At 40.9% G+C, this 57,671-nt stretch carries 56 protein-coding genes, 1 other RNA gene, 1 pseudogene and 1 other annotated feature (1 of these 59 running past the window's edge); of the genes and pseudogenes, 49 read left to right on the top strand and 9 right to left on the bottom strand.

Translation table 11 applies throughout. The features are described from left to right. Window positions 1-499, top strand: partial view of a 2,3-bisphosphoglycerate-dependent phosphoglycerate mutase gene (locus EKM80_RS02760; RefSeq protein WP_125551597.1) — the 3' portion only. The gene continues 182 nt to the left of window position 1, outside the view; 499 of the gene's 681 nt are visible here — the last part of the coding sequence; its start codon lies off the left edge, out of view; its stop codon occupies window positions 497-499. A 47-nt stretch (window positions 500-546) separates the two neighbouring features. Here EKM80_RS02760 and EKM80_RS02755 read toward each other — a convergent pair whose 3' ends face one another. Both EKM80_RS02755 and EKM80_RS02750 read right to left on the bottom strand, forming a co-directional pair. Next, entirely contained in the window at window positions 547-1,884 is a 1,338-nt protein-coding gene (locus EKM80_RS02755) for a C1 family peptidase (protein ID WP_125551596.1), read from the bottom strand. A gap of 110 nt (window positions 1,885-1,994) precedes the next feature. Next, window positions 1,995-2,276 (bottom strand): annotated as a pseudogene (locus EKM80_RS02750) (GNAT family N-acetyltransferase); the annotation flags it as partial. Between the two features lie 237 nt (window positions 2,277-2,513). Between EKM80_RS02750 and EKM80_RS02745 the strand changes: the two are divergent. The 9 genes from EKM80_RS02745 (at window position 2,514) to EKM80_RS02705 (ending at window position 11,513) form a co-directional block, all read left to right on the top strand. After that, window positions 2,514-3,050, top strand: coding sequence for a dCTP deaminase/dUTPase family protein (locus tag EKM80_RS02745; protein ID WP_125551594.1), 537 nt, complete (start codon window positions 2,514-2,516; stop codon window positions 3,048-3,050). An 85-nt stretch (window positions 3,051-3,135) separates the two neighbouring features. Next, a complete protein-coding gene (radA, locus tag EKM80_RS02740) occupies window positions 3,136-4,506 on the top strand; it encodes a DNA repair protein RadA (RefSeq protein WP_125551593.1) in 1,371 nt (456 codons plus the stop codon). A gap of 20 nt (window positions 4,507-4,526) precedes the next feature. Further along, on the top strand, window positions 4,527-5,663 hold the full coding sequence (locus tag EKM80_RS02735; protein WP_125551592.1) for a PIN/TRAM domain-containing protein: 1,137 nt from the start codon (window positions 4,527-4,529) through the stop codon (window positions 5,661-5,663). Between the two features lie 284 nt (window positions 5,664-5,947). Continuing rightward, a complete protein-coding gene (gltX, locus tag EKM80_RS02730; protein WP_125551591.1) occupies window positions 5,948-7,438 on the top strand; it encodes a glutamate--tRNA ligase in 1,491 nt (496 codons plus the stop codon). Further along, window positions 7,434-7,639 (top strand) — a binding site (T-box leader). It overlaps the preceding gene by 5 nt. A gap of 90 nt (window positions 7,640-7,729) precedes the next feature. Further along, the gene (gene cysS, locus EKM80_RS02725) at window positions 7,730-9,136 is read left to right on the top strand and encodes a cysteine--tRNA ligase (protein ID WP_125551590.1); all 1,407 of its coding nucleotides are present in this window, start codon (window positions 7,730-7,732) and stop codon (window positions 9,134-9,136) included. Next, window positions 9,137-9,556, top strand: a complete 420-nt coding sequence (locus tag EKM80_RS02720; RefSeq protein WP_125551589.1) for a Mini-ribonuclease 3 — start codon at window positions 9,137-9,139, stop codon at window positions 9,554-9,556. It begins immediately after the preceding gene. Continuing rightward, window positions 9,540-10,322: a 23S rRNA (guanosine(2251)-2'-O)-methyltransferase RlmB gene (gene rlmB / locus EKM80_RS02715; RefSeq protein ID WP_125551588.1), complete on the top strand. Its 783-nt coding sequence runs from the start codon at window positions 9,540-9,542 to the stop codon at window positions 10,320-10,322. Before EKM80_RS02720 ends, rlmB begins: the two co-directional genes overlap by 17 nt. After that, on the top strand, window positions 10,319-10,846 hold the full coding sequence (locus EKM80_RS02710) for an NYN domain-containing protein (RefSeq protein WP_125551587.1): 528 nt from the start codon (window positions 10,319-10,321) through the stop codon (window positions 10,844-10,846). Before rlmB ends, EKM80_RS02710 begins: the two co-directional genes overlap by 4 nt. Before the next feature lie 91 nt (window positions 10,847-10,937). Continuing rightward, window positions 10,938-11,513, top strand: coding sequence for an RNA polymerase subunit sigma-70 (locus EKM80_RS02705; protein WP_125551586.1), 576 nt, complete (start codon window positions 10,938-10,940; stop codon window positions 11,511-11,513). 103 nt (window positions 11,514-11,616) lie between these two features. Here the strand turns inward: EKM80_RS02705 and EKM80_RS02700 are convergent, their stop codons facing one another. Then, the gene (locus EKM80_RS02700; RefSeq protein WP_125551585.1) at window positions 11,617-11,823 is read right to left on the bottom strand and encodes a hypothetical protein; all 207 of its coding nucleotides are present in this window, start codon (window positions 11,821-11,823) and stop codon (window positions 11,617-11,619) included. A gap of 237 nt (window positions 11,824-12,060) precedes the next feature. On the opposite strand from EKM80_RS02700, the gene EKM80_RS02695 reads away from it, so the two are divergent. The 4 genes from EKM80_RS02695 (at window position 12,061) to nrdG (ending at window position 17,612) form a co-directional block, all read left to right on the top strand. Continuing rightward, window positions 12,061-12,516 (top strand): CopY/TcrY family copper transport repressor, encoded by a 456-nt coding sequence (locus EKM80_RS02695; RefSeq protein WP_125551584.1) that lies wholly within the window; start codon window positions 12,061-12,063, stop codon window positions 12,514-12,516. 27 nt (window positions 12,517-12,543) lie between these two features. Further along, window positions 12,544-14,595 carry a heavy metal translocating P-type ATPase gene (locus EKM80_RS02690; RefSeq protein ID WP_125551583.1) on the top strand — a complete coding sequence of 684 codons (2,052 nt, stop codon included), beginning with the start codon at window positions 12,544-12,546 and terminating at the stop codon, window positions 14,593-14,595. Between the two features lie 212 nt (window positions 14,596-14,807). Continuing rightward, window positions 14,808-17,024 carry an anaerobic ribonucleoside-triphosphate reductase gene (nrdD, locus tag EKM80_RS02685; RefSeq protein WP_125551582.1) on the top strand — a complete coding sequence of 739 codons (2,217 nt, stop codon included), beginning with the start codon at window positions 14,808-14,810 and terminating at the stop codon, window positions 17,022-17,024. Window positions 17,025-17,033: 9 nt separating this feature from the next. Continuing rightward, window positions 17,034-17,612: an anaerobic ribonucleoside-triphosphate reductase activating protein gene (gene nrdG, locus EKM80_RS02680; RefSeq protein ID WP_125551581.1), complete on the top strand. Its 579-nt coding sequence runs from the start codon at window positions 17,034-17,036 to the stop codon at window positions 17,610-17,612. A gap of 41 nt (window positions 17,613-17,653) precedes the next feature. Here nrdG and EKM80_RS02675 read toward each other — a convergent pair whose 3' ends face one another. Both EKM80_RS02675 and EKM80_RS02670 read right to left on the bottom strand, forming a co-directional pair. Further along, window positions 17,654-18,697: a sensor histidine kinase gene (locus EKM80_RS02675; protein WP_125551580.1), complete on the bottom strand. Its 1,044-nt coding sequence runs from the start codon at window positions 18,695-18,697 to the stop codon at window positions 17,654-17,656. A gap of 13 nt (window positions 18,698-18,710) precedes the next feature. Next, complete coding sequence (locus EKM80_RS02670; protein WP_125551579.1) at window positions 18,711-19,385, bottom strand: response regulator transcription factor; 675 nt, start codon at window positions 19,383-19,385, stop codon at window positions 18,711-18,713. Window positions 19,386-19,506: 121 nt separating this feature from the next. Between EKM80_RS02670 and EKM80_RS02665 the strand changes: the two genes are divergently transcribed. Both EKM80_RS02665 and EKM80_RS02660 read left to right on the top strand, forming a co-directional pair. Beyond that, complete coding sequence (locus tag EKM80_RS02665; protein ID WP_125551578.1) at window positions 19,507-20,286, top strand: ABC transporter ATP-binding protein; 780 nt, start codon at window positions 19,507-19,509, stop codon at window positions 20,284-20,286. After that, window positions 20,261-22,303, top strand: coding sequence for an ABC transporter permease (locus EKM80_RS02660; RefSeq protein ID WP_164509490.1), 2,043 nt, complete (start codon window positions 20,261-20,263; stop codon window positions 22,301-22,303). The genes EKM80_RS02665 and EKM80_RS02660 overlap by 26 nt, the downstream gene beginning before the upstream one ends. 39 nt (window positions 22,304-22,342) lie before the next feature. Here the strand turns inward: EKM80_RS02660 and EKM80_RS02655 are convergent, their stop codons facing one another. Further along, window positions 22,343-22,846: a monooxygenase gene (locus EKM80_RS02655; protein ID WP_125551576.1), complete on the bottom strand. Its 504-nt coding sequence runs from the start codon at window positions 22,844-22,846 to the stop codon at window positions 22,343-22,345. Between the two features lie 183 nt (window positions 22,847-23,029). Between EKM80_RS02655 and EKM80_RS02650 the strand changes: the two genes are divergently transcribed. The 3 genes from EKM80_RS02650 to EKM80_RS02640 all read left to right on the top strand — a co-directional run bounded on the left by EKM80_RS02650 (window position 23,030) and on the right by EKM80_RS02640 (window position 25,309). After that, a complete protein-coding gene (locus EKM80_RS02650) occupies window positions 23,030-23,770 on the top strand; it encodes an MBL fold metallo-hydrolase (RefSeq protein ID WP_125551575.1) in 741 nt (246 codons plus the stop codon). A gap of 130 nt (window positions 23,771-23,900) precedes the next feature. Further along, on the top strand, window positions 23,901-24,299 hold the full coding sequence (gene spxA / locus EKM80_RS02645; RefSeq protein WP_125551574.1) for a transcriptional regulator SpxA: 399 nt from the start codon (window positions 23,901-23,903) through the stop codon (window positions 24,297-24,299). 299 nt (window positions 24,300-24,598) lie between these two features. Further along, a complete protein-coding gene (locus EKM80_RS02640) occupies window positions 24,599-25,309 on the top strand; it encodes an adaptor protein MecA (RefSeq protein ID WP_125551573.1) in 711 nt (236 codons plus the stop codon). Between the two features lie 92 nt (window positions 25,310-25,401). On the opposite strand, the gene nrdF is transcribed toward EKM80_RS02640, so the two are convergent. The 3 genes from nrdF to nrdH all read right to left on the bottom strand — a co-directional run bounded on the left by nrdF (window position 25,402) and on the right by nrdH (window position 28,955). Next, window positions 25,402-26,388, bottom strand: coding sequence for a class 1b ribonucleoside-diphosphate reductase subunit beta (gene nrdF, locus EKM80_RS02635; protein ID WP_125551572.1), 987 nt, complete (start codon window positions 26,386-26,388; stop codon window positions 25,402-25,404). Between the two features lie 35 nt (window positions 26,389-26,423). Then, window positions 26,424-28,595, bottom strand: a complete 2,172-nt coding sequence (gene nrdE / locus EKM80_RS02630) for a class 1b ribonucleoside-diphosphate reductase subunit alpha (protein WP_125551571.1) — start codon at window positions 28,593-28,595, stop codon at window positions 26,424-26,426. Between the two features lie 132 nt (window positions 28,596-28,727). Next, complete coding sequence (nrdH, locus tag EKM80_RS02625; RefSeq protein WP_125551570.1) at window positions 28,728-28,955, bottom strand: glutaredoxin-like protein NrdH; 228 nt, start codon at window positions 28,953-28,955, stop codon at window positions 28,728-28,730. A gap of 328 nt (window positions 28,956-29,283) precedes the next feature. Between nrdH and EKM80_RS02620 the strand changes: the two genes are divergently transcribed. From EKM80_RS02620 to EKM80_RS02475, 30 genes are all read left to right on the top strand, one after another. Next, the gene (locus EKM80_RS02620) at window positions 29,284-29,883 is read left to right on the top strand and encodes a class I SAM-dependent methyltransferase (protein ID WP_125551569.1); all 600 of its coding nucleotides are present in this window, start codon (window positions 29,284-29,286) and stop codon (window positions 29,881-29,883) included. An 84-nt stretch (window positions 29,884-29,967) separates the two neighbouring features. Continuing rightward, window positions 29,968-30,312, top strand: coding sequence for a hypothetical protein (locus EKM80_RS02615; protein WP_125551568.1), 345 nt, complete (start codon window positions 29,968-29,970; stop codon window positions 30,310-30,312). A gap of 124 nt (window positions 30,313-30,436) precedes the next feature. Next, window positions 30,437-31,282: an aldo/keto reductase gene (locus EKM80_RS02610; RefSeq protein ID WP_125551567.1), complete on the top strand. Its 846-nt coding sequence runs from the start codon at window positions 30,437-30,439 to the stop codon at window positions 31,280-31,282. A gap of 50 nt (window positions 31,283-31,332) precedes the next feature. Then, the gene (gene tadA, locus EKM80_RS02605) at window positions 31,333-31,860 is read left to right on the top strand and encodes a tRNA adenosine(34) deaminase TadA (RefSeq protein WP_125551566.1); all 528 of its coding nucleotides are present in this window, start codon (window positions 31,333-31,335) and stop codon (window positions 31,858-31,860) included. A gap of 41 nt (window positions 31,861-31,901) precedes the next feature. After that, an RNA gene (ffs, locus tag EKM80_RS02600) (signal recognition particle sRNA small type) lies at window positions 31,902-31,988 on the top strand. Between the two features lie 200 nt (window positions 31,989-32,188). Continuing rightward, window positions 32,189-33,877 (top strand): DNA polymerase III subunit gamma/tau, encoded by a 1,689-nt coding sequence (gene dnaX / locus EKM80_RS02595; RefSeq protein ID WP_225418791.1) that lies wholly within the window; start codon window positions 32,189-32,191, stop codon window positions 33,875-33,877. 28 nt (window positions 33,878-33,905) lie between these two features. Next, a complete protein-coding gene (locus EKM80_RS02590) occupies window positions 33,906-34,214 on the top strand; it encodes a YbaB/EbfC family nucleoid-associated protein (protein ID WP_191985925.1) in 309 nt (102 codons plus the stop codon). 30 nt (window positions 34,215-34,244) lie between these two features. Further along, window positions 34,245-34,841 (top strand): recombination mediator RecR, encoded by a 597-nt coding sequence (recR, locus tag EKM80_RS02585; protein ID WP_125551564.1) that lies wholly within the window; start codon window positions 34,245-34,247, stop codon window positions 34,839-34,841. A 244-nt stretch (window positions 34,842-35,085) separates the two neighbouring features. Beyond that, entirely contained in the window at window positions 35,086-35,355 is a 270-nt protein-coding gene (locus EKM80_RS02580) for a YaaL family protein (protein ID WP_125551563.1), read from the top strand. Window positions 35,356-35,623: 268 nt separating this feature from the next. Further along, on the top strand, window positions 35,624-36,265 hold the full coding sequence (gene tmk, locus EKM80_RS02575; protein ID WP_125551562.1) for a dTMP kinase: 642 nt from the start codon (window positions 35,624-35,626) through the stop codon (window positions 36,263-36,265). Window positions 36,266-36,307: 42 nt separating this feature from the next. Further along, window positions 36,308-36,637 (top strand): cyclic-di-AMP receptor, encoded by a 330-nt coding sequence (locus EKM80_RS02570; protein WP_125551561.1) that lies wholly within the window; start codon window positions 36,308-36,310, stop codon window positions 36,635-36,637. 3 nt (window positions 36,638-36,640) lie between these two features. After that, window positions 36,641-37,618, top strand: coding sequence for a DNA polymerase III subunit delta' (holB, locus tag EKM80_RS02565; protein ID WP_225418790.1), 978 nt, complete (start codon window positions 36,641-36,643; stop codon window positions 37,616-37,618). Window positions 37,619-37,645: 27 nt separating this feature from the next. After that, complete coding sequence (locus tag EKM80_RS02560) at window positions 37,646-38,452, top strand: PSP1 domain-containing protein (protein ID WP_125551559.1); 807 nt, start codon at window positions 37,646-37,648, stop codon at window positions 38,450-38,452. A 206-nt stretch (window positions 38,453-38,658) separates the two neighbouring features. Next, on the top strand, window positions 38,659-39,018 hold the full coding sequence (locus EKM80_RS02555; protein ID WP_125551558.1) for a DNA replication initiation control protein YabA: 360 nt from the start codon (window positions 38,659-38,661) through the stop codon (window positions 39,016-39,018). Between the two features lie 142 nt (window positions 39,019-39,160). After that, window positions 39,161-40,030 (top strand): 16S rRNA (cytidine(1402)-2'-O)-methyltransferase, encoded by an 870-nt coding sequence (gene rsmI / locus EKM80_RS02550; RefSeq protein ID WP_125551557.1) that lies wholly within the window; start codon window positions 39,161-39,163, stop codon window positions 40,028-40,030. 54 nt (window positions 40,031-40,084) lie between these two features. Continuing rightward, window positions 40,085-40,819 (top strand): acyl-[acyl-carrier-protein] thioesterase, encoded by a 735-nt coding sequence (locus EKM80_RS02545; RefSeq protein ID WP_125551556.1) that lies wholly within the window; start codon window positions 40,085-40,087, stop codon window positions 40,817-40,819. A 345-nt stretch (window positions 40,820-41,164) separates the two neighbouring features. After that, the gene (locus tag EKM80_RS02540) at window positions 41,165-41,878 is read left to right on the top strand and encodes a sugar transferase (RefSeq protein ID WP_125551555.1); all 714 of its coding nucleotides are present in this window, start codon (window positions 41,165-41,167) and stop codon (window positions 41,876-41,878) included. A 55-nt stretch (window positions 41,879-41,933) separates the two neighbouring features. After that, window positions 41,934-42,545: a YveK family protein gene (locus tag EKM80_RS02535; protein ID WP_125551554.1), complete on the top strand. Its 612-nt coding sequence runs from the start codon at window positions 41,934-41,936 to the stop codon at window positions 42,543-42,545. A gap of 30 nt (window positions 42,546-42,575) precedes the next feature. Next, on the top strand, window positions 42,576-43,955 hold the full coding sequence (locus tag EKM80_RS02530; RefSeq protein WP_125551553.1) for an O-antigen ligase family protein: 1,380 nt from the start codon (window positions 42,576-42,578) through the stop codon (window positions 43,953-43,955). Beyond that, window positions 43,945-44,712 (top strand): DUF4422 domain-containing protein, encoded by a 768-nt coding sequence (locus EKM80_RS02525; RefSeq protein ID WP_125551552.1) that lies wholly within the window; start codon window positions 43,945-43,947, stop codon window positions 44,710-44,712. Before EKM80_RS02530 ends, EKM80_RS02525 begins: the two co-directional genes overlap by 11 nt. Window positions 44,713-44,715: 3 nt before the next feature. Further along, complete coding sequence (locus EKM80_RS02520) at window positions 44,716-45,702, top strand: glycosyltransferase family 2 protein (protein ID WP_125551551.1); 987 nt, start codon at window positions 44,716-44,718, stop codon at window positions 45,700-45,702. Window positions 45,703-45,875: 173 nt separating this feature from the next. After that, window positions 45,876-46,904, top strand: a complete 1,029-nt coding sequence (locus EKM80_RS02515; RefSeq protein WP_125551550.1) for a hypothetical protein — start codon at window positions 45,876-45,878, stop codon at window positions 46,902-46,904. Window positions 46,905-46,918: 14 nt separating this feature from the next. After that, window positions 46,919-47,887, top strand: coding sequence for a glycosyltransferase (locus tag EKM80_RS02510; protein WP_125551549.1), 969 nt, complete (start codon window positions 46,919-46,921; stop codon window positions 47,885-47,887). Window positions 47,888-47,962: 75 nt separating this feature from the next. After that, entirely contained in the window at window positions 47,963-48,937 is a 975-nt protein-coding gene (locus EKM80_RS02505; protein WP_164509489.1) for an acyltransferase, read from the top strand. Window positions 48,938-49,256: 319 nt separating this feature from the next. Continuing rightward, entirely contained in the window at window positions 49,257-50,801 is a 1,545-nt protein-coding gene (locus tag EKM80_RS02500) for a glycosyltransferase family protein (protein ID WP_125551547.1), read from the top strand. A gap of 292 nt (window positions 50,802-51,093) precedes the next feature. Continuing rightward, on the top strand, window positions 51,094-52,041 hold the full coding sequence (locus EKM80_RS02495; protein WP_125551546.1) for a glycosyltransferase family 2 protein: 948 nt from the start codon (window positions 51,094-51,096) through the stop codon (window positions 52,039-52,041). Further along, window positions 52,019-52,480: a GtrA family protein gene (locus EKM80_RS02490; protein ID WP_225418789.1), complete on the top strand. Its 462-nt coding sequence runs from the start codon at window positions 52,019-52,021 to the stop codon at window positions 52,478-52,480. Before EKM80_RS02495 ends, EKM80_RS02490 begins: the two co-directional genes overlap by 23 nt. Further along, entirely contained in the window at window positions 52,477-55,191 is a 2,715-nt protein-coding gene (locus tag EKM80_RS02485; RefSeq protein WP_125551545.1) for a YfhO family protein, read from the top strand. The genes EKM80_RS02490 and EKM80_RS02485 overlap by 4 nt, the downstream gene beginning before the upstream one ends. A 137-nt stretch (window positions 55,192-55,328) precedes the next feature. Further along, window positions 55,329-56,972, top strand: coding sequence for a hypothetical protein (locus tag EKM80_RS02480; RefSeq protein WP_125551544.1), 1,644 nt, complete (start codon window positions 55,329-55,331; stop codon window positions 56,970-56,972). 227 nt (window positions 56,973-57,199) lie between these two features. Beyond that, window positions 57,200-57,622: a KxYKxGKxW signal peptide domain-containing protein gene (locus EKM80_RS02475; protein ID WP_125551543.1), complete on the top strand. Its 423-nt coding sequence runs from the start codon at window positions 57,200-57,202 to the stop codon at window positions 57,620-57,622. The last annotated feature ends 49 nt before the right edge of the window (window positions 57,623-57,671 follow it).

The following is a 57,671-nucleotide window of genomic DNA, read 5'->3' as shown; positions in this document are numbered from 1 at the left end:
AATCATGACCGCCGATATTGTGATGGATCAATTGAAAATCTCAGCTGTGCCACTGCACAAAACGTGGCGATTAAATGAACGACACTACGGTGCACTGCGCGGACAAAATAAAGACGCCACTCGTCAAGAATATGGTGCAGCGCAAGTTGTCTTGTGGCGGCGGAGTTACACCACAGTGCCACCACAATTGCAGCAGCCAGACTATGATCGCCGCTATACGCGTTTTGGCTACCGTTTTGAGCCGCTAGCTGAAAGCTTGGAAATGGCCTTGAACCGTGTGGTACCTTATTGGTTAGATCATATTGGGCCAGCACTACTTGATGGTCATGATCAATTAGTTGTTGCTCATGGGAGTACTATACGTGCGTTGATCAAGTATTTAGAAGGTATTTCTGATGCAGGAATCAACGGTGTAGAAGTCGCTAACGGTGAGCCGATCGTTTATGAGCTAGATAATAAGTTACGGATCCAGCAAAAAACAATTATTCATAAGCACTAAAAAAGAGGCGCACAACAATTGTTGGCGTCTCTTCGTTTAATTAATTTTTACCGTGCCGCTAATGCACCCATTGGATCCCAAGGTGCTAGAACTTTGGGATCTTCTTTAGTTGCAGCTAATAAGTCAGCAGGCAAGTATTTCTTATTGATAACGATTTGATAAACGTATTGGTCTAACCAATCATCACTCATGACAAAGTAACCTTTTTCGCCAACTTTATCGCCCCATGAATTTTCGACTTTCCACTTAGTTGGTTTGTCATCAACAAGGTCAACGCCGGTGATAACCATGGCGTGCGTCATTAAGCTTTCAGCATAGTCTAAGCGTTGGGCTTTGGTCATGCCAAAATCAACGTCAAAGAGGGCGTCCTTGTTATAAATAGCGGTATCCATAATACCGACTTGGCGGTCGGAAGCTTGACCTACATCACTGCCAAACCAAACACTTTCGCCAGCTTGTAATTGCTTGATAGCTAATTGCTTAAAGGTGGCAATGTCTAAATTCAAATGGCGAACCTGGCGGCCACCGACGACGTTACCCAACATTTCAATTGTGTATAAATGATTGTAAGGCTTGTCGTCAGTTGGTGCGTTAATGATTGATTGATAGCTATCTAGATCCCAGCCAACGTATTTCTTAAAGAAAGTTTGTGGCGTTAGGTCGCGGTCGATATGATAGGCTTTATCACCATCACGGTATTCAAAATCAAATTTAACGGGTGGTTCACCTAATGCGTAAACTAAGATCCGGTAATCTTCGCTTAAGAAGCGTGACTTAGCAGCTGCGATTTCCTGGTCACTGGCCTTGTCAGCGACTAATTGGCGTAAACTAACGGCGTCTTTACGCAATTTTAAGTTTAATACGCCATTTAGTTCACTGGATTTTGAACTATTGTACGTTTCAGGCATCACATATTTAGGAACAATGCCGTATTTTTCAATCAAAGCTGTCAACATATCCCATTGGCCACCATCTTGTTGTGGTGTGGTCAATAAAAAGCTGACTTTGCGGCTATCTAATGGTTCGTCAGCCGTTACTAAGATATTTTCGTAAAAATAATTAGCTTTTTCAAATTTATCCCAAAAATTAGTGTAATTTTGTGATAATTCAAAATCTTTTAAGTTAAATTGATCAGCGATACTACGGCGCATGGTATTTAATGCGGCAAACATCCAGCAGCGACCGCTTTGTTTTTGATTGGCCACTTTTTCAGCAGTTAAATCAATGGAAAAAGTTTGATTCATCGCGACCTTTGAATCTGTATTTTCACTAGCAGCGAGAATACCATTATTCATGACTGCGCGTTTGATGGTTGCGGATTGTGGTACTTGTTGTAAATGTGCTTGATAATCGGCAATTGCAGCTGGTGTAATTTCTTGACTCAATTCATTCACTCCCCATTATTAGCGACGTTTTTTCGTCTGGTTCTATTCTAGTACAAGTAACAGCAGATAGTAAATAAGCGTGACCCAAAAGTTGGACCACGCTTAACTAATTATTTGGCGACAATATCATTATATTCAGGCTTACGTTCGAAAAACGCCTTGGCGTAGGTGCAAATCGGTAAAATTTTAGCATTATGATTTGTGGCGTGCTCAATCGTTTTTTGGATCAGTTGACCGGCGATACCTTGGCCACGATGATCATCGCGTACAAAAGTATGATCAACAGCAAAAACATTACCATGATCTAATGTTTGGAATGTTACCTCAGCAACTAAGCGACCGTCAGCATCGTTATTGTAAAAGCGACCTGGTTCAAATTCAAATTCCATGGGCGTAGCCTCCGTGTTTAATTTATGGTTAAGTTTATTGTAAAGTTTCGCCGTTTAAAAGGCAAGAAAACGATTTCTTGCCTATTGAGAGCAATAACAATGACTAGTCCAAGTTAGTTACCTATTTAGACGAATAAATGCTATGATTAGAGACAAGAAATAGATGCAAAGCTGGCCACAATTTGTACTGTATAATTAGACTGTGGTGGCATAAAAGCGGATAAGGAGTTTTTTTAGTTTATGAAGCGAGGATTTGAGATAGTTGCCCGTTATCAAGATGCGGGATTACAATTACCACAGCGGGCAACACAGCAGGCAGCTGGTTATGATTTTCAAGCTGCAGAGGATTTTACCTTGCCATCAATTTGGCGCGGCAATTTTTTGCGGTTGTTGTGGCATGTGCGCCACGGTCAAGCTTTAACGGACGCTGACTATACTGCTGCTAGTAAAACATTGAAACCCTACTTAGTACCAACTGGCATCAAAGTTTATATGCAGCCGGATGAATATTTACTATTGGCTAATCGTTCTAGTGGCCCAATTAAGCGCGGCCTGATTTTACCAAATGGCGTTGGCATTGTTGATGCTGATTATTATAATAACGCCCAAAATGAAGGCGAGATTTTCTTTCAACTCGTCAATTTAGGCGTGCGTGACCTCACTATAAAAAAGGGTGAGCGTATCGGTCAAGGTATCTTTATGCCTTATTTACGTAGTGATACCGATGAAGGTGGCTTGAGTCAGCGGACTGGTGGTTTCGGTTCTTCAGGACGTTAATTCAGCCTTGCGCCGGATTTAGTTTAGCGTTGAAACGATTAGACTAGAGGTTAATTTTAATTAATGTATAGAAAGGATGTATTCTGTGGCCAAAGCAAAAACACAATTCGTTTGTCAGAATTGCGGTTATAATTCACCACGTTATTTAGGCCGTTGCCCGAATTGTGGTGCGTGGAATCAGATGGTTGAAGAAATAACTGCTACTAAAAAAGAAACGACTCATGCACAAGCCAATATTGCTGGCCATATTGCTAAGCCAGAGCTAATGGCCAAAGTCAGCGTTGAAAAGGAACCACGGGTGCATACACAATTGGCAGAGCTTAATCGTGTGCTTGGCGGTGGAATCGTGCCGGGATCATTAGTCTTGATCGGTGGTGATCCTGGGATTGGGAAATCAACCTTGTTACTACAAGTTTCCGGGCAACTCAGTCAAGGTAAAGAAAAAGTTTTATACGTTTCCGGTGAAGAAAGTGCTTCGCAGATTAAAATGCGCGCAGGCCGGTTAGGCGTTTCCGGCAAGCAACTTTACTTGTATCCAGAAACTGATATGGGCAGTATTCGCCAGCAGATTGAAAACCTGCAGCCTGAGTATGTGGTTATTGATTCGATTCAGACGATGCAGGAGCCTGATTTAAGCTCAGCCATCGGCAGTGTCGCGCAGGTTCGCGAAGTAACAGCGTCATTAATGCGAATTGCTAAGCAAAATCAAATTACGATCTTCATTGTTGGCCACGTGACTAAAGGCGGGGCCATCGCAGGACCAAAGATTTTGGAGCACATGGTGGATACAGTGCTGTATTTTGAAGGAGACCAGCAACGGACTTATCGAATTTTACGGGCGGTAAAAAATCGCTTTGGTTCAACTAACGAAATTGGTATTTTTGAAATGCGGGCTGGTGGTTTATACGAAGTTGCAAATCCGTCAGAAATTTTTTTGGAAGAGCGTTTAACCGGTGCAACTGGTTCGGCGGTAGTCGTTTCCTTGGAGGGGACACGACCGATTTTAGTCGAAATTCAAGCCTTAGTGACGCCAACCGTTTTTGGTAACGCCCAGCGAACGACTACTGGGATCGACCGTAATCGGGCTGCGTTGATCATGGCGGTGCTGGAGAAGCGGGCTAACTTAATGTTACAAAACCAAGATGCCTATTTAAAGGCCGCTGGTGGCGTCAAATTAGATGAACCGGCGATCGATTTAGCGGTTGCCGTCAGCATTGCCTCTTCCTATCGCGACAAAGGTACTCAGGCGACTGACTGCTTTGTTGGTGAAATTGGGCTGACCGGTGAAGTCCGTAGCGTTAATCGAATCGAGCAACGGATCAATGAAGCTGCTAAATTAGGCTTTAAGCGCATGTTTATTCCGCACAACAACCTTAAGGGGTTGGAAGTGCCAGCGACGATTAAAGTCATTGGCGTTACCACCGTTAGTGAAGCTTTACAAAAGGCATTTAACTGATTGAAAGAAGGTGAATTAAAATGAAGAAGAGAATTACCACAGTATTAATTGTTTTGGTTGGTGCCTCACTAGCCGGGACTTTTTTGCCACTGTTATGGCGTGTGGCTGGTCTAGCAACAGTCGTTTACTTAAATAATTTATTCGTTGATATTGTAATTGGTGCTATTATTTCGTATTTCATTTCGCTTTTCCTAGCTGGACCAATTGTCAGTTTATTTGATCGTTTGATCAGACAAACCGAAGCCTTGATCAGTAAACAATCGCCAACATACTTATTGTTTGGTAGTGTTGCAACGATTATCGGGTTACTTTTGGCCAATATCATTTCGATTCCATTGTACCGGATGAACTTTTTTCTGTTTAATACTTTAGCACCGATTATTTTGATGGTGTTGCTAGGTTACATTGGTTTTCGTGTCGGAACAACGCGAACTGATGAATGGCGACGTTTGTTCCAATTACGAAAAAAAGCAGTAATTGAAACGCAAGCAGAACAAGATCAAGTGTTGGCGCGTAAAGTCGACGATAACTTTCACAAGTACAAAATCTTGGATACGAGTGTGATCATTGATGGCCGAATTTATGAAATTGCTCAAACTGGCTTTATTGAAGGAACATTGTTGATTCCAAATTTTGTCTTGCACGAATTACAATTGATCGCCGATTCAGCTGACTCGTTGAAACGCACTCGTGGTCGCCGCGGCTTGGATATTTTGAATGATCTCCAAAAAACTGACGCAATGCCAGTTGAAATGTATGAAGGCGATTTTGAAGATTTAACCGAGGTTGATGGTAAGTTGATCAAGCTAGCCAAGTTGATTGATGGGATCGTTGTAACGAACGATTTTAATTTAAATAAGGTCAGTGAATTCCAAAACGTACCAGTTTTGAATATCAATGAGTTAGCCAACACCTTGAAGCCAGTTGTTATTCCTGGCGATGGCATGACGGTCACAGTTGTGAAGTCGGGGACTGAGCGCCAACAAGGGGTTGCTTACCTTGATGATGGCACCATGATCGTTGTTGAAGATGGTCAATATTATATGAACAAGTCATTAGACGTCACCGTGACTAGCGCGTTACAAACTGCAGCCGGCCGGATGATTTTTGCTAAGCCGGTGCATTCACAAAAGGGACTACGTGAACATAATAAGTAGCAAAACAAGTCTTAATGATTTGCTGGAAAAGGGTTCCAAAAGGCCAATTTTTGAGTTTAACTGATATTTTGAGTTGGTTAGATGACGTGTGTTTGCGGCAATAGCTTATTCGCAAGCGAGGTTGTGAGTGACTAAGTTGGCTCTTTTTTCAAACGCGCTAAAATAATTTCGTCAGTTGGCTTTACAAGTTTGGTCTTGACCAGTAAAATTATAGGTGCTGTGTCAGGCTTTCAGCTTGGCAATGATGATTAAAAAGGAAAATAATGAAAGAGGCGGGATTTAAATTGGCAGATAAAACAATTCGTGTTCGTTATGCACCAAGCCCAACCGGCCATTTGCATATCGGTAACGCACGGACGGCATTGTTCAACTATCTTTTTGCGCGGCATAACAAGGGTGAATTCGTGATTCGTATTGAAGACACTGATACCAAACGTAACGTTGAAGGTGGCGAAGAAAGCCAATTAACCATGTTAAAATGGTTAGGAATGGACTGGGATGAAGGCCCCGACAAACCTGGTGACGTTGGCCCTTATCGGCAATCAGAACGTGGCGCTATCTACGGTCCACTGATCCAGCAATTAGTTGACCAAGGTAAGGCTTACGAATCTTACATTACTGAAGATGAATTGGCTGCGCAACGTGAAGCACAAAAAGCGCGTCATGAAATGCCGCATTATGAAGATGAATTTGCAGGTTTAAACGCTGAAGAAAAAGCGGCTAAAATTGCTGCGGCTAAAGCACAAGGCTTGAAGCCAGTTATTCGTTTCCACGTACCAGTGCATAAAAAGTATGAATTTAATGATTTAGTTAAGGGTCATATTGAATTTGACTCTGATTCAATCGGTGGCGACTTTGTGATCATGAAGCGTGATGGCATGCCAACTTATAACTTTGCCGTTGTTGTTGATGACCATATGATGAAGATCACCCATGTTTTACGTGGTGATGATCATATTGCTAATACACCAAAACAATTGATGATCTATGAAGCCTTTGATTGGGAACCACCAATTTTTGGCCATATGACGTTGATCATTAACACGCAAACTGGTAAGAAATTATCTAAGCGTGATGAGAATACCCTACAATTTATCGAACAATATCGTGAATTAGGTTACTTGCCAGAAGGGATGTTTAACTTCATCACTTTACTAGGTTGGTCACCAGTTGGCGAAGATGAAATCTTCAGCCGCAAGCAATTGATCAAAATGTTCGATCCAAAACGCTTGAGTAAATCACCAGCTAAGTTTGATGCTAAGAAATTGGAATGGGTCAATAATCAATACATGAAGCAAACCGATAGCAGTAAAGTTACTGATATGGGCTTGTATCAATTGATCAAGGCTGGCCGTTTACCCGAAGATCCAGATAACAAGACAATTGAATGGGCACGGACGCTGGTTGGGTTGTACCATGACCAAATGAGCTATGCTGCCCAAGTTGTTGAGGAATCGACAGTCTTCTTCACTGAACCACCGAAGTTGGACGAAGCGGCTTTGACTGAATTAGCAGTTGAAACTGCACCAGCTGTTTTGAACAAATTTGCTGAATTGATCAAGCAGGTTAAAATATTTGATGCTGTTGAGATCAATAATGCGATTCAACAAGTTCGTGCCGAGACTGGCGTTAAAGGCCGTCAGCTGTATATGCCAATTCGCATCGGTACAACGCGCGCAACCCATGGTCCAGCAATTGCTGAATCAATCGAATTACTTGGCCGTAAAAAGACCATGCATCATTTGGAAGTTACACTGAAAGAATTAAATCACTAAAACGAAGATAGGAATAAGTAAGTTGGGCAACGGTCACAGCGAGCGTTTGGTTGGTGGAAAAACGTCAGTGGCACAACTGAAATGCCTCCTTGAGTGTATGTGCGAAATTAGGTAGTGCATGCCGCTTCATTCACGTTAATGAATGAAAAGGAAGTTCTTTAACTTCGAATAAAAGTGGAACCACGTGGAAACGTCTTTTGATCGACAACTGATCAAAGGGCGTTTTTCGTTTAATTTGAACTGGTTTTAAGTTAGAATGAAGTAACGATTAAAATTACGGAGGTGCACGTAATGATTCAAGTTTATAATACATTGACCCGGACCAAAGAAACGTTTAAGCCATTAGCGACGGGTAAGGTCAATATGTACGTCTGCGGGCCAACGGTTTACAACTATATTCATATTGGTAACGCGCGTTCTGCGATTGCCTTCGATACAATTCGGCGGTATTTTGAATTTCGCGGCTTTAAGGTGACTTATATTTCTAATTTCACTGATGTGGATGACAAAATGATTAAGCAAGCCCAACATGACGGTATTACGGTGCCAGAATTAGCCGATAAATTTATTGCGGCGTTTGAAGAAGATACAGCAGCCTTGAATATTGAACCAGCAACGGCGCATCCACGCGCAACCGAGAATATTCCCGACATTATTGCTTTTATCCAAGTTTTGATCGACAAAGGGTATGCATACGTGGCTGACGGCGATGTTTATTACCGTGCGCGTAAGTTTACCCATTATGGCGAATTATCCGATCAAGATATTGATCAATTAGAACAAGGTGCTAGTGAGCATACGGTTGATGCAGAAACGCAGCGTAAGGAAGATCCGATTGATTTTGCCTTGTGGAAAGCCGCTAAGCCTGATGAAATTTGCTGGTCAGCACCTTGGGGCGATGGTCGGCCAGGTTGGCACATTGAATGTTCAGTCATGTCAACCAAATACTTAGGTGACACTTTTGATATTCATGGTGGTGGCCAGGATCTGGAATTCCCGCATCATGAAAATGAAATTGCCCAAAGCGAAGCCAAAACAGGTCAAAAGTTTGCCAATTATTGGCTGCATAATGGCTTTGTGACGATTGGTGACGATGATGAAAAAATGAGTAAATCATTAGGTAATTTCGTGACCGTTCATGATCTAATCCAAAAAATTGATCCGCAAACGTTACGCTTTTTCATGGCGACCACGCAGTATCGGCGGCCTATTCGTTATAGTGAAACGACATTAAATGAAGCGGCTAATAATTTGCAAAAATTGCGGATCGCCTATGACAACTTAAGCTATCGGCAAAAAGATGTGTCGGCCGGTATTGATACTGCGGTGGAAGCACAACTAACTAAGCTGACCCAAGCCTTTACCACCGCCATGGATGATGATTTTAATGTCCAAAACGGGATGACTGAAGTTTATGAGCTAGCCAAACTGATGAATATTTATAGTGAACAAAAAATTGTTCGCGAGGCAACTTTGAATCATTTATTAAGCAGTTTCACCACGTGGTTACAGATTTTTGGCGTTATTTTTAAACCGGACGGCTTATTAGATGATGAAATTGACCAATTATTGCAGGAACGCCGCGCAGCACGAACAAATAAGGATTATCAACGTAGTGACGAAATTCGTGATCTATTGAAAGCACAAGGTATCGTGCTGGAAGATACGGCACAAGGCACCCGTTGGCGGAGGGAATAAATGACAGAAGTAGTAGATTATCGACAGTTAAATGGAATCGCGTTGGCTTATATGGGTGACGCTAGTTATGAAGTTTATATTCGGCGGCATTTATTGAGCCAAGGAATCACTAAGCCGACACGGTTACAGCATCAAGCAACCCATTTTGTTTCGGCGAAGGCTCAAGCTGGCTTGATTGAGGCCATGTTGGCACAGAATGTGTTAAATGAAGAAGAATTAAGTTTTTATAAGCGCGGCCGTAACGCTAACAGCCATACCCACGCTAAAAATACCTCAGTGACGACATACCGGATTTCAACTGGTTTTGAGGCATTGATGGGTTATTTAGCGCTAAGTGACCAGCAGGAACGCTTAGATGAATTGGCTGCTTGGTGTATTACCCAAGTAGAGGAAGGTAAAATTAATGAGCAAATCAAATGAGCCCCAAACTGACGCCACCGATTTTGTGATTGGGCGCCATGCTGCGCACGAAACGCTACAAACTGAAGGCGCCAAGCGGGTCAACAAAGTTTTTATTCAGGAAGGTTTGAAATCTGACTCGGTGCAAGCTTTGCAACAATTAGCGAAGGCCAAGCGGATCCCAGTACAGTTAGCACCAAAAAATAAGTTAGATACCTTAAGTGATCACGGCAACCATCAAGGGATTGTTTTGGCAATCACACCATATGCTTATGCGGAATTAGATGATTTATTCGCTAAAGCAGCCGCCAAAAACCAACCGCCATTTTTCTTGATTTTGGATGGAATTGAAGATCCACACAACTTAGGTTCGATCATGCGAACCGCGGATGCCGTTGGCGTGCACGGTATCATTATTCCTAAGCATCGCGCTGTTGGTTTGACCAGCACTGTAGCGAAAACATCGACTGGCGCCGTTGAACATATTCCAGTGGTGCGCGCGACTAACTTGGTTGCGGTCGCTAAAGAACTGAAGCAACGCGGGGTTTGGTTATTTGGAACTGATATGGCGGGAACTGACTATCGGCAATGGAACGCTAAGGGTGCGATTGCGTTGGTCATCGGTAATGAAGGTAAAGGAATCGCGCCATTACTGAAACGAGAAATGGATGAAACAATCACCATTCCGATGATTGGCCATGTTCAAAGCTTAAATGCCAGTGTCGCGACTGGTTTACTGCTTTATCAAGCCTATTCGGTAAAGCAGGGCAGCGGTGAGTTACCATGATGCACGAAATCTTGATTATCGATGGCTATAATGTGATCGGTAATTGGCCTGAGCTGGCACAATTGAAACAGGATGATAAATTGGCTGATGCACGGGATGATTTATTAGCGCAATTAGCTGAATTTCGCAAATACGAAGACGCAGAAATTATTTTAGTTTTTGATGCGATGTATGTGCCGGGCATCACGCAGCGCTATGATCAGTATAATTTACAAGTTGTCTGGACGCAGGAAGACGAAACGGCCGACAGTTACATTGAAAAAATTGCCGCTGAGTTGCAGAATCGTTTGACACAAGTTACCGTGGTTACCAGCGATCAAGCCGAACAGTGGACAATTTTTTCGCGTGGCGCAGTACGTATTTCATCACGCGAATTTAAAATGGTGATCAAGCGCGCCAAAACTGAAATTGCCCGCGATGTGCGCCATTACCATGATACAGATCTACGGCGGCGTTCACCATGGGACTCACAACAGCTATTATCGCTGACAAAATTACGCGATGAGTTAACCGATGATGATTAACGATAAGTAAACTCCTAATAGACATTCGTTCGCTTGTAAAACGCTTTCACGGTTGATATGCTAGAATCAAACATGGCAGCCAGTGAATAAAATGTATAATGAAGAACTTATTCAAATAATTACGGCAGCAGCGGCAGGAAATTCTAATGCTTTTGAGCACTTATTCTATCTCTATCGACCAATGTTAAAAAAGATCCAGCAACAGTATTATCTTTATGGGTTAGATGAGGATGACTGGGATCAAGAAGCGCGAATCGTTTGTTTTAAAGCGGCGCGCCGTTATCGAACCGATACACGGTTAACATTTGGTCGCTATTATCAACGCTGCTTGCTGTGTCGTATTTATACGTTGATACGACATCAAAATGCTAAAAAGCGCCAGATTTATCAGCACACCGTTTCCATTGAGATCGACGGTATTAGGCAAGGTATTGAGACCCAAGGGACAATGCAATCGTTTAATTGGTCGATGATCCGCGCAAATGCTTCTGATTTTATTGATCAATTATCTGATCTAGAAAAGTTTGTTTTCTGTCGGCAATTAACCAGCAGTTTTGAAACTAATAGTTCAGTTATGGCTAATATTACCCATGAGCAAGAACGCAATGCTTTGGAACGGTGCCGGCTTAAATTAAAACGCTATTTAGCTGACCATGTTTTAGAATGATTTACAGGGGTGCGGCAGAGTCGATCTGCTTGCACCCCTGTCGCCATTTGTGCATAAAAAATACGCCGCATTAACTTTTTAAGTTAGCGTGGCGTATTTTTGTTTACTTTGCTTCAATTGTTTCGATATCATTAGTATTGATACCAAATAGTAAAGTTGTGTCATGGAATAAAATGTAGCGTCGTGGTTCTTTGACTTCGAGGAACTTATCTAATGGGTATGCGTTAGAGCCAGTTTTAGACATGACCACAACTTGAGTCGCATCGGTAAAACTATGCTTTTTGCCGTCCTTGGTGACGATGGTAATCACATTTTTCACCTCATTTTTTGGTGATATACACTACTTAACTATATCACTTTTAGACTAATAAAGCTTGTATAATTTAAAAGCCGCGTGGCGTGTGGTTCTGCTCAAGGTAGCTGTTATGTTGACGTTAGCGGTCATTTTAAAGGGTGATCGGTGGCTAAAGCGGCAGAGTTGACATTTATCGATTACAAATGTAAACTTAAATATAATTACGAGTGTAAACGAAAGGCGTGACCGAATATGGAAGTTAGTGCAGCGTTAAATATTTCTTCAGCTGAATGGCAAGTGATGCGAGTTGCTTGGACTTTGGGCCAAGTGAGTAGTCAAACGGTCAGCGACGTTTTAGCCGAAAAAATGGATTGGAAAGCGCCAACCGTTAAAACATTAGTTGGCCGGCTGGTTAAAAAAGGGGCCTTAACGGCTGATCGCGATGGCAAACGATTTTTATACCGGCCAGTAATTTCAGAACAACAAGCAATGGATACCGCCAGCGAGGTTTTTATTGAACAATTGTGTCAACATAAGGTTGGTAAAACTTTACTGAAAATGGTCCAAGAGACCACGCTGAGCCAAGCAGACATTGCGGCCTTGATTGCGACTTTACAAGAAAAGCAAAAAACGGCACCTGAAGCAGTTTCTTGTAACTGTGTACCTGATAATTGTCAATGTGCTGATGGTGAGTGTAACTGTAAGTAGCTGATGTTTAATTAAGGAGGCGGCAAAATGGCAGAAAAAGAATCGATGAAAATGGATCACGATATGAATGATATGCAAGATATGGATGACATGAGTGGTGATATGATGATGCACGGTGGCCACATGATGCATATGGGTAATTTGAAGCAGAAATTTTGGCTTTCGCTGATTCTGTCCATTCCGGTGATTATACTATCACCAATGATGGGGATCCATTTACCGTTTCAATTCACTTTTACTGGCTCTGATTGGTTGGTGCTCGTATTAGCCACGATTCTGTTTGTTTATGGCGGTAAACCATTCCTACAAGGGGCACAAATGGAATTGGCGGAGCGCAAACCGGCGATGATGACGTTGATAGCGTTAGGCATTTCTGTTGCTTACATTTATAGTTTATGGGCGTTTGTAGCCAATCATTTTCTAACTACTGTGCCGCACCAGATGGATTTCTTCTGGGAACTAGCGACTTTGATCACAATTATGCTTCTGGGACATTGGTTGGAAATGAACGCCATCAGTAGCGCCGGTAGTGCTGTGGAAAAAATGGCGGCATTACTGCCTGGCCAAGCGCATGTCTTGCAGGCAGATGGTTCAGTGCAGGATGTTGCACTGGCACAATTACAAGAGAACCAACAAGTGATCGTCAAAGCTGGGGAAAAGATTCCTGCTGATGGTCAAGTGGTGGCTGGACACTCGGCTGTTAATGAGGCCTTAGTAACCGGTGAGGCTAAATTAGTTGAGAAAGCAAGTGGCGCCACCGTGATTGGTGGTGCAGTCAACGGTGACGGCACCCTAACAATCAAAGTTACTGGCACCGGTGAAACTGGTTATCTCAGTCAAGTCACGAAATTAGTTCAGCAAGCGCAGCAACATAAATCACAAGCTGAGAATTTAGCCGATAAAGTGGCGGGCTGGTTATTTTACGCGGCAACGCTGATCGGTTTGATCACTTTTATCGTTTGGTTGGCTATCAGTGGACTGAACGTGGCGTTGGAGCGCACGGTAACGGTATTGGTAATTGCTTGTCCGCATGCGTTAGGCTTGGCGATTCCATTGGTTGTTGCTCGGAGTACGGCTTTAGGCGCAACTCATGGTTTGCTTTTACGCAATCGCAATGCCTTAGAGGCGGCTAAACAAATTGATACTGTCTTAATGGATAAGACAGGTACACTGACTGAAGGTAACTTTAAGGTCAACGCGGTAGTTGCGTTTGCACAGCAGTCGGAAAAACAAGTGTTGTCATTGTTGGCTGCTTTGGAAGCTAACGCGAGTCATCCATTGGCAGTGGGCATTTTAGCCGCAGCTAAGGCACAAAAGTTAACTGTACCGACGGCTAGTAATGTGACTCAGTTATCCGGAGTTGGTCTGCGCGGCCAGGTAGATCAAGTTGATTATGCCATCGTCACAGCGGCTTATTTACAGCAACAAAAAATTGCTTATGACGAAGCCACTTATTCAAAATTAGCCGCACAAGGCAATTCAATTAGCTTTTTATTGCAAGCGCAGCAGGTGCTCGGTTTAGTGGCGCAAGGCGATCAAATCAAACCGACTGCTCAAGACTTTATTCAACAACTCAAAGCACAAGGAATCAAACCAGTCATGTTGACTGGTGACAATCAACAAGCTGCCGCCGCTGTAGCTAAACAATTAGGTATCGCTGATTTTCACGCCGAATTATTACCACAAGATAAAACCAAAATCGTCGCGCAGTATCAAGCCTCGGGGCAGCGGGTCGTCATGGTCGGCGATGGTGTCAATGATGCGCCTAGTTTAGCTGCCGCTGAAATTGGTGTGGCAATTGGTGCAGGAACTGATGTCGCCATCGATTCCGCTGATGTTGTACTGGTGCGCAGTGATCCAGCTGATATTTTAAACTTCCTAAATTTAGCCCAGCGAACGACGCGTAAAATGGTGCAGAATTTATGGTGGGGTGCGGGTTATAATATTATTGCCTTGCCACTAGCTGCTGGCGTACTGGCGCCGATCGGCTTAATTCTGAGTCCAGCAGTGGGTGCCGTTTTGATGTCACTATCCACAGTGGTTGTGGCAATCAATGCGTTGACTTTAAAATTAAAATAAGTGTGAACGGTGCGTAAATTAAGTTTTACGCGCCGTTTTTTTGCGCAATAAACTTGTTTTTAAGCTGCGGTAAGTTATTACCACACACAATATATAGATGTCAATTGGAATATTAACTTTATTTTGGCCCTATATATTGATTTGCGCTTTCATAGCAGGTAAGATGGTGAATATAAGTTAAATTGTTCACATTGTGAAAGGGCGTTGAAAGTATGTTAGAAACACGCACCATTAAATCAAACATTAAAGCGACTAAAAAAGTAACCGCAGTTATCAAACGCGATGGCCGGCAAGTTCCCTTTACGGCTGAAAAAATTTATCAAGCACTGGTCAAGGCCGAACAGCATATTCATGGTGAACTAGATCCGCTAACTAATCAGGAAATTGAAACAATCACCAATAAGGTCGTGACCGAAGTCCAAGAGCGCTTTACGGCCGCTGTCAAAATCTATGAGATTCAAAACGTTGTCGAACATGTGCTATTAGGTGAACATCAATATGATTTAGCACAAGAGTACATCAATTATCGGACGCGGCGCGATTTTGCGCGCAATCAAGCGACTGATATTAATTTTACGATCCAAAAGTTAATGAAAAAAGATGCCACCGTTGTCCACGAAAATGCCAATAAGGACAGCAAGGTTTTCAACACGCAGCGTGATTTGACCGCTGGCACGGTGGCCAAAGCGATGGGCTTAAAAATGTTACCACCACACGTGGCCAACGCCCATTTAAAAGGCGATATTCATTGGCATGATCTAGATTACCAACCCTACAGTCCGATGACCAATTGTTGCTTGATCGACTTCAAGGAAATGCTGACTAATGGTTTTAAGATTGGTAATGCTGAAGTTGAAAGCCCCCATTCTATCCAAACGGCAACTGCCCAAATGGCGCAAATCATTGCTAACGTTGCTTCTTCACAGTATGGCGGCTGCTCGGCCGATCGTGTTGATGAGCTGTTAGCCCCATTTGCGCAATTGAATTACGATAAGCATTTAAGTGACGCACAAGACTGGATCGACGGTGCCGACAAGCAGCACGCCTTTGCCCAAATGAAAACTAAAAAAGATATCTATGACGCGATGCAGGCGCTAGAATATGAGATCAATACGTTATATTCCTCCCAAGGGCAAACACCTTTTACCACGTTAGGCTTTGGCCTAGGTACTAGTTGGATCGAACGGGAGATTCAGCGGTCGATTTTACAAATTCGTATTCAAGGGCTAGGCAAGGAACAACGGACGGCTATTTTCCCGAAACTTGTTTACAGTATTAAGCGTGGGCTAAATTTAAATCCTGATGAACCGAATTACGACATTAAGCAGTTAGCGTTGGAATGTGCGACTAAGCGGATGTACCCTGACGTTTTGATGTACGATAAGTTAGTTGAATTAACTGGTTCGTTTAAAGCACCAATGGGTTGTCGGAGCTTTTTGCAAGGCTGGCAGGACGAACAAGGACATGAAGTCAATTCAGGACGCATGAATTTAGGCGTGGTCACATTAAATTTGCCGCGGATCGCGTTAGAATCAGCAGGTGACAAGGATAAGTTCTGGGCGATTTTACAAGAGCGGCTACAGATTTGTAAGGATGCGCTGGTGTTTAAGGTGGAGCGCGCGAAGCAAGCTGAACCCGAAAATGCGCCGATTCTGTACGAGCATGGTGCGTTTGGCAAACGGCTGAAGCCTGAAGATTCAGTAGATGAATTATTTAAAAATAATCGTGCCACTGTTTCTTTAGGTTACATTGGTTTATACGAAGTTGGCGCTGTTTTCTATGGCCATGCTTGGGAACATGATGCAGCGGCTAAGGCCTTTACTTTGAAAATTGTCCAGACCTTAGCGGAAAATTGTCAAACGTGGGAAAACGAGTATGGCTACCATTTCAGTGTTTATGGGACGCCGGCGGAAAGTTTAACCAACACGTTCTGCCAAGCTGATTTGAAGAAATTTGGTAAGGTCAAGGATGTCACGGATAAAGACTACTACACCAATAGTTTCCACTATGATGTTCGTAAAGCACCAACGCCATTTGAGAAGTTGGACTTTGAAAAGGACTATCCAAAATATAGTGCTGGCGGTTTTATTCATTATTGCGAATACCCCAATTTAAAGCAAAATCCTAAAGCTTTAGAGGCGGTCTGGGATTATGCGTATGATCGAGTAGCTTATTTAGGTACCAATACACCAATCGATCAATGCTTCGAATGTGGCTATAAAGGTGATTTTACAGCGACTGAGCGCGGTTTTGAATGCCCACAATGTGGCAATCACAATCCGCAAACTTGTGATGTGGTTAAGCGGACTTGCGGTTATTTAGGTAATCCATTACAACGGCCGATGGTGCATGGCCGGCATAAGGAAATTTCAGCGCGGGTAAAGCACCTGGTATTAGGTAATGATCAAACAACGCAGGCGCGGCAATAGGTGGTGGCCATGGGACAAATAAAATTACCACAGAATCCGCAACCACAGGAATGGCAGGCGCAAGAACTGAGTCAAAAACGGATTGCTGACTATAAGCCGTTTAACTTTGTTGATGGCGAAGGGGTTCGTAATAGTTTATACGTTTCTGGCTGTAAGTTTGCCTGCCCTGGTTGTTACAATAAAATCGCCCAGAATTTTAATTATGGGCAGCCGTACACACAGGAGTTGGAAGATCAAATCATCGCTGATTTGGCGCAGCCGTACGTTCAGGGATTAACCTTGTTAGGCGGTGAGCCATTCCTTAATACGCAAGTCTGTTTAGCACTGGTGCAGCGACTGCGCGCAGAATTTGGCCACACCAAGGATGTTTGGTCATGGACCGGCTATACTTGGGCCGAATTACAGCAGGAGACACCAGATAAGCTAGCTTTATTAAGGGAGCTAGACGTGCTGGTTGATGGCCGCTTTTTACAGGCGCAAAAGGACTTGACGTTGCAATTTCGTGGTAGCGCCAATCAGCGCATTATCGACGTTCAACGCTCACTGACTAGTGGTACCGTGACGCTGTGGGCTAATTTAATCAAATGAAAAAACACTATTCACCCAAGATTTACGGTGAATAGTGTTTTTTAGTGCGTTGTTGGGCTAAATTCGTTGTCGTAATAACTTAAAAATGGAAAAAGCAAGGTCATTGTCGTACCGACGCCGACGGTTGAGGTGACGCTAAGTTGATGACCGAGCTTAATGCACATTTGTTGCGCCAAATATAACCCTAAACCAGTGGCGTTATTCACGACTTGCCGGCCGTTGCTACCAGTGAAGCCTTTGGTGAATATGCGGCTTAGGTCTTGTTCGGGGATGCCGATACCTGTATCGCTGATCTGTAGCTGGACGCCTTGTTGGTTTTGTTGTAAGCTGACGGTGATCTGGCCGCTGGTAGCGGTGTATTTTAGGCTGTTGCTAATGATTTGAGTTAAAATGAAATGCAGCCATTTTTCGTCCGTCAGTACAGTAGCCGCACCAACTAGTTGAAAGTGGATCTGCTTATGTAGAAAATAAGTGGCATTTTCACTGACAACTTGGTTAATGATTGGTGCCAAGGCATATTCCTGAATTAAATAATCCTTGGAAAAAGCATCCAAGCGTGAGTAATAGAGGACCTGTTCAACATAATGATCAATACGGGTCAATTCATCGGTGAGCTGATAGTTGGCTTTTTCTGGTAGTTGCGCTTGATAAGTTTCGTTGAGCATTTGCAAAGCCGCTAGGGGTACTTTAATATCATGGACCCAGCTTGCAATGAACTCTTTTTGATCTTGTTGTGCTTGGCGTAACTGCTCTAAGCTTTGCTGGTGATAATCTAATAATTGGTTAACGTACGCCGCAGTTTCACACTCAGCAAAACGGTTAGAAGGTTCTAGGCGCCAAGTTAAACTGTCGGCACCAGCAGCACGCCGTAACTTGATTTCCCGGTACCAACGGCGCTGTTGCCAATAAGACGCGGAAAAATAAAGGCAAAAAAACAAGCCTAATAACACATCGAGATAAAGAAGGTCACTAACGGCAATTGTTTGCTGCGGTTGTAGCCACAAAATAAGATTAGTTAAGGCCACGCAGAAAATGAAAAAAAGACCAGCTAAGTAATGATCGTGTACGTATTTAAAAAAAGTCATGGCATACCTCTAGTTAGGGAACTAAGTAGCCTTGGCCGATTTTTGTTTCAATGTAACCGGTGAGGCCAGCTTGCTCGATTTTTTTACGCAGGCGGTTAATATTGACGGTTAGCGTGTTGTCATCGACAAAACGTTCGTCAGCCCAGAGCGCGCGTAGCAGTTTTTCGCGGCTAACGATTTGACCGTGTTGGCGCAACAAATATTGCAGTAGCTTGTATTCATTTTTAGATAAGTCAATTTCGGTGGTGCCCACCTGCGCGCTACCGTTTTGTAAATTAAGCAGTAAGCCATTGTGCGCCAAGGTTTCGCTGCTGGCTGTGGCATAATTGTAGGTGCGGCGCAATAAGGCATTAATTTTGGCGGTCAATACTTCCAACGAAAATGGCTTGGTGATGTAATCGTCACCGCCCATATTCATGGCCATTACCTTATCCATATTGGTGTTGCGGCTAGAAATGAAAATAATTGGGACTTTAGAGACGGCACGAATTTTCTGGACCCAATAAAAGCCATCGTAGACCGGTAAATTAATATCCAATAATACTAGGTCTGGTTGTTCACTTTGAAATTGTGTAAAGATGGTTTCAAAATTGGTGACGCCAATTGTCGTTAATTGCCATTTCTGTAAATAAGTGGTGATCAGGTCGACGATGGTGGCCTCGTCTTCAATGATCATTATTTTAAACATACGCACTAACCTCACTTTGATTCTATCCTACCGATTAATACTGATAAATTCAACCGCCGGAAGTCGTAGGTCAAAAGAGGTGAAATTTGCTATGATTACTAGAACACAAAGGAGGATGCTTATGCCATTGATCGACGTACATGACGTGCATAAGGTATACGGGCATCGCTTAAGCTTAGTTACAGCAGTCGCAGGAATTAGTTTAGCGGTGGCTCAGGGCGAGTTTGTCGGTATTATGGGCCCATCTGGTGCTGGTAAAACAACTTTGCTAAACATGATGGCCACGATTGATCGGCCAACTAGTGGCCAAATTAAAATTGCTGGCAAAGACGTCACTTACTTAAGCGAGCGGGTGTTGGCTAAATTTCGGCGCGAACAACTCGGCTTTATTTTTCAAGATTTCAATTTACTTGCGGCTTTGACGGTGCGCGAGAACATTATTTTACCGCTGACCCTAGCCGGACTGAAGGTGCCGGTGATTGAAGAAGCATTGCAGAAAACGGTCCACTTGTTGGGCCTGACTGCGATTTTAGCGCGCTATCCAGACGAAATTTCAATTGGGCAAAAGCAACGGGTAGCTTGTGGTCGGGCAATTATTAATCAGCCCCAGTTGTTATTTGCCGATGAGCCGACAGGAAGCCTGGATTCACAAGCGGCGACTGAGTTATTACGCTATTTAACAACAATCAATCAGCAGCTAGGAACGACAATTGTTTTAGTGACCCATGATGCGTTTACCGCCAGCTATTGCAAACGAATTTTATTTATCAAGGATGGTGCAATTTTTTCTGAAATCGTCCGTCAAGGTAGCCGCCAAGCTTTTTTTCAACAAGTAATTGATATGCAGGCGACGATTGGTGGGGGAGGCAATGCGAATGGTCCTTTTACGACTAGCATTTAAAAATGCGCGTGCACGGTTTAGCCATTATTTGGCTTATGTATTGGCTTGTGCGCTGGCCATCACAATTTTCTTTTCCTTCAACGTGATGGCCACAACAGCAAAGTTCTTACCGGCGGTGGCCCAACAGCAACGAGTACGCTTTGCCTTACTGACGACCAGCTTTTTCATCGTCTTATTCATGGCGGCGTTTATGCTTTACGCCAATTTATTTTTTATGCAACAACGGCACCAAGAAATTGGCTTATTCAACTTATTAGGCGTCACACGTTGGCGAATTGGGCTGTTGTTTTTCTTGGAAAACTTATTACTTGGGCTGGTGTCGCTAGTGCTAGGGCTATTATTGGGTATCTTATTATCCAAGTTATTGGCCATGTTGTTGTTACGCTTGCTTGATATTACGTTGGCAACTACATTACTTTTTTCGTGGGCAGCAGTGGGGCAAACGACCAGTATTTTTCTTGTGTTGGTGGTGATTCTCGCGGTCATGGATGCCAGCTTAGTTTATCGCCATCGTTTAGCTGAATTATTTCGGCAGAAACCGCCGGCAACCAGCCACATTAGTATTTGGCATTATTTGGGTGGCGGCATTGGCCTGTTATTACTAGGGTACGCTTATTGGTCGGCGCAAAATTACAGCAGCGTGGTGCACCATTACTTATTTTTTGGTAGCACGGCTTTTATGGTATTGCCATTACTGATTTTGGTGGCAGTGTTGGTGGGAACTTATCTTTTTTATCAGGCATCGCTAAGTCTAATTTTACAGCTGTTGCGGCGGCATAAGCGCTTTAGCTATCATGGCTTACGGCTGGTAACGTTGGCCAATTTAGCGCAACGGCTCAAACGTAATGGGTCTATTTCTTGGTTAGTCACAATTTTAACTGCGATTACGTTGACTATTCTTGGTAGCATGACCATATTGTACGCGGGCACACAAAGTGTTTTGAATGATGAGCAGCCGGTTGCTTTGACGGTGGAGAAGCAGCTAAGTGCACCAGTGAAAAAAGCGTTAGTGCAAGCGCGGATTCCAATTCGGACCACGCAGACGGCCAGATTAAAAGTGGTTAGCGCACGTTTTAAATTACGTTCCGCCTTAGCGCTAAATTATGGCGCATATGTAGGGCCAATTTCAGTGATTCGGTTAACTGATTATCACGCTATGCAGCAAATTCAGCCTGATTTGCCAGCTTTGACACTGACTGAGCAACAAAGTGTGTTATTGATTCGGCAGGTCAGCAATGCAGGTCAGGCGTCGCATCAAGGCCGATTAGCGATACAGTTAAATACGCCACAAATAAAAAAATTGGCAGTCAAGCAGATCAGCCACGTTTTTCCGTATGGGTCCAGTAATTATGTTGGTGAAACGGGCTTAGTCGTTAGTGATCAGACCTACCAGCGATTAGCGGCAGATGCACAAACCCAGCCGCTGGCGTTTGATTTTGCCCATACTGCCAAAAGTGAGCGTGTAAGTAAGCACTTGGCTAAAAACTACGGCCAACGAGAATGGCAATTTCAGCCGACTACGAATAAAGCAAATTTTGCAAATTTACATTTTCAACAATTAATGCACCCGGTGACAGAGAATAATGCTAATTATAGCCTACCCTTATTGAATGTGCGTTACCCGCGTGTGCATGATTTACGGACGCTATTTGGTTTGGATGCTTATATCACTGGTTTCGTGAGCCTAATTTTCATTATGGCCACAGGCAGTATTATAATGTTGAAACAATTAGCTGAAGCTGCGGAGAATCGCAGTCAGTACGCCTTGTTAGCTAAGTTAGGGCTGGGCCGACATGCGGTGCGGCAAGCAATCTATAGTCAAACTGTCGTGACATTTTTGTTGCCAGTTGGGTTAGGGCTAGTTAATGCTTATTTTGCGTTACACATACTGAATGTTTGGTTGAATCAACTTGATCTGACCTTCGCCTATATTATTGGGTTGGTTTATTTGGTTGTTTATACTGGCTACTGTTGGTTGACGGCCAATGCTTACTACAAATTGGTCCAACAAAAATAAGCAGTTAAAAAGCCTGTAATTACAGGCTTCTTTAACTACTTATTCTTGTGCGAGTACGTAATTAGTTTGATGGAATTGTTGAACACCGTGGCCAGCACGTAAATAAGGCTTAAGCTGCTGAAAGTCAGTTGAATTACGCCAATTGAAAAAGTCGGCGTCACGCTGCCAAATTGAAAAAATAACATATTCGATGCGAGCAGCGTCGACGCGCAGTAAAAATAAATCATTGAGACCAATGAACTGATCTGCTTGTTTGCATAATTGATCAAATTGGGCACGGAATACTTTGACGCTGTCTTCCGTTGTAAAGGTTAGATACAAAAAACTGAAAAAGCCAGTGAAATTACTAGTACCAATATGATAACGCACATCATAACGTAGCGGACTATTGAAGAATGTTGGCTGATTCGATAAGTCTAATAATTGGAAATCTTCATCTGATTCAGATGGTTTCAATAGCAATAATTGCCGCTGTGGTTCCCGGTCCAAGTATTTTGCCAGTATTGCCTGCGAGCCAAAAGTTGAAATGATTTTATTAATCATGATAGTTACACCCCTTACCAAGATTTTCATTTACTACACCTATAGCATAACGCAATTCAGCATTAATAGGTGTAACTTAGTTTTATTTTATCATAGCGTCAGAACTAATGGTGGTTAGTCAAAAATAGCGAGAAACTGTTATACTGAAAGCAGTCAACAAATTAAAGAAAGCAGGTTTTAATCATGAAATTAACGGTTCTAGGGATGTATGGTGGTTATCCTTATCAAGACGTCGGTACCAGTGCATATTTAGTGCAGACGGAAGATTTTAATCTGTTGTTAGATTGTGGTAGTGGTGCGCTGCTAAGCTTGCAGCATCATCTTGATCCACTGCAATTAGATGCGGTTTTATTGTCACATTATCATCACGATCACATCGCTGATATCGGTGTTTTGCAATACTATTGGCAATTACATCAAGGCGCCAAAAAAGAGCCACAACTGCCTATTTATGGTCATACCGCTGATCCACTACATTTTGCCAGTTTGACCATGCAAGGAATCACGACTGGGGTGGCCTATCAGCCACAGCGTAAAACCACGTTAGGGCCGTTTGAGATTACTTTTTTACCAACAGTGCATCCAGTGCCAGCCTATGCGGTGCGGATCGTTGAGCGCGCTACAGGCAAGGTATTAGTTTATACGGCGGATACAGCTTATTTTAATCAGTTACCACAGTTTGCACACCATGCTGATCTATTGATCACGGACACCAATTTCCTTAAAAGTAAAACAGGAACGATCGCCCATATGACGTCGACGCAGTCTGGCTTATTGGCTAAAGATGCAGCCGTTAAGCAGGTGCTGATCAGTCATCTACCGCAGGATACAGACCTCAATCAATTAAGACAGGAAACAGCGACAGCAGCGGGGCCAAAAATTCCGGTTATTCTCGCACAAAAAGACTTGAAATTAGATATTTAAGTAAAATAATGTCATAAATAGATAAATTATCTTAAATTACTATAGACTAAATGCCCTAAAACGTTTACAATGTTCTTGTAGGTAATTGACACCCACGAGTTATTCATTAAACGCGGAAAGGATGAGAAATATGGTAATACTTTATACTTCACCAAGCTGTACTTCCTGCCGTAAGGCTCGTGCGTGGCTGAAAGAGCATGATATCCCATTCATTGAACGAAATATTTTTGCTGAACCGTTGACAATTCCGGAAATCAAAGAGATTCTACGAATGACCGAAAGTGGTACTGAGGAAATCATTTCAACTCGTTCCAAAACATTTCAAGATCTACACATTGATTTGGACAGTCTTTCGTTACGTAGTTTGTTTGCTTTGATTCAACAGCATCCCGGTTTAGTACGTCGCCCAATCGTGATCGACGAGAAGCGCCTGCAAGTTGGTTTTAATGAAGATGAGATTCGTCGCTTTTTACCACGCCGGGTTCGGGCTTTGGAATTAAGCTTGATCAAAATGCGGGCTGGTGTCTAAGACTAGCTAACGTTAACGCCTTATTAGTAACTTGCTGATCACCAGATTGCCAAGTGGAGTCTGCATTTTTTTCAAGTATACACAAGGGCATGTTCACAACGTTGCTGTTTAGACTGTTTGCTCAATAAAATAGATTATTAACTAGGCTTACTTAAGGATAACTTCCATTAAGTAGGTCTTTTTTTACGGCTAATTGGTGAATGTGTAAAAAATAGAGTACCTTACTTTACAATCACCTAAATTCAGGTACAATGTATTTGTAGAGATGTACCTGAATAGAAAAGCGGGGTGCAACAATCATGGAAATGGAACGCATTAACGATAATACGATTCGTGTTTTACTTGAAAATGAAGATTTATCCGAGCGCGGCATCACGGTACTTGATCTGCTCGGTAATCATAAACAAATTGAAAATTTCTTTTACTCAATTCTTGAGGAAGTTGATACTAACCATCAATTTCAGTCCAACGATCCGGTTACTTTTCAGGTGTTACCGAATAAGAACGGCTTAGAACTGTTTATTAGTAAAAACCTGCCAGGTGATGATGAGCTGGATGGCGGCAACTTTGTTGAAGGTACCGATGAGGTCTCTGATTATATTAAGCAGCAATTACTAGGCAATGATGATAAAGACAAGCAGCGTAAAACGACGGTGCAATCAGCAACTGATAAAGATACTGGTGATGACTTTAGCACCTACCTCAATGATCCAGATACACCAACGCGCGAAGTTGTGTTGCAACTCCAAGACTTTGAAGATGTGATTCAATTAGCTAAGCTCTTGCGTTTAGATGGGGCTGTGTCTAACTTATTCCGGTACAAGGATGCCTTTTATCTACACTTGATCTTCTTTGTTAATGAAACTTCCGAGGAATCGATCAAGGATGAATTAGCTATTGCTATGGAATATGCTAACCAGACAAATGTGACGGCAGATGTTCTGTCTGAATATGGTAAGAAATTAATGGAGAAGTCCGCGCTAGAATTGCTACGCTATTACTTTAAATAAGCACAAGAATCGTTACTAAGTTTAGTGACGATTTTTTATTCGCAAAAAAAATCCGCAGCTTTTTTCGCAAAAGCCGCGGATTTTTGTGTACGCTATTTTACTTTTGGTTCTTTGGGTGCGCCAATACTATAGTCGCTGTCATGCATCGCTTCAACTTCACCTAAGCGGTAGCCGTTACCAACTTGCGAGAAGAAGTCATGGTTAGCGGTAGAGGTGGAAATACCGTTCATGACGATGGGGTTAACATCAGCTTCCGTGTCGGGGAACAAGGCGTTTTGACCGAGATTCATTAGTGCTTTGTTAGCGTTGTAGCGAATAAAGGTCAGCACTTCGTCGGTCCAACCAACTTGATCATACAGTAAGTGTGTGTATTTTTCTTCGTTATCATACAATTTGTAGAGAAAATCAAACAGCCAATCTTGCAAGGCTTGTTGTTCATTTTGGCCTAATTGATTGAAGCCAAGTTGGAACTTGTAACCAATGTAAGTCCCGTGGACGGATTCATCGCGCAAAATCAATTTGATGATCTCGGCGACGTTAGCCAACTTGTTATTGCCTAAATAATATAGCGGCGTGTAGAAGCCAGAATAGAACAGACATGTTTCTAGAAAGACGTTGGCGATTTTTTTCTTCAACGGGTCAGTTTCGTTATGATAAATATCGTTGATCCAGCGCGCTTTGTTTTGTAAGAATTCTTCACTGTCACTCCATTGGAAAATTTCAGTGATCTCAGTGTCAGTGTTTAACGTTGAGAAAATCGTTGAGTAACTTTTAGCGTGAACGGATTCCATAAACTGAATATTGTTCAAAACGGCCGTTTCATGGGGTGTCCGCACATCTTTACGTAGGGCAGCTAAGCCATCTTGGGATTGTAGGGTATCTAGTAACGTTAAGCCGCCAAATACGTGGCCAACCAACCATTGATGGGTATCGTCCAAGGTACGCCAATCATCAAGATCGTTGGAAACGGGGATACGAGTGTCTAACCAGAATTGTTCGGTTAGCTTTTCCCAAGTGGCCTTATCAATGGCGTCGGAAACGGCATTCCAGTTGACTGCCGCATAGTTATTTGTTGTCATCAGGATCTTCCTTTCAACTTTAACAATGGTTGGTGCTAGATAACACAACTTTCGCAGGCGTTGGAGCCAATTTCATCTTCGTCGTCGGTGTAAGTACGGATGTAGTAAATTGATTTAATGCCTTTATTGTAAGCATAGTTGCGCAAAATGTTGAGATCGCGGGTAGTCATTTTATCGGTATCGCCATTTTTCCATTCATACAAGCCGGTTGGGATCGTTGAGCGCATGAACAAGGTCATACTCATTCCTTGATCAACGTGTTGTTGCGCGGTGGCGTAAATATCGATCACGTGGCGCATATCCATATCGTAGGCTGACGTGTAGTAAGGCATTGTGTCGTTAGAGAGGTATGGTGCTGGGTAATAGATCGTCCCAATTTTCTTTTCTTGACGATCCTCAATGCGGTTAACGATTGGCTGCAAGCTAGCTGACGTGTCATTGATGTAGGAAATCGAGCCATTAGGAGCGACGGCTAAGCGATTTTGATGGTAAAGGCCATCACGCATGATGTCAGCTTTCAGTGCTTGCCAATCTGCAGTTGTCGGGATGAAAATGTCCTTGAACAACGCCTTAACTTTGTCAGTTTCTGGCTGCCACGTCTGGTTAACGTATTGGTCAAAATAGCTACCGTCGGCATATTTACTGTTTTCAAAATTAGCAAAAGTTTCCTGCCGTTCACTGGCAATTTCGTTGGAAGCCTTCAATGTCCAGTAGTTAAGTAGCATAAAGTAAATATTAGTAAAATCTAAACTAGCTTGATCACCATACATCATATGTTCCTTAGCAAAGTAGCTGTGCAAGCCCATTGCCCCAAGGCCAATGGTGTGTGCTTGGCGATTGCCATTTTGGACAGAAGGCACAACATCAATGTTGGAATTATCGGTTACAAAAGTTAAGGCGCGCACCATTGTTTTAACTGAATGGCCGAAATCAGGGGAGTGCATCAGGTTGGGAATATTTGTCGAGCCTAAGTTACAACTGATGTCGGTACCCATTTCATCGTAGCCTTGTTCGTTATTGACGATTGATGGCCGCTGAACCTGTAAGACTTCAGAACATAAATTACTCATAATGATCTTACCGTCGATGGGGTTAGCACGATTGGCGGTATCCACGTTAACGATATAAGGATAGCCGGATTCTTGTTGTAATTTGCTGATTTCATTTTCCAAGTCGCGCGCTTTGATTTTCTTCTGGCGGATAGCTGGGTTAGCTACCATTTGCTCATATTCGGCAGTAATATCGACGTATGAAAATGGCTTACCGTAAACGCGCTCGACATCGTAAGGGCTGAATAGGTACATATCAGCATCTTGGCGAGCTAATTCGTAAAATTTATCGGGAACGATCACGCCTAGAGATAAGGTTTTTAAGCGATATTTTTCGTCGGCATTTTCTTTTTTAGCGCCTAAGAAAGCGATAATGTCGGGATGGAAAACGTTTAGGTAAACCACGCCAGCACCTTGGCGTTGGCCGAGCTGGTTAGAGTAACTGAAGGAATCCTCCAACAATTTCATGACTGGCAGAACACCGGAAGCTGCGCCTTCAACGTGTTTGATTGGGTCGCCAGCGCCGCGTAAGTTGGTTAAGGTGATGCCAACGCCCCCGCCAATACGAGATAGCTGTAAGGCTGAGTTGATCGTGCGGCCAATTGAGTTCATATCGTCGGTGGTTTGTAATAGGAAACAAGAGACTAATTCACCACGGCGTGCGCGCCCAGCATTTAAAAAGCTAGGTGTTGCTGGTTGGTAGCGTTGGTGGATCATTTCACTGGCGATGTCACGAGCAACTTGTTCGTCACCGTCAGCAAAGTACAAGGCGTTAAATAAAACGCGGTCGGCAAAATTTTCTAAGTAATAGGCGTTGTCGTCAGTCTTTAAAGCATATTGGGCGTAAAATTTATACGCGGCCATGAATGACTTGAATTTAAAGTTAGCTGCGGCTAAGTCGTCGTGCAAGCTTTCCATGAAAGCCAACGAATATTTATCGAGAAAGTCGGTTTCTAAATATTTATGTTCACGCAAGTAATCTAAACGCGCTTTAAAACTAGGAAAAGTTTTCGTATTGGGCGCGACGTTTTCAGTTAAGAAGGCTTGCAACGCTGCTTGGTCTTTTTGCAGCGGAATTTGGCCATTAACGGGAATGTTGATTTGATTGTTAAGCGCATAATAAGTCACGCTTTGTGGATCAATGGTTTTTAATGACAAGTTAGTTCCTACTTTCTATACTTGCGGTGATAGTTCTAATTAAGAAGGTCCCAAAACAGGACTAAAAAAACAAGCTCCAGCAAAAAGATCAGGCGTGCTGAAACTTGTACTAACAAAAATAGCGGTAGGTGGTTAAACGGCCAATTGGCGCAACTGATCAGGGCGGAAGCCGAAGAAACTAACATTGCTGGCTTCAACCACCGGCGTTGCTTGGTAACCTTTTTCCTTCAAATAATCGACGTATTCAGGTTCTTGGTCGATATTATGTTCAGTAAAAGGAATGTTATGTTCATTCAGGAAACGTTCAGTCATGCGGCACTGAACGCAACCGTTTTTAGTGTAGACAGTTAGGTTATTCATTATGATCAATCCTTCGCTATATTAAATATTTAATTTTGGTGCTAACAATTTTGAGCGTATTTGGTAAAGCAATTTATGCAAACATGCTCATTTCTGTTTGTGTTATCAGTATAAAGGGTTACTAACAAAAAATCAACGAAAAAACACCACATTTTGTGTTTGTAATATTTACCAAGCACAAAATGTGGTGTGTGATTGTTTGCCGTCGTTTTTCTGGTAAAATAAGTTTAACACAAATAATCAGCGATTGAGAACCATTTTGTTTTGCGCTAGCAGTGAGATTTAAAAAAAGATAGTTGCGGCGCGACTTACAGGAGGAAATTTAAATTTGGCAAATTATTATTATTCAAAAAATCCGGATGTCGAACATGATCAGCAGGAATGGCAATTTACTTTACGGGGACAGGAAATGACGTTTGTGACCGACAATGGCGTCTTCTCTAAACGGACCGTTGATTTTGGCACGCGCACATTATTGGATACGTTTAGCTTCACTGACTTACCGGCAGGGCCGCTTTTGGATGTCGGCGCCGGTTATGGACCAATCGGCTTGACACTAGCCAAGGAACAGCCACAACGGCACGTTGATCTTGTCGACGTTAATGAGTTGGCGTTAAGCTTGGCGCGAGAAAATGCGCAACGGAACCAAGTTGAGAACGTGACGATTTTTTCATCTGATCAGTACGCGGCGGTCACTGACCAATACGCGGCAATTTTAACCAACCCACCTATTCGTGCTGGCAAGCCAGTGGTTCATGGTATTTTGAGTGGCGCTTATGCTCACTTAGTTGCCAATGGTGTGTTGACGGTAGTGATTCAGAAAAAACAGGGGGCGCCGTCCGCGCAGCAGAAAATGCAAGCCGTTTTTGGGAACGTGACTGTTTTAGCTAAGAATAAGGGCTACTTCATTTTACAGAGTCGACGCTAATTAATACGGTTACATCCGGTTGTGTGGTAAAATGTACCTATAGTAATCATTGAGTACAACATGGTACACGAGGAGGATGATCTGATGAAAACAGGACATAAACTTTTGTTTGGCATTGGTGTTACAGCAGCAATTGCAGCGGCTGGTGCATACTTGGCAGCGGATGCCTTGATGGACAAATTACAGAGCTACAAGAATCGTAATCGCGTCAAAAGCTACGTTAAAGACAATTTAAATGGTAACCAGCGCGTGTTGAATCTAGTTGAGCGGCTTGATGACGAGGATATCGATCATCTGCTGCAGGTCGCCGATAAATTTGGTGATGCGCGCGACCGCGTGGGTCAGTATTCGGATACCGTCCAGAGTAAAGCCAGTGAAGTACGTGACTTGCTGAGTGACTATATGACTAAGTGGCAGAATAAGGAATAGGTACGATGATTGGTTGAACAACACTAATTATTGAGAGTAACTATTAAATGGTAGTCGCTCTCAATTTTGTTGGCATTTAACTGTAAGTGTATTTATGACAATTTTAAAAATGAGGCGAGTTTTCATGCAACAAATTAAGCTAAAGCGGGCACTGTTGCCAGCGTTGGGGATGGGCACATGGCATATGGGCGATCAGCCAACCAAACGGACTGCAGAAATTCAAGCATTACATTATGGGTTGGATCATGGTCTGACGGTGATCGATACCGCAGAAATGTACGGTAATGGCCGTTCGGAGTCATTGGTTGGTGCAGCCATTCGGCCTTACCAGCGGCAAGACTTATTCGTGATCTCTAAATTTTTACCGCAAAATGCGACACCACAACGAATGCGGCAAAGTTTGCTGGCTAGTTTAAAGCGTTTAGGCACTGATTACCTAGATTTGTACTTATTACATTGGCGCGGTCGGGTACCGTTAGCGGCGACTGTAGCCGGTTTGGAAACCTTGAAGCGTGAAGGCAAGATTCACTACTGGGGTGTTTCTAACTTTGATCAAGTCGACCTGCTAGAATTACAACAGATCACTGGTGGTCAGCATTTGGCGGCTAATGAAGACCTATACAATTTAGGCGCACGGGGTGTGGAATTCGATGTATTACCGTGGCAACAAAAGCGTGCGCTACCATTAATTGCGTATTCGCCCATTGCTCAAGGTGATGTGCGCGGTAATTTAACTGGCAATAAGGTTGTACAACAAATTGCTGCGGCTCATCAGCTAACTGCGTACCAAGTATTGTTAGCGTGGACATTGCGGCAGCCACAGGTGTTGGCAATTCCACAAACTAGCAATTGGCAGCATATGCAAGCCAACATCGCAGCGGCAGATAGCACGTTAACGGCCAGTGAGTTAGCGGCGTTGAATCAGGAATTTCCGGCACCAACGCACAAGCAGCCTTTAGAAATAATTTAACTTTGTTGGTAGCTGGTTATGCTAAACTGAAATTGAATAGGGGTGAGCTGATGGTTCAATTTACAGCGATAGAAAAAGAGCAGTATATGCGTGAAGCGTTGTTTGAGGCACAATCAGCGGCCCAAATTGGTGAGGTTCCTATCGGCGCAGTGGTTGTTCATACAGGCAAAATCATTGGTCGCGGGCATAATTTACGTGAGCATACCCAAGATGCCACGACCCATGCGGAAATTTTAGCGATCCAAGAAGCTTGCCTAAATATGAAGAGCTGGCGGCTAGAAGATGCGGCACTTTTTGTCACACTGGAGCCTTGCCCAATGTGTAGTGGGGCAATTATTAATTCACGAATCGCCGCCGTTTATTATGGCGCTGCGGACCCGAAAGCAGGGACTGCGGGCACATTTATGAATTTATTGACCGATACCCGCTTCAATCATCAAGCCACTGTTGAATCTGGTGTGCTGGCAGATGATGCACAAGCCCAATTACAGGCTTTTTTCCGCGGTATTCGGGCGCGGCGTAAAGCGGCTAAACAGGCTGCTCAAGAAAATTTAGCAAAAGATGACGTAAAGGACTAGCTTTTTTCGGCCAGGTCTAATATAATAAGTATTGCCGCAAGGCCTTAAGGCAATGGTGTGCTTACGAATCGTGTCAGGTTCGGAAGAAAGCAGCACTAAGTAGGATACGTCATGTGCCTTTTGTTTATTTGAATTGAGACAGCTCTTAGTTGACCATTGACTAAGAGCTTTTATTTTGGGAGTATAACAGTAGGTTCCTTAAATGTTGCAACGTGGCTTTGCTTACAGGATAGGCCTAGCTAAGTGCAAAATATGGTTATGCTTACTAATTTTAAATATAGATAATGGCGTAATGAGTAATAGATGTATGTAGAAAGGAAGCATGGGGTTGGCTTATCAAGCATTATACCGAGTTTGGCGGCCGCAACGGTTTGCTGACATTGTCGGACAAGAAACAATTACGCAAACCTTGCGCAATGCCCTAGAGGCGCACCAAACTAGCCATGCTTATTTGTTCACTGGCCCGCGGGGAACCGGAAAAACGTCAGCGGCGAAGATTTTTGCCAAGGCAGTCAATTGTCCGAACTTGAAGGATGGTGAGCCGTGTAACGAGTGCCCAACTTGTAAAGCAATTACGGCGGGCACACTGAATGATGTCATCGAAATTGATGCCGCCTCTAACAACGGGGTCGACGAGATTCGTGATATTCGCGATAAGGCAAAATATGCGCCCACTAGTGCGCCGTTTAAAGTGTACATTATTGATGAAGTGCATATGTTATCGACGGGTGCTTTTAACGCGTTACTGAAAACGTTGGAGGAACCACCGAGTCATGTGGTCTTTATTTTGGCAACAACTGAGCCGCATAAGGTGCCGTTAACGATTATTTCGCGGACGCAGCGCTTTGATTTTCAGCGGATCTCCGCACAAGCAATTTATACACGGATGAGTTATATATTGGAGCAAAAGGGGATCACCTTTGAAGAGGCTGCGTTGAAAACCATCGCCAAGGCGGCTGAAGGTGGGATGCGCGATGCTTTAAGCGTGTTGGATCAAGTGTTGTCCTTTAGTGATAATCACGTGACGTTGGAAAATGCTTTGCAAGTTACCGGCAGTGCGGCACAGCAATTGCTGGCTGACTATATGCAGGCGGTTCAGCAACACAATACCCCCCAAGCATTGGAACTGTTGCAGCAAGTTTTAGCCGCTGGTAAAGATGCTGGGCGCTTCATTGAAGACTTAATTGAATATAGTCGTGATTTGTTGTTGTACCAGCAGGCGCCAACCATGGTGGAGAAAATCGAACTAGGCAGCGTGGATGATCAGTTTAAACAACTGAGTCAGGCCTTTGCCGCCACCGATTTATATCGGGTTATTGATGTCTTAAATGATAGTCAGCAGCAGTTACGCTTTACCAATCATCCAGATATCTATCTGGAAGTGGCGTCGGTAAAGTTATGTCAGACACCTGCTGCCGCACCAACCGCTGCTGCACCGGAAACGACTGCCGAAATGGGCCAACTGCAGCAGGAAATTAAAACCTTACAGCAACAGTTAGCAACGTTACAAAGTAGCGCGCCAACAGCGGTAGCCGCAGCGCCAGTTCAAGCGCAGCCACGGCGGGCGACTAAACAACATACTAACGTAGCCGCCATTTACCCAGTCTTGGATCACGCGACTAAGGATAGCTTGCAGCAGTTGAAGTCAGTTTGGTCTGAACTATTGCAAATGTTGACGGTACAGCATCGCGCGTTGATGCACGCTTCTAAGCCAGTGGCAGCGAGCCATGATGGCGTGGTTGTTTCCTTTGACAGTGATTTTCTGCTGGATCGGGCGAATAGCAATCAGGCCATGGTCGATGCATTGGAAAATGGGTTGGATCGTTTGGTTGGTTATACGCCGAAAATTATTTTTGTGCCGCAGGACGAATGGCCGCAAGTGCGTAAGTCATATATTGAGCAGCACAAGCGGGCCAATAAGCCGGCGGAGCAACCGACAGAATCAGCGGTAGCGCCAGTGATCAGCCAAGCAGAAGCTTTGTTTGGCAGCGAAAATATTGAAGTTAAGAACGACTAAATAAAATGAATGGACGTGATTGATGATGATGCGTGGCGGAAATATGCAAGGCATGATGAAACAAATGAAGAAATTACAAAAAGAAATGGCTGCGGCTCAAGATACATTGAACGCACAAGAATTTAAAGGTGCTGCCAGCGATGATGCAGTGGTTGTCACTTTTAATGGTGAAAAACGGATGCAAGACGTTCAAATCAAGCCTGAAGCAATCGATCCCGATGATCCCGATATGTTACAAGATTTGATCATCATGGCGGTTAATGATGCCTTGACTAAGATCGATAAGGAAACTGAGGATAAGATGGGCCAATACACTCGTGGCTTACCTGGTATGTAATTTTAGCGTTAATTAGGAAGGAACGTTGCTATGCAATATCCTGAACCGATTGCAAAATTGATTGAAAGCTACATGAAGCTGCCGGGTATCGGTAGTAAAACGGCAACGCGGTTGGCTTTTTATACGATCGATATGCAACAAGATGATGTGACCGACTTCGCTAAAGCGTTGATCGCAGCACAACGTGATTTGCATTATTGCAGTATTTGCGGCAATATTACAGAAGAGGATCCATGCTTGATCTGTGCCGATAAAACCCGTGATCAAAGTACGATTCTGGTGCTTGAAGGACCCAAAGATATCATGACGATGGAACGGATGCATGAATATCATGGTCTCTATCATGTGTTACACGGTGTTTTATCACCAATCGAAGGTAAAGGTCCAGAAGACATCAATATCGCGAGTTTGTTAAAACGACTACAAAATGATGCGGTTAAAGAAGTGATCGTGGCCACTAACGCCACGCCAGAAGGTGAAGCAACCGCGACTTATTTATCACGGTTGATCAAGCCAGCCGGCATCAAAGTCACGCGGTTAGCCCATGGCTTGTCGGTCGGTAGTGATATCGAGTACGCTGACGAAATGACGCTGCTTAAGGCGGTTGAAGGCCGCCAAGAGATGTAGCGCTGATTTACGTTTGGTGAATTAAGCTACAGCGCAATCGTCCAGAGTAGGTAAGCTGCACTTATGCCAGATTTTAATAGCAAAATCAGTCGTTAGTGTGAAGTTGGTATAATTTTTAGTTATTCTGGTTAGATTAGCGAAGACGTGCTAAAAAAGACAGCCTATTCAATAGGACTCGCTCCAGTGCAGCTTGTTCGAATAACCTAAGCGTCTTTTTTAACACATTACAGAAAGAGGTATTTGGATGTTTAAGCGTAAGCATGATTCACGTTCTAAACTACAAAAAATCTATGATGAAAAATTACTCAGCGCAATTTATGATGCGATGAATGATTGGAATCGCGCTAAGGAAACGGTCATCTCAATCGACGATGCGGATGAGGAATTAATTTCGCAGACGCAATTAGCGCGGGCTAAATACCTATTTCTTTACCATGAAGCACGTATTCGTGGGACCAAGGGCGATCGTTTGATGCCTGGTGCCGCGCGTAGTGAGCACGATTTTCTAGAATGAGCAGCCGGAACGTGGACAACATTTGTTGGTTCACGTTTTTTTGTTGCAAAAAACAGCACAATTAGGGTGAACAGCGAATTAATTGCCATAATGACACTGACGAAACGATTCATTGCGTATACGCGAAGTAACGTGGCGTAATTTAAGTCATTTTTGGCCATTCTAGAAAATTCTAATTAGACAGCAACGATAACTTACAGTAGAATAAAAGTAACTATAGATTATAAACCACGTGCTGCGTGTGCGTGATAGAAATAGAGGAATTTTTGTGGCAGGGTTATTAATTACATTTGAAGGTCCCGATGGTGCTGGTAAGACGAGCGCGCTGACTGAATTAGTGCCCCGATTGCGCCAAATAGCGCGCCAACCGCTAATTGTGACGCGTGAACCCGGCGGTAATCCAATCTCGGAGGCAATTCGGCGAATTATCTTGGATCCCGCCAATACGGCGATGGATAAGCGGACTGAAGCTTTATTATATGCGGCAGCACGGCGGCAGCATATTATTGAAAAAATTCGGCCAGCATTAGCAGCGGATAAGATCGTGTTGTGTGATCGATTCGTTGATAGCTCGTTGGCCTACCAAGGTGCTGGTCGTGAGATTGGCGTCACAGCGGTCGCGCAGATGAATGAATTTGCCACTGAGAGCTTGACGCCTGACTTAACGTTGTATTTAGACGTACCCTCAGAGCTTGGTTTACAGCGGATCGCCGCGCATCGGCAGTCACAAAATGATCGATTGGATCAAGAAGCATTATCATTTCATCAAAAAGTCCGCGGTGAGTATTTGACCTTGGCCAAGCAGTACCCGCAACGAATCAAAACCGTGGACGCCACGCAGCCACTGGAACAAGTGATCACAGCGTGTCAGGCGTTGATCACTGCGACCTATGGGGAATGGTTTGACTAGTAACGTGTTTTAATTTTCGCGCAGTTGAGGAGGCAGTTTAACATGAAAATGATTTTTGCCATTGTGCAAGATAAAGATAGCAATCGCTTGAGCGCCGAGTTTGTCGACGCTAACGTTCAAGCAACCAAATTGTCGACTACTGGCGGTTTTTTGAAAGCTGGTAACACGACCTTTATTATCGGGATCGCTGATGAGCGGGTCGATGATGTTTTGAAGATCATCAAGGAAACCTCGCATACGCGGGAGCAATTTATGACACCGCCAGTTAGTCTTGATAATACGGTTGGTGGCGAAAGTACTTATCCGGTGGAAGTTCAAGTCGGTGGTGCTACGGTGTTTGTCTTGCCAGTTGAACAATTTCACCGTTTCTAGGCGATGACATTGACAATTGAAACGTTGCAGCCGCGGTTGGTGGCACTATTTCAAAGTGTGATCGTGCGGCAGCAGTTAAGCCAAGGCTACCTATTTAGTGGCGACGCTGGTACTGGTAAAACCGAACTGGCAACTTGGATCGCGCTGCGCTTATTTTGTAGCCACGTGGTCAATGGTCAACCGGATGGGACTTGCAGCGAGTGTCAGCGCATTCTGAGCGGCAACCATCCTGATGTGGTCAAGGTGGCACCGGAAGGCCAAAGCTTGAAAATCGAGCAAATTCGTTTTCTGAAGCAAGAATTGACCAAGAGTGGTATGGAAACCAATCAACGGGTATTTATTATCCAAGATGCTGATAAAATGACAGTTAGTGCGGCTAATGGTTTATTGAAATTTCTCGAAGAACCAGCGCCGCAAACCTATCTGATCTTAACCACCACCAACAAAAACCAAATTTTGCCAACCATTATTTCACGGTTACAGATTATTGAGTTTGCGCGCTTGCCGCGACCACAATTAATTGCGCAATTGACCACGGCTGGTATCAGTACCGCCGATGCAGCGGTGTTAGCTCGGTTGACCAATAGTTTACCAACGGCACAGGAATGGCTGGCCAGTGACTGGTTTGATCCCTTGCGCCAAAAAGTTTGGCAGTGGTTTAGTCATATTCAGGACAACAATCCGAGTGCGTTTGTCGACGTACAGGCAAATATTGTGCCGGTGGCTAAGGAACGCAGCATTCAAAATGAAGCGTTGGCGTTGATCTTACTAATGTTGCAGGATGTGCTGGAGCTACATTTTGGCCGGGGTGATAGTCTGAGCTTTCCGGCGCAACAAGCGCAACTCACTAAGTGGGCGGAAAACGCGACGAGCCAGCAATTATTGACCCAAATGGAAGCCACTTTAGCTGCACAGAAATATTTAACCGCTAACGTTAGTTTTCAGAATACGCTGGAGCGGCTAACGTTGCAGCTTTTATAATAGATGATTTGAAAGGTAGGGATGGATATGGAAGTTATGGAAATTCGGTTTCAGAAAGCAGGTCAGTCACACTGGGCGGTCAATCAGCTTCAGGTCGCGGCTGGCAGTCGGATTGTCGTTAGATTCAATCATTGTCAAGATTTGGCGCAGGTGGTACAGGCACAGGATCTCGCTCCTGAAGCGGTTGCTCTGGACGAAATTGAGGTTGAACGGACTGCGGTTGATACTGATCTCACGCACGCGGCAGGCAATCATTCCGATGCCCAAGCTGCCTTACATCAAGCCCGCCAAATGGTCCGCGACCACAATTTGCGTATGAAATTAACCGCAGCACGTTACACACTGGATCGGCATAAATTGATTTTTTATTTTACCGCTGATGGCCGGGTGGACTTTCGAGAATTAGTGCGTGACCTAGCCAGTGTATTTAAAACGCGAATTGAACTGCGCCAAATTGGGGTTCGTGATGAAGCTAAATTACTTGGTGGTATCGGTCCTTGTGGTCGGCCACTGTGTTGTTCAACTTTTCTCGGTGAATTTGTGCCGGTATCAATTAAAATGGCGAAAAATCAAAAATTATCATTGAATCCGACTAAAATTTCCGGTATTTGTGGTCGCTTGATGTGCTGCTTACAATTTGAAGATGAGGTATACGAAGAAGCTAAGGCGGCATTGCCTGATTACGGCGAGCGCGTGACTACTATTGACGGGCCAGGCAAAGTTGTGGGAATGAACTTGCTGGCTCACGTACTGCGGGTCAGGTTAGATGGGCATGAAGTTGCAGTCGACTATGACTTAGAAGAAATTAAGTCACCGGCTAAGAAAAACGGTTAACTAGTTGAGTGCGACTGACCGTTATTAGCAGTAGTGTATATTAGTAGTGTTTGACAACAAACTTAGATCAAACGTGTTAAAAAAGGCATGTTGTTCCGCTTGGCTTCGCTTACTGGATGATCCACGGCGTGAATTATCCGGTAGGCTAGGCTAATGCGCATAATATGGGCGCCTTTTTTAACATGCTCTAGGAAAGGTGAGCAATAGTGGAGAAACGGGAACTGTACGATAGTTTTGTGCAATTAGAAGCCGATACGAAGCGCATGCTGGCGCGTATTGATGAAATGCAAACGGATATGACGCAGATTTTGGAGCGTAATGCTGAATTAGAAATTGAAAATCAACATTTACGCGAACATTTACAAGAAATTCAATCTGAAGAAGTTGAACGTCAGCAAGCCACTAAACAGCAAGAACAAACGCCACAACTATCAAAATCACGGGCAAACCTAGAAAAGCTGTATGAAGAGGGTTTTCACGTGTGTTACCTGATGTACGGTTCACGACGCATCGATGATGAACCCTGCGCTTTTTGTTTAGATGTCATCTATGGCGAGCGCCATTAACTTTAGCTGAGTGAATGCTCGGCTTTTTTGGTGGCAGAATATGTCCTTAAACTCGCTTTTGACCAACTTGTTACGATTGACTGCTTTAGTTACATAAATAATTTACTAATATTCAGTAAAATAAAAATTGAGGAGGAATTCCATGCAAGAACAGCGTAGTTTTGCTGCCCAAAGTACCGGAACGTTGTACCTAGTGCCGACACCAATCGGTAATTTAGATGACATGACTATCCGTAGTGTCAAGGTGTTACAACAAGTTGACTTGATTGCGGCGGAAGATACCCGCAATACTCAGCGCTTATTGAATCATTTTGACATCACTACTAAGCAGATCAGTTTTCATGAACATAATACGCAAGAACGGATCCCGCGGTTATTGGCGCATCTACAAAGCGGCTTGTCGTTGGCGCAAGTTAGTGATGCGGGGATGCCATCGATCAGCGATCCCGGCAAGGAATTAGTTGCTGCGGCGATCAAACAAGATATCCCCGTAGTACCGCTACCTGGGGCCAACGCTGGCCTGACCGCGCTAATTGCCTCAGGTTTAGCGCCACAACCGTTTTATTTTTACGGCTTCTTACAGCGCAAATCGCAACAACAGCTAGCTGAATTAGCGCCACTGCAACAACGAACCGAAACCATGATCTTCTATGAAGCACCGCATCGCTTGTTGAAAACCTTGACCAGCCTGGCCACAAGTTTTGGCGAGCAACGCCAAGTTGTTTTAGCACGTGAAGTAACTAAGAAATATGAAAGCTTTTTGCGCGGCACATTGGCTTCGGCGCTGGCTTGGTTTACCGAACATGAGCCCCGTGGCGAATTCGTCGTGTTAGTTGCTGGCAATCCGCAGCCAACTGACGCGCAGGCAGATGCTTACGCTGATTTAGACCTGCACGACTATGTGGCACAATTGGTCAGTGAAGGGGCTGACACTAAGGCAGCTATTAAAACCGTCGCTAAGGCCCGTCAAATTGCTAAACAAGACGTTTACAAGGCATATCATCAGTTCTAGTGTTAAATTTTGGCCGTGAAATCGGCTGTGTTAAGATTAAAGGGGGATAAAAGTGTGGCGGCAATTTACACAGAAGCACATCAAGTCACTTATTATGAAGGTGATACCAAGAACCAAATGACGCTGGCAATGCTGATCAACGTGGCAATCTTAGTTTCCGAACGCCAAAACGATCAGCTAGGCTTGACCAACGCTGTGGTGCACGGGTATAACGTTGGCTGGGTAGTCACCCAATACCAAATTGATATCCAGCGGCTACCTAACGTAGATGAAACTGTAACCTTTGGCACTGCCGCCACAGGCTATAATAAATACTTCTGTTACCGTGATTATTGGGTCGACGCAGCTAACGGTGAGCGCCTAGTCACCATTCACAGTTCATGGGTACTAATGAGCTATGCCACCCGTAGCATGGTTGCAGTGATCCCCGCACTGGTTGAGCCCTATGACGTTCCTGAGATCAAAGGGATTCAGCGTTTTCCGCGCGTCCATCATGTGGACAAGGCGGTTGCCCAACAACAACCTTATCGCGTACGTTATTACGATATCGACGCCAACCAACACGTTAACAACGTGCACTATTTTGACTGGATGTTTGATCACTTAGGCGGTGACTTCCTTAATAGTCATGATTTAGTCAGCATCAATATTCGCTACGAGCATGAATTGAAGGCCGGCGACATGGCACAAAGTTATTACGAGTTAGACGAACAAGGCAGTCGCCATTTGATTGCTAGTACTAGCGGTAAATGTGCTGAGGCCGAGGTTATCTGGCAAGCGCGCACTTAGTTGAAATGGGGTGGAAAAGGTAAACCTGATGACAGTGATCGACGAATGGCTTTGTTGGTGTTTTAGCTGTTAGTCAGCTTGCACAGACGCCCTAAAACTTTTCTAAGTTTTCTGTAACCTGCTAGAATTTTTATTGCTGAATTCAAACGACACTGCTATACTAAGAAAAGTTTCGGGCGACGTTTATGCCGAACCTTGTTTTTATGGCGTAAATTCAGTATACTTACATTTGTTGTTTCCAACAGCGCAGCAAAACAACAATACTTTGTGAATTTGAAGCCACGTACTGAGTGTGCGGACTTACGGAATTGCTACTGCAGTCCGGTTTTAGGAGGATAATCATTGATGGAGAAGAAGGAAAGTATGGGGGCAAATTGGCAGCAGTCGCGTTTACTCACTACTAACCAGGTTAAATACCTTGAAAATATGCAAACACCTTCGAAAACTTATTTGGTGATCAAGCGGGCCACAGATGTTGTTGTTTCCGGCTTAGCACTGATCATCATGGTGCCCACCGTTTTCCTTGTGATGGCGATTATTTATCGCTTTGGTGATAATAAAGGCCCAATGATCTATAAACAACGGCGTATTGGCAAAAACGGCAAACCATTTAAAATTTGGAAATTCCGCTCGATGGTGGTCAATGCTGACAAAAAATTAAAAGCAAATCCAGAATTATATCGTAAATACATTGCTAACAGCTACAAGCTTCCAGCCGAAGAAGATCCACGAATCACAAAATTTGGCCGTTTCATCCGTAAAACTTCAATTGATGAACTACCACAGTTTATCAATATACTCAAAGGCGATATGGCGCTGGTCGGACCACGGCCAGTTGTCGAGCTTGAATTAAAAGAATACGGTGACCAAGTCGACAAGCTATTATCGATGACACCCGGCGCAATGGGCTGGTGGCAAGCCAGCGGCCGTAGCAACATTGAGTATCCAGAACGGTGCGGTGTGGAGCTGTACTATATCGATCACGCTAGCTTGTGGTTTGATATTAAGATAATTGGTATGAATATTATCAGTATTTTTAAGAATACTGGCGCTTATTAGTAATGTTGATGATATGATGTCATCAACATTTTTTATTGACAAGGAGATGGATTAAATGCAACGATTTTCGCTTAAACAATTACTTAAAACGATTTTAAAGTTCTGGTATATTCCTGTAGTCTTAGCTTTAGTTGTTGGTTTTTTAAGTCAACATTATGCGGCAAGTCAGTATCAACCGGCGTATACTGCAAAGACAACTGTATTAGTGAAAGCAAAGAAAGAGAATCCAAATCATTTACAACAACAAGTTGATGGTGAATTGAGCTTAATGGGCACCTACCGTGACTTAATTAGTTCCAATAAAGTAATGACTAAAGTACATAAAGCATTAAAAAATGTTAAATCATATAACGGTAGCGTTGCAGATCTAAAAAAACAGGTTGTCGTTGAAACTAATTCTGATTCATTGATGTTGCATATTCAAACAACTGACCGGTCTAAGCGTGTGGCCGTTAAACAGACTAATACCATTGCAACCGTGTTTAAGCAGCAAATTCAAACAGTTTCGGAAAATAGTCAAGTAACGGTTATGTCTAAAGCACATACGAAGAGTGTTTCAGCTTCGTCCTTCAGTGGTAAAAAGGCAATCGTGTATGGAATTGTACTTGGCGGTATTATTGGACTATTTATTGAATTGATCATTGGTGGCTTACTGAAACGCAAATAACTACAGTTTTTCATATCGGAGGCTTGTTTTATGGCGCAATGGCTTGTACTAATTGGTCTTTTCATAAAATCTTATGGATCATCAATACCAGTTACGCTGGCTTCAATACCTATTTATCTTTATTTTATTTTTCTGTGCCGTAAGGTTTGGCAACAGCCAGAAAAATTAGATGCAATCACATTTGACCCTAAAGTTACCTTATGGGCATTTATTATACTTATTGATCAATTAATTATGATTGGTGTTAGCTATGCGACTACCGACCATCCTGATTTTACGCGGGGAATTATGAATAGTTCGGTGAACACTGTCGCTTATTTTGGCAGTGCTTTTCTAATTTACTATTTATTGGTTGTTTTATTAGATAGTCAGGAGCAAATTTTAAAGTTTGTTCAAGGTACAATTAAAACCTTTGTTGGCTTTACTATCTTAGTTTTACTACCACAGGTTATTGCCACGGTTAGTCCAATTCTAAATGGTTGGGTCAACCTAGTTGGTAAGCTTTTCGAATCAAAGCATTTTGGTCGAGATGACTTCTATTCGATGGGAAGCTATACAACGACCTTACATCGGGTCAATGGATTTTCATCAGAAGCTAGTTTTCTAGCCGTTCTATTGGCGGTTGTATTTATTCCGCTAATTCTAGCAGCAATTCGCTATAACTTTTCTTACTTTAAAAATCGAGTTGAGCGAACGACAACTAAGTTTTATTGGGTACTATTAGTTGCCAGCTTCTTAGTTTTATTCTTCGCTAAAACGACTACAGGCATCTTAGTCATTATTTTTGCGGGCTTGATTTTATTAGTCCGTTTAGAATCAAAGCGGCGGAAACAACTTTTCCTATTTGCCCTGTTGGCTTGTTGTTTCGTCGGTCTTTTGTATCTTACGGTGCCATATATCCAAAATCTACTTGATAGTTTCTTGTTTAAAAAGCAGGGGACATCTAACCGATTAGGTGGTACTATTGGCTTATTGTTAACTTTCCTACATTATCCAATTACTGGGGTCGGTGATGGGTTTACTAGTTTCTACAACTTTAAATTTGTACCATTGAGTACGACGCATAATTGGGAATATCAAGCAATTTTTCAGCAATCGGGTTATCCAATTCAGAGTATTTGGGGTGGTTGGTTAGCTGGCTACGGCTTGATCGGGATTGGACCAATTTTGATTTTTATCTATCACAAATGTAAACAAGCAGTGACGCTTTATCAAAAAATTGATTTAAGACATGATACTCAATTAACGCTTTATCAGGTGCTGATTGAAAGTTTCTTCTACTCATTAATTATGCTTTTCATATTAGCGTTATTTACATTTTCTTGGTCTGATAGCATTTATCTGGTTATTTTCTTCTTCTATATTGTTATGATCAAATTTGTTGGGAGTCAGCTACAAAATGAACATTAAGATATTGGTGGCAGCACATAAAAACTATCAAATGCCAGCGGATCAGTCGCTTTATTTACCGATTTTTGTTGGTAAGGCGCTACATCCTAACGTTAATCATACTTTTATTGGTGATAATACTGGCGATAATATTTCGGCTAAAAATGCACATTATAATGAGTTGACGGCAATCTATTGGGCGTGGAAGAATTTAGATGCCGACGCGATTGGTTTAGTTCATTATCGGCGCTATTTTAGTCCTAAACGTCAGAAAGATTTGCAGCAGATTCTATCACAAAGTGAAGCTACTGCTTTATTAACTAGCTATGATATTATTTTACCGACTAAACGAAAATATTATATTGAAACAAACCAGCATCATTACCTGCATGCCCATCATGAGGAACCATTAGCATTGACGGAGCAGATCATTCAGGATAGTTATCCAGAATATCTGGATGCGTTTCATCAAGTGATGCAGCGGCGATCAGCACACATGTTTAATATGTTCATTATGAAAAAACGGCCATTTGATGAATACTGTACTTGGCTATTTGCCATTTTAGCTGAAGTTGAGCAAAAGTTAGATATCTCAACCTATGATACTTATGAAGCGCGTGTTTTCGGTTTTCTTAGTGAGCGCTTGCTAGATGTTTGGCTGGCACAGCACACTAACTATAAGACAACTGAAGTACCTTTTGTGTTTATGGAACCACAGAACTGGTTAAAAAAGGGTGGCAGCATGGTATTACGGATGCTGAAACCAAAGCGGGTATAGATAATGGAATTAAGTCTAATTATTCCAATGTATAATGCTACGAAATACATTGATCAATGCTTAACTAGCATTGCACAACAGAATTGGTTACCCCAGCAATTTGAGTTGCTCATTATTGATGATGGTTCGACTGATGACAGTGTTGCGCAGGTGAAGAAGTGGCAGAACAAACTACCAATCACGCTGTTAATACAAACTAATCAGAAACAAGCCGCTGCTCGTAATAATGGCTTGAATCATGCTACCGGTGAATTTATCTTGTTCGTTGACATCGATGATCGACTCGAACCGGATATGCTTAAGCAATTGTGTCAAAATATGGCTGGTTATGATCTAGTTGAGTCGGGGATCAATAAAATTTTTACCGATGCAGCTGGACAAGTGTTTAATCAAGAAATTGAGTTACCTATTATTCGTCAAGCTCAAAGCCAAAATGAGTTGATCAAACTTTACTTTGGTGCTAATACTGAGTGTGATGTTGGACTATGGAACAAATTATTCCGGCGTGAAATAATTGAACAGCAACAACTGCGGTTTAGTAATGGTAATTTCTTTGAAGATAGCTTATTTGTTGGGCAATATTTAAATGTAATTCACTACAAAAAAATCAAGTTTGTGATGCAGCCATTGTACAACTTCTATAAACGGCAAGGCAGTACGACTACTGCATTTCATCAAGAGCTTGATCAGCTAAGTGAATCGTATTTGACGAAGTGCATTGACTTGTTAAAACAGACCAATCTAAGTCAGCAAGAACAAATTAATCTAATGGCAGCATTGAAGTTGCGGGTGTGGATCTATACGATTCATCATCATGTTAAATACGATCCTACCTGGAGTTTGCGGCAACAGCGGCAATATTTGCTACAGAAAGCAGAAATTGGAAGTAGTTTTAAACCGAATGTACCGATTAAGTATCGGTTAGCTTTTTGGCTGATGTTGTGTTTTCCAGCAAGCTATAATAAAATGTATTGCAGGAAGTACTTATAAATTTAGGGGATTAAGATGAGTCAAATTGATTGGTGGTATTATTGGGGGCAGTCCGACATCACGCTTCATTCCTAGGAATGATGTTATTGATGTCGGTTTTTTGCGTAAATTTTCCATAGTTTTATACTCGCTTGTATAAGAAAATAGATAAAATATTGATGGTTGGTGAAAAAATGAAGTATGTTGTAAGTCATGCGTTACCAGATAAACAAGATGCATCGGTAAAAGCACATACCGATATTGATCGTTTTTTGTCAGCAGAGGGGTTCAAAACACTAACGTTTGCAACACGCTCTGGTAATAATAAACTAAGTCGGCAGTTTAACCGGCTACGCTCAATTAGTAATTTAGCTAAAATTGTGCAGCCAGCGGATACGCTGGTGGTACAGTATCCAATTTATTCAAGTGATTTAGATACTGATCGCTTTTATCAACGAGTGATTGTACAGGCCGCTCATAAAATCGCAATTGTACATGATTTACCCTTCTTACGCGATAGCTTTCCGCCTGTAGAAAGTGATTTAAAAAAAGAAGTGGCTCGTTTGAACCTCTTTGATGTCGTAATTGTTCATAATGAAGCGATGAAACAAAAGCTGAGTGAAGTTGGTTTAAAGGCACGTATTGTTATTTTAGGCTTATTTGATTACTATTCACCAACAATCAATGAACAACCTCATACTAAAGCAATTTCTGGTAAAATTTTATTTGCAGGTAATTTGACTAAATCAAAGTTTGTTACTAGCTTAAAGAGTGATAAGTTAGTGCAATATCATTTATGGGGTGGCATTGCTGATGAAAGTGCGTTAGATGCCTCGGTTGATTATCATGGCATTGTTCCTTCCGATGAACTGCCTCAATATTTAACTAATGGTTGGGGATTGGTTTGGGACGGCGAGGCTACGGACTCCGTTACCGGATTGGGTGGGGAATATTTACGTTATATTGATCCTCATAAAACTTCGCTTTATATTTCCGCTGGGGTACCAGTAATTGTCTGGAAAAAAGCAGGCGTAGCTAAGTTTATCGAGGATAATAATCTTGGCATGGCGATTGATTCAATAGATGAAATACCAGAACGTATACAGAATTTGTCACAACAACAATATGCGGCGATTATGGACTCAGTTCAGAATATGCAGCAACGTCTGATTGATGGTTCAATGATCAAAACGGCCGTGCGTGCTGCTGAAAAAAATCAGTAGAGGGGAATTCAGTTATGGATATCGATATTGTATTACCGTGGGTTGATGGCAGTGATGCAAGGATTGCAAAAAAGCGCGAGATTGCCCTACGTGATTGGAATCTGGATACAGATTTAAACAGCTCTGATCGTTTTAGAGACACTGATTTATTGAAGTATTCAATTGCTTCAATTAAGCGATTTGCACCATGGGTACATAAAGTCTATTTGGTCACAGATGGACAGCGGCCTGACTGGTTTATCGAAGATGATGTATTTACCGTGGTCGATCATACTGAATTTATTCCTGAACAGTATTTACCGACGTTTAATTCGAATGTTATTGAATTAAATATATCTAGAATAGCGGGATTAAGTGACCATTTTATTTTGTTTAATGATGATATGATTTTGAATAGACCAGTGATAAAACAAGACTTTTTTGCAGAAAACGGTGATCCTAAAGATTCGGCTATCTATTCAGTCATTCCAACTGACGATTATTTTTCCCATATTATTCTAAATAATGTAATTGTTTTGAACCGACACTTTGCTAAGTGGGCTGGTCTAAAGCACAATTGGCGAAAGTATATAAATTTTAAGTACGGTAAGCTCTTAATACGTTCGATATTAAGTCTACCTTGGCATAATACAGTTGGATTTTATAATCCTCATACACCACTAAGTTATAAGAAAAGCAACTTTGATAGGTTGTGGAGGCTAGAACCAGAATTACTAGATAACTGTTCAAGAAATAAATTTAGGACAAAAAGTGATATTTCTCATTGGTTAATTAGGTATTTTCAATTACAAAGTGGTGATTTTTCGCCCAGAGATTCCAAGTTTAGCAAATTTTATGAGCAGTCTGAAACCAATGCGATTGTAAAAGATGTACAAAGTGGTCAGCATAAGATGTTGTGTATCAATGATTCTGATAGGTCTAATCTGAAAGAAGATTTACCGCCAATTTTAGAGTCATTAAATGAAAAATTTAATGTAGAATAAAAAGTAGTGACTGACTCTTTGTTTCATTTAGTTCTTAGTAATGGTGATTTCGTAATCATAGAAGGGGGCAAAAGTGTGACAAAAAAACGCTTTTTATACATCGATATAATTAATATAATTGCGACCTTTTTTGTTTTGGGACTGCATTTGTCGCAGGCATTTTTTGTTACAAAGCCTGATAGTCTCGTTTACAAGCAAACTTCAATTATTCAAATTATTTTTATTCCAGCAGTGCTACTTTTTATTATGATTTCTGGAGCAATGTTGCTAGATTATCGAAAAAGACAGAGTACTAAGGTATTCTTACAGCATCGATTCAAGCGGGTTGTTATCCCATTCTTTATTTGGAGTGTTCTATGGTATATCTTTGATATATATTGGTCAGCTGTTCCTGGACCGATAAGGCATACTGATCCAAGTCTTAATGATTTTATTAAAGGTTTGATGTCTAATCACATTAATAATATTTTTTGGTTCTTTTATGTCATTATTGCTCTTTATTTAGTAACACCGATTTTTGCTCAACTTGCGCTGACTAAGAAATATAATTTATTATTCGGTATAGTATGTATTTATTTTACTTTTAATTGCGTCATTAACTATGCCACTGGTATCTTTAAGCTAGATGTTCAGTTAGATCAAATTAATCAACCGTTGTTAACATCATCATATCTTGGTTATTTCATTATGGGATATCTTATTCATAAAAATTACTTTTCTCGAAAAATAGAAAATTGGTTTATTTTAGGTGGATTACTAAGCTTACTATTAACCCTTATTTTAAATGCAGTAAGACCTGAAATTAAAATAACTTCAACAACTGGATTAATTGTATTTCTTTATTCAATATCATTGTTTATTTTAATTAAACGATTAGCTAATAAAATTAATTTTACTGATAAAATGGTTCAGATAATTACAATTATAGTTAGTACAAATCTCGGTGTGTATTTAATGCATCCGGCCTTTATTAAAGTGTTTGATAAAATTTTCTCTATCTCACAAACTCACAAAATAATTGGAGTCATATCTATTTATTTCCAATTTTAATTTATGCAGTGTGTATTTTGGTTACGCTTGCTGGTAAAAAAATTCCAATTATCAAATATATATTTCCGTAATAGAATAGCTAAAATTCTATGATAGAAGAAGTCACTAAGGTAATCTTTTATAAAAAAATCATATTTCAAAGTTTCAAATAACGAAATCAAGAGTAGGATAATGACAATTGTGTAGCTATATTTCACGAACAAATATTGATAAGTATGAGTAGTTCATTAATAGCTTTTCCAAAGCCTATAAAGCTATTAATTAAATTAGTCTTGAACGGTTAGTGTTGGGTTTTAGTATCATACTTATGGAGGAGATTATGATCAGTAAGGTCAATAGAAGTATCCAATACTTTTTTTATTCATTAGCTATATTTTGCTTTATAGTTGCCATAGCAAGTACAATTTTATTTCCACGAACTTTTAATGTTTACGGACTGTATAGAGCTACTGCAAGTTTATCTAAGATTCAAGTAATTAATGTACTTTGTTTATTAGCGGCTATTTCTTTTTTTCCAATCATTAAACTGATTCATAAAAAAGAATTTCATTTATCTGATAACAAATTACGCTTTCTTTTACTGATAGAATGTATTATTTATATAATCATATTTAATTTATTTATACGATACTATAACATTCAACATCTGATTGATGATTCTGCGTTAACCTTTCAAGCCGCGTTACAGGTTAAAAATAAATTTAATTTAGGCAGCTATATGTATAATTGCCCAGGAAACTTATTATTACTTTATGTATATAGAATAATTATTATGTTTGGTGGGACGAATCTTTATTATATAGTTAACGTTTTTTTAGGGATCTATTTATTGACCATTTTTATAAGCTATAAAGTTCTCAAACAATTTAATATCAATAACGTCAATTTATTTATTAGCATACAAGTATTATTTGTGGGAATTCAAATCTTCTTTCACGTAGCAGTTGCCTATACCGATATTTTAATGCTTTTCTTCATTAGTGGTTCCTTATTACTTTTCATCAAATATATTAAATCCTCTAATTTATTGTTGTTAATTAGTTCTTCAATTGTTGCTTTTATTGCTTATTTAAGTAAGGGAACAGCATTAATTTATGTGCTGGCACTAGTAGTAAGTTTATTAGTGATAGAAACGAAAAAAAGGAAAATTAGTTTTTTTATTCCAGCGGTTGTATTCATAGTGGGAACAGTAACTTGGAGTATATTTGTTTCAAGTCAGCATATCTATACAGATAATAATTATGGTCTTCCAAATACACATTATTTGATGATGGGAACGTCGAACAGTAAAATTCCAGAGCAATTATCAAAAGAACAAAAAGCTAAGATAATTGTTGGTGGGTATAATAATACAGATTTTCAGTATACAGATAAGCTTTTTACTGATAAAAAATTAAGCAAACAAGACGTATCACAAAAAAATATAAAAGTATTAAAGCATAGATTGAGTTCACTAACTGCATTAGAATTCATTAAATTTATTATGCGAAAAATTTCCAGTACATGGTCTTCTGGAGATTTAAAATCAACTGCAAATTTTGGTGCTGAATTAAGCACTGGAAGTTCAAAGCTTGTTCAATTTGAACATGGTCCTGAAGCATTAGTGTTGTATGCAGTGATGCAAACAACTCAGTTAATTGTTTATTTGGTTCTTATCTTATCTTTTATAAGATATTTCAAAGCGCATAATAAAATAGTGATGTTTTCAGCAATTTATTGCGTAGGTTATTTTGCATTCTTATTAATTTGGGAAGCAAACCCACGTTATACATTAGGGGTCTTCCCTAGTGCAATTATTTTAATGGCACTTTATTTTAATAAAACGGTTTTAGATACCCCAAATAATCTATCTCGAACTCCTTGAATTCGAGATGACATTTTATACTTATTAAATAGTTAATCAATGATTATGATTCATTACTATGCTCTGCACTTGATTTGACAATTTGGGACTTTTATGCCATAAGAATTGTTCCTGTATCACTCAATCGTGAGCAGTAAATTGTATCAACCAGTTTAGATAATATTGACTGAAAAGCACTTAACGTATATTAGAAAATGATATAATATCAAAAACTGAAAAAATTATGGAAAATAACCGGATGCTCTAGTTGTTTTATTTTGTAGTGCCGATTGAAAATTTTTTGGAGGATAAGATGAAAACAGTTACGATTGTTATTCCTTTTTACAATGAAGAAAGTGGGCTACGGGACTTTTATATTAGTTTAGCTAGTACTTTAAAAGAATTGCCAGCGTTTGGTTTTGAAATGTTGTTTGTAAATGATGGAAGCTCCGATAATGGACTGAAATTGGTTGAGAAGTTGGCCACGAAGGATCCACGGGTCTCATATATAGACCTATCACGAAATTACGGAAAAGAAGTCGCGATGACAGCTGGTTTTGATTACGCTAAAGGCGATGCTGTGATCGTTATTGATGCTGATTTACAACAGCCGCCAGCGGTTATTAAAGAAATGATCTATTATTGGCAACAAGGATTTGATGATGTGTATGCAATTCGTAAGGAACGACTAGGTGAGAAAAAAACTAAGATATGGTTTTCAAAAACTTATTATCGTCTTCTTGGTAAAATGACTCAAGAAAAAGTTTATCCCAATGCAGGTGATTTTCGATTATTGGATCGTAAAGTTGTTGATGCTTTATCCTCAATGCGAGAGCAGGCACGTTATACCAAAGGATTATACGGTTGGGTTGGTTTTAAGAAAAAGGCCATCACTTACATTGCTCAGCCACGTAAAAGTGGAATTACAAAGTGGAGTTTTTCAAAATTACTTAAATTAGCTGTCAACGGATTAACTGCGTATACTACGGTACCGTTGCGTGTTTCAACTTATATGGGTGTGCTTGTTTCCTTTTTTGGTTTTATTTATATGTTGATTGTTCTTTTTCAAAAAATATCAGGGTTAGGTGATGTTTCTGGTTATGCATCTTTAATGATTGGAATCTTATTACTTGGCGGTGTCCAAATGATTTCCTTGGGTGTTATCGGTGAATACCTCGCACGAATGTTCATGGAAACAAAACATAGACCATTGTATTTTATTGAGGACTATCATACTCATGATGAAAAGAAAAAAAGGTGATCAAGGCATGAATTTAATTAATAGTGGTAAGAAACTTTTAATCAAAAATATTTCATTATTTAACTACATATTTTTCGGCGTTCTGACAACAATAGTAAATTTAGGCGTTTTCTGGTTGGCTAATTCACAGCTGCATTTATATTATTTGTTAGCTAATTTAGTGGCTTGGTTTTTCTCCGTTGTGTTTGCGTTTTTCACTAACAAGTATTTTGTTTTTAAATCGCGTACAATAGGTTTGATACCTTTTCTAAAAGAATTTTTATTGTTTTTATGGATGCGTGTATTATCGGGGATTTTTGACATGGGCTCGATGTTTGTCATGGTTTCAATGATTAAAATTGATGATGTGATTGCTAAGGTACTGACCCAATTTGTGATTGTGATTTTAAACTATGCGTTTAGTAAGGCAGTTATTTTCAAAGAAAGAGGAGCAAAATGAGTGGGCAGAGTAAGTTAAGAAATGCTTTTTTTAGATATTTGGCAGCATTTAGTCTACCAATTATTATTATGTTAATGGTTTTCTTTGTCAAAGGAGTTTTTCCATTTGGTGATCACGCAGCAATTACAAGTGATTTAAATAATCAATACATCAGTTTTTTTGCTTATTTCAAGAATCATTTCACTAATATTCATGATTTGTTTTATTCATTTTCAATGAGTATGGGCGGTAATTTCTTTGGTATTTTTGCTTACTACTTAATGAGCCCATTGAATATCATCATTTTATTTTTTCCAATGGCAAAATTACCGATTGCAATTACATTAATAATTTTAATAAAGATAGGTTTATTGAGTTGCAGTATGCTGTATTTTCTTAATTATCATCAACAAAATAGCTTTAAGTTTTGTTCAATGAAATACGAAAATAAATTTCAAAATCATAGCTTACTTAATTTGTGTCTTGCTAGTTCGTTTGCATTAATGACTTATGAAGTAAGTTATGCGACTAACCTTATGTGGACCGATACGATTATCCTTTTACCAATTGTAATTTTAGGGTTAGAAAAAATAAGCAATCATGAACGACCTTATGTTTATATTATTTCATTATTTTTTGCTATCCTATTAAATTATTATATTGGATTTATGTTATGCTTATTTATTGCAATTTATTATGTTTATTCTTTATTGATTGTTAAGTTTAAATGGAATATTAGCCTTAAACAACAGCTTAAAACCAGTTTCTTTAAGTTACTATTGTCGAGTATGATCAGCGTCGGCTTATCTGCAATGATATTACTGCCCGGATTAAAAGCCGTTCAGAGTGTAAAAAGCAACCCGTACCGCTTTCAACTGACGGGGATGTTTCAACCATTAGATATGCTGAATCAGCTCTATTCTGGAGTAACGAGTAATCCAGCATATCCATATCTTTATGGTGGTATGTTGGTGGTATCCTTGTGTTTTATATATTTTGCTAATAAAAAAATTAAATTACCGGAAAAGATAACGACAGCCACTTTTTTAATATTTTTAGTAATGACACAGGTCATACAAGGTACTTATCAAATTTGGCATGGTTTTAATCTGCCTAATGGTATGCCTAATCGTAATACTTTTTTGTTCACTTTCTTTTTGATTGTCGTGGCTGATGAAGTTATTCTTAGTGGCGTGACCAAACTTACTTTAAAGACCATGTCTAATATAATCTTTATCTATGTACTAGGGACTTTTTTACTTGGTAAGTTAAACTCAGATACAATAACGGTGCCGCTGATTACAATCAATATAATACTTTTTTTGGGCATCATACTTTCACTTTATTATTCTAATCATTTCAAAAAATTAACTACTATAACGCTATTATTATTAGTAGTTGCTGACTTAGGCTTTAATGCATATAAACATGCTTATTTTGCGGGTACTTCAATTAATAGTTTTGCTAAATATACTAGCCAAGTTAATCAAGCTTTGAAACAATTGCCAGATACAAAAAAAAGTTTTTACCGTGTTGGTACTACATTTGAGCGATCAAATAATGACCCTTTGCTATTTGATTATTACGGGTTGAGTAGTTATAGTTCTGCTGAAAGTCCTGACACAATAAACTTGTTGCAAAAAATGGGTTACTTTCAAAATCATAATTGGTGGCGGTGGACTAATTTTAACAACGGATCAACCTTTGCAATAGATAGCTTGTTAGGGGTTAGATATGTTATTCATAACGGTAGTAAATCAATGAAAACTATGTTGTATGGCTCTGCCGCAGAACCTAACATATATAATGCTGCAGCTGGCTCACAGTTAGGCGGATATAATTTAAGTTATAATGCGCCTTATAGTGAAAAAGTATATTCTGAGCATGGTTATAACATATACAAAAATAAATATGCTCTTGGTTTGGTAAATCTTGTTGATCAAGGGGCATTATCAGCAAATGCAATAAAACGTGATACTAGTTCTGATCCATTTAAATACTTAAATAAAGTCTTTAATCAGGTGTTGGCGATAAAAACGCCAATTTATAGTGCGGAGAATGTTTCAACTAGTAAAACAGCGAAAGTAGGACAGCATAATTATCAAATTCAAGTAGCTAATTCAGGGCAGCTCTATTTTTATCTACCTACTTCAAATAGTACGCAAACTGATATTGATGGGTTACAAAATCTGGATTCGGAGTTATTTGTTAATGGAAAGAAACTATCAAAAATTAATGTGCAGCAACAAAATGGCATCACATATTTAGGTAAATTTAATGCTGGACAAACCGTAAATTTGAGTATCAGAACAAAAAATAACGTAGCAGATGATATTAATACATTAAAACCAATTGTTTATCGTGAAGATTCACAAAAAGTTGCTGCGGAATTATCGGCTATTAAAGAGAATAAAGTTGATCATCTGAAGGTTTCAACAAAGCAAATTTCTTTTGTAATGAAAAAAGGGCAAAATAAGCATAAAGTTGCAATGTTAAGCTTACCTTATGATCAAGGATGGCGGGCTTTTGAAAATGGTCGAGAAGTTAAGGTTCATAGGGCCTTGGATGGACTTATGGCAATCAAACCGTTGACCAAAGAAAACAGTCAAATTGTACTTAAGTATACCCCAGCGGGTTTAAAATTAGGCCTTATCGTGACAGGTGTTAGCTTGATTGGTTTAGGGATTTACGCTTGTTTTATTGAGGTGAGTTTGAGGCGTAAGCAAAACTAGGGGAAATATAGACTAAAGCAGGAATATCTCTTCGAACAGATATTCCTGCTTTGTTTTTAGAGTTTATTGATCAAGGAGTATTGATGAAAAATCGGTTGAAAACTATTCGCTAAAATTAGAATTAAGTAGGTGCAGAGATGTTTTTAAAAAGGATGATCAAGCTTATTATTAAGCATGAAAGATATCTTTTGTGCTTAAATATTATTTTCTTTTGCCTGTATTTTTATTTGTTGACATACCATTTAGGTTCGGTGCCTAGATTATTTATTGATGAAGTAAATTATGCTAATGAGGTTAGGTCATTTGCTAGTTTTGGAACAGATATTCATGGACTACATTTTCCTGTTTATCTTTCAAGTGTCTGGGGTCAAGGACAGTCAGTTTTATACGCTATTTTTTCAGTACCATTCGTTAAAATTTTTGGATTTAGTATCCTTGTATTTAGGTTCCCGTTTGTTTTATTAACATTTAGTTTACTAGTTTTACTTTTTGTTTTGCTTTACTTTAAAATGAAACAAAGAAAGCTGGCTACATTTGTTAATATTGCAATTATAACTACACCATGGACGTTTATTTCCAGTCGTTGGATTTTAGATGCTAATGTTGCCCCAGTCATATTTTTATTTGGTGTTTTATCGCTATGGTTGGGCTTGATTTCTCCGATTTTCTTGCATCGTTACATCTATCTGGTGATGGGAGCAGTGTTGTTAGCCTTAACCACTTACGGGTACATAACTGCTTGGATATACCTTCCCATTTTGTGTGTATTATATCTGATATATTTTTTGCGGAACAAATTATTAAGCGCACGAGAGTATCTGGTGTTTTCTGTATTCCTAGTGATTTTGGTTTTGCCAATAATTTATTTTGCGTACAGAGTAAATGTTGTTCATGCTAGTTCAGCCAGTAAGTTTTTATTTTTTGATATTCCACCATTACCTGCAAACAGAGTCGAATCGCTAATTAATTTTAGTCAATCTAATCTATTACTTGAAATGCTTAAGAATTCTCTTAACGGTATTTCAGTTTATTTTAAAGGTACAGACGGGCTTGCTTGGAACTCAGTATCACCTTTTGGGGCAATAATGCCGTGGTCTTTATTGTTTATTCCAATTGGCATGTTTACCAGCAATATGGCTATTGATCACAGGGTTAGACAATTCAAAAAATTAATTTGTCTAAATATAGTCGCCTTTATACCCTTAATGTTTATCGTGATTCCTAATTATAATCACTGGAATTTTTTAAATATTAATCTTAGTGTGATGATGGGATTTGGACTATATGAAGTTTTTAACACTATAAAAAATATGGGTAAGTTTCGGATTTTGATTCCTGTAATGCCACTGCTCCTTTTTGTTTGGTTTATTAATCAAGCTTATTTTGGGGTAGGTGGAAAAGGAACCTTTTATGAGTCTCAACAAATTTCTTACTCAGAAGTAGAGAAAATTAACACTATTATGCAGAGAAAGAAGTTCGATGGAAAATGGCTATTTATAAATAATTTATCCCGCATGTTTCCGTACTTTAAATTAGTTCAGCAACCGGTTGATAATAATACATACTTATCAATTTCTGGTCAGAAAGATAATTTTGGTAAAAATATGGGCTTGGTAAAAAAGTATGATTATTTAAAGGATATGAGTGTGGTAGGAAAAGCAAAGTCAGGAGATTTGGCTATAGTAGCGCCTAATTTTATTAATCCAAATTGGGAAAAAATCACTGATATTACATTTGGTGGAGCACCTTATTTACTAGTTAGAAAAATTGATGGAAATTAAAAAAGCTATTGTTAAACATTAGTTGGAATGAAGTGCCTCACAATCATTAGACTCTTTGTCTAACTTTTGTGTTGCACTTCATTATAATTTAGACTTTTTTGATTTTATGACGAACTAGCACCATACGTACTGTATACATACATTTGTTTTTGATTGTCACTTAGCCTTAGTGGTAAACTATTTACGGGAATCAATAAAGTATGTTTTGGATTTAGGAGGGGAATCAGTTGAAGCATATTTGTAATTCAGAACAAAAAATTCATTACAAAATGTATAAATCTGGTCGGAATTGGGTAGTAGCGGGTGTTATTCTGTTTAGTGGTGCATTGTTAACTTCAGGTCACACTGTTCAAGCTGATGTGGTAGTTCAGCCATCAGTTGCAACAACACAAGTGAGCAAGAATACAGCAGCTATGAATACAACTAATTCAGTATCTGATTCGGTTACAAAGACTAATTCAACAGATTTAGCAACGTTGAAAAATTCTGCACAGACAAGTGCCGCAACAAGTGCCGCAACAAGTGCCGCAACAAGTGCCGCAACAATGGTACCATCAAGTTCTAATAGCGTGGGTACTACAAGTATTCAAAATAATAGCCAACCAGTGACAAAGCCTAATATACCTGTGAATTATGCCCAATCTGCGTAAGCAGTAAATAACAGACCGTCTATGAAGCCCACCAATTCCTTGGTATTCT

The sequence above is a fragment of the Loigolactobacillus jiayinensis genome (assembly GCF_003946445.1).
Lineage (GTDB): Bacteria > Bacillota > Bacilli > Lactobacillales > Lactobacillaceae > Loigolactobacillus > Loigolactobacillus jiayinensis.
The sequence above is the reverse complement of the archived record's forward strand: the minus strand, read 5'-3'. Positions and strand labels throughout refer to the sequence as shown.

Excerpts from the sequence above, each read along its gene's own strand:
- EKM80_RS02560 (WP_125551559.1), top strand. The coding sequence starts at position 37,646 with ATGGAAGTTATGGAAATTCGGTTTCAGAAAGCAGGTCAGTCACACTGG.
- EKM80_RS02670 (WP_125551579.1), bottom strand. The coding sequence starts at position 19,385 with ATGTTTAAAATAATGATCATTGAAGACGAGGCCACCATCGTCGACCTG.
- tadA (WP_125551566.1), top strand. The coding sequence starts at position 31,333 with ATGGTTCAATTTACAGCGATAGAAAAAGAGCAGTATATGCGTGAAGCG.
- nrdH (WP_125551570.1), bottom strand. The coding sequence starts at position 28,955 with ATGAATAACCTAACTGTCTACACTAAAAACGGTTGCGTTCAGTGCCGC.
- rlmB (WP_125551588.1), top strand. The coding sequence starts at position 9,540 with ATGAGCAAATCAAATGAGCCCCAAACTGACGCCACCGATTTTGTGATT.
- EKM80_RS02660 (WP_164509490.1), top strand. The coding sequence starts at position 20,261 with ATGGTCCTTTTACGACTAGCATTTAAAAATGCGCGTGCACGGTTTAGC.
- EKM80_RS02705 (WP_125551586.1), top strand. The coding sequence starts at position 10,938 with ATGTATAATGAAGAACTTATTCAAATAATTACGGCAGCAGCGGCAGGA.
- cysS (WP_125551590.1), top strand. The coding sequence starts at position 7,730 with ATGATTCAAGTTTATAATACATTGACCCGGACCAAAGAAACGTTTAAG.
- EKM80_RS02610 (WP_125551567.1), top strand. The coding sequence starts at position 30,437 with ATGCAACAAATTAAGCTAAAGCGGGCACTGTTGCCAGCGTTGGGGATG.
- EKM80_RS02590 (WP_191985925.1), top strand. The coding sequence starts at position 33,906 with ATGCGTGGCGGAAATATGCAAGGCATGATGAAACAAATGAAGAAATTA.
- holB (WP_225418790.1), top strand. The coding sequence starts at position 36,641 with ATGACATTGACAATTGAAACGTTGCAGCCGCGGTTGGTGGCACTATTT.
- EKM80_RS02710 (WP_125551587.1), top strand. The coding sequence starts at position 10,319 with ATGATGCACGAAATCTTGATTATCGATGGCTATAATGTGATCGGTAAT.
- EKM80_RS02490 (WP_225418789.1), top strand. The coding sequence starts at position 52,019 with ATGATGAAAAGAAAAAAAGGTGATCAAGGCATGAATTTAATTAATAGT.
- EKM80_RS02530 (WP_125551553.1), top strand. The coding sequence starts at position 42,576 with ATGGCGCAATGGCTTGTACTAATTGGTCTTTTCATAAAATCTTATGGA.
- EKM80_RS02480 (WP_125551544.1), top strand. The coding sequence starts at position 55,329 with ATGTTTTTAAAAAGGATGATCAAGCTTATTATTAAGCATGAAAGATAT.
- EKM80_RS02485 (WP_125551545.1), top strand. The coding sequence starts at position 52,477 with ATGAGTGGGCAGAGTAAGTTAAGAAATGCTTTTTTTAGATATTTGGCA.
- nrdF (WP_125551572.1), bottom strand. The coding sequence starts at position 26,388 with ATGACAACAAATAACTATGCGGCAGTCAACTGGAATGCCGTTTCCGAC.
- EKM80_RS02745 (WP_125551594.1), top strand. The coding sequence starts at position 2,514 with ATGAAGCGAGGATTTGAGATAGTTGCCCGTTATCAAGATGCGGGATTA.
- EKM80_RS02690 (WP_125551583.1), top strand. The coding sequence starts at position 12,544 with ATGGCAGAAAAAGAATCGATGAAAATGGATCACGATATGAATGATATG.
- EKM80_RS02580 (WP_125551563.1), top strand. The coding sequence starts at position 35,086 with ATGTTTAAGCGTAAGCATGATTCACGTTCTAAACTACAAAAAATCTAT.
- EKM80_RS02720 (WP_125551589.1), top strand. The coding sequence starts at position 9,137 with ATGACAGAAGTAGTAGATTATCGACAGTTAAATGGAATCGCGTTGGCT.
- EKM80_RS02495 (WP_125551546.1), top strand. The coding sequence starts at position 51,094 with ATGAAAACAGTTACGATTGTTATTCCTTTTTACAATGAAGAAAGTGGG.
- EKM80_RS02525 (WP_125551552.1), top strand. The coding sequence starts at position 43,945 with ATGAACATTAAGATATTGGTGGCAGCACATAAAAACTATCAAATGCCA.
- EKM80_RS02570 (WP_125551561.1), top strand. The coding sequence starts at position 36,308 with ATGAAAATGATTTTTGCCATTGTGCAAGATAAAGATAGCAATCGCTTG.
- EKM80_RS02520 (WP_125551551.1), top strand. The coding sequence starts at position 44,716 with ATGGAATTAAGTCTAATTATTCCAATGTATAATGCTACGAAATACATT.
- rsmI (WP_125551557.1), top strand. The coding sequence starts at position 39,161 with ATGCAAGAACAGCGTAGTTTTGCTGCCCAAAGTACCGGAACGTTGTAC.
- spxA (WP_125551574.1), top strand. The coding sequence starts at position 23,901 with ATGGTAATACTTTATACTTCACCAAGCTGTACTTCCTGCCGTAAGGCT.
- EKM80_RS02535 (WP_125551554.1), top strand. The coding sequence starts at position 41,934 with ATGCAACGATTTTCGCTTAAACAATTACTTAAAACGATTTTAAAGTTC.
- EKM80_RS02675 (WP_125551580.1), bottom strand. The coding sequence starts at position 18,697 with ATGACTTTTTTTAAATACGTACACGATCATTACTTAGCTGGTCTTTTT.
- EKM80_RS02510 (WP_125551549.1), top strand. The coding sequence starts at position 46,919 with ATGGATATCGATATTGTATTACCGTGGGTTGATGGCAGTGATGCAAGG.
- EKM80_RS02515 (WP_125551550.1), top strand. The coding sequence starts at position 45,876 with ATGAAGTATGTTGTAAGTCATGCGTTACCAGATAAACAAGATGCATCG.
- EKM80_RS02540 (WP_125551555.1), top strand. The coding sequence starts at position 41,165 with ATGGAGAAGAAGGAAAGTATGGGGGCAAATTGGCAGCAGTCGCGTTTA.
- EKM80_RS02615 (WP_125551568.1), top strand. The coding sequence starts at position 29,968 with ATGAAAACAGGACATAAACTTTTGTTTGGCATTGGTGTTACAGCAGCA.
- EKM80_RS02640 (WP_125551573.1), top strand. The coding sequence starts at position 24,599 with ATGGAAATGGAACGCATTAACGATAATACGATTCGTGTTTTACTTGAA.
- EKM80_RS02665 (WP_125551578.1), top strand. The coding sequence starts at position 19,507 with ATGCCATTGATCGACGTACATGACGTGCATAAGGTATACGGGCATCGC.
- recR (WP_125551564.1), top strand. The coding sequence starts at position 34,245 with ATGCAATATCCTGAACCGATTGCAAAATTGATTGAAAGCTACATGAAG.
- EKM80_RS02650 (WP_125551575.1), top strand. The coding sequence starts at position 23,030 with ATGAAATTAACGGTTCTAGGGATGTATGGTGGTTATCCTTATCAAGAC.
- nrdG (WP_125551581.1), top strand. The coding sequence starts at position 17,034 with ATGGGACAAATAAAATTACCACAGAATCCGCAACCACAGGAATGGCAG.
- EKM80_RS02655 (WP_125551576.1), bottom strand. The coding sequence starts at position 22,846 with ATGATTAATAAAATCATTTCAACTTTTGGCTCGCAGGCAATACTGGCA.
- EKM80_RS02500 (WP_125551547.1), top strand. The coding sequence starts at position 49,257 with ATGATCAGTAAGGTCAATAGAAGTATCCAATACTTTTTTTATTCATTA.
- EKM80_RS02735 (WP_125551592.1), top strand. The coding sequence starts at position 4,527 with ATGAAGAAGAGAATTACCACAGTATTAATTGTTTTGGTTGGTGCCTCA.
- EKM80_RS02695 (WP_125551584.1), top strand. The coding sequence starts at position 12,061 with ATGGAAGTTAGTGCAGCGTTAAATATTTCTTCAGCTGAATGGCAAGTG.
- nrdD (WP_125551582.1), top strand. The coding sequence starts at position 14,808 with ATGTTAGAAACACGCACCATTAAATCAAACATTAAAGCGACTAAAAAA.